Raw genomic sequence first — 56,221 nt, 5'->3', positions numbered from 1 at the left:
GGCGTGGTTGGCCCGGGACGGGCCGTCGAAGCCCAGGAACACGCCGGTCTCGGCGATCTCCCGCTGGATCCGGACGTCAGGGTTGCGGTTGAGGTGCCCGAGGATCACCCGGTCCGGGGGGACGTCGAGCTGCTCGCACAGCAGGTGGACGGTCTCGAGGGCCGCGGTGCCGAGCTCCAGGTGCACGGCGATGGTGGCGCCGGTCTCCTGGTGGGCGACCGCGGCGGCGGTCATGGTCAGCCGGGCGTGCGCGTCGATCGTGTGGAACGCGCCGGCGACCTTGACCAGCCCGGCACGCGGGCCGGTGCGCGGCTCGTCCGGCAGGTCGGCGGGCTGGGTGCCCTCGGTCAGGTCGGCGACGAACACCTGCACCAGGTCGTCGACCACCCGGCCGAGCAGGGTCGGCGCGTAGTGCTCGGCCCGGTGCAGGCCGGTGGCCGCGACCACGTGCACGCCGATCTCCCGCGACATCCAGGCGAGTTCCCGGGTCCGGCGCGTGAGGCCGTACGGCGTCCACTGGACCAGCGCCGCGCCGCCGGCGACCTTGAAGTGCAGCAGCTCCTCGGCCGCGGCGGCCGGGTCGTCCAGCTCCTGGCCCGGCAGCAGTTTCGACGCGAAGAAGAGGTGGTCGTGCGCGTTCGTCACGCCCAGTTCGGCCGGGTCGATGTTACCCAGCACCGTCCGGACCCGCGGTTCACCGGTCATACCGTCGAGTGTAACGGCTGACCCGTTACAATGCGAGCATGTCCGACGACCACGCCTTCCGCTTCGACAGCGGCGCCCCCTGGCTCGACCTCATGGCCACCCGCGGCCGTCACTTCGGGGCGAGCCCGGTGGAACGGATGCCGACACGGGAGCGGCTGGCCGAGTGGCTCGCCGAAGTCGGGCTGACGCCGCTCGCGCTGGTCACCGACGCCGATCTCGACGCGGCGCACCGGCTGCGCGAAGCGGTGCGAGAACTGGCGCTCGGCGCGGTCGACGGTGTGGCGCCGCGGGCCGATCAGGTACAGGCGCTGACGGCGTTCTTCCGGGCCGAGCCGATGCACCTGGCCGCGCTCGGCCGGCTCCACCGCAGTGCCCCGCCGACGGTGGCCGACGCCTTGAGCAGGCTCGCGCTGCAGGCGGCCGACTGGCTCACCGGACCCCTGCGCGCCGACCTGCGTGCCTGCCCGGAGCAGGATTGCCGGGGCGTGTTCGCCGACCCGGGCGGGCGACGCCGCTGGTGCCCGTCACCGGCGTGCGCCAGCCGCGGCCGCGTCCGCGCACTCAGGGAGCGCCGCCGCGCCGAGTCCTGACGGGGCCGCATCGGCACCCGCGCCCCGCGCCGGCGAGGCGATCCGCGCGACCATCGCGGCCGACCGGAGGTCGCCGACCGAAGCCCGCACGGCACCGGAACGGCTCCGCTCATTCGAGTGAACACGGATGCGGAGGTCGTAACTCCGGATCACTTTCCCTATGAAAGTGCGGCCCGGGGTCCGCGCAGCCCGGCTCAGGCGGGCCAGAGGATGCGGCGCATCGGCACCGCGCCCCGGGCGCGCTTGCGCCACTCGCGCGGGTAGCCCAGCGAGACCTCTTCGAAGCGGACGCCGTCGGCTTCGGTGGTGCGCGGGATGTGCAGGTGGCCGTACACCGCGATCTCCGCGCGGTAGCGCAGGTGCCAGTCCTCGGTCTTGGTCGAACCGCACCACAACGCGAACTCCGGCCAGTACAGCGGCGCGGTCGGGTGGCGGTGCAGCGGCCAGTGCGACATCAGGATCGTGCCGTGGTCTTCGGGGATCGCGTCGAGCCGCTCGGTGCTGATCTTCAGCCGCTCGGCGCACCAGGCCTGGCGGCTGGGGTACGGGTCCGGGTGCAGGAAGTACTCGTCGGTGCAGACCACGCCGGCCTCGCGGGCCTGGCGCAGCGCCTCCTCCAGCGACTTGCCCTCCGCCGCCGGGGTCCGCCAGCTGTAGTCGTAGAGCAGGAACAGCGGCGCGATCGTCAGCGGCCGCGAACCGTGCTGCCACACCGGGTACTCGTCCTCGGGGGTGAGCACGCCGATCTCGCGGCACCCCTCGACGAGGTGCTCGTAGCGCGCCTGGCCGCGCAGCTGGCAGTCGTCGTTCTTCGTGGTCCACAGCTCGTGGTTGCCCGGCACCCAGACGACCTTCGCGAACCGCTCGCGCAACGTCTTCAGCGTCGCGATCGTGACGTCGGCCCGCTCGGCGACGTCGCCCGCCACGAGCAGCCAGTCTTCGGGCGTCTCGGGCACGACGGAGTCGAGGATCGGGCCGTTGCCCTCGTGGGTCACGTGGAGGTCGCTGGTGGCGAAGAGGTGCGGCACCCCTCCACCGTAGCCACCACCGTTTCCCCGACGTCCCCGAACCGGGTGATTCGGCGGGATTTCCGCACGAGCATCAGGACGCCGGCGAGGACGTAGACCCCGGCCTGGACGTCGAGCAGCGCCGCGGGCCCGGTCGTCGCGACCAGCGTCCCGGCCGCCAGCGCGCCGATGGTGCTGAACGTCGCCATGACGGCGAACGTCGTGCTCAGCACCCGGCCCGCCCGCTCCGGCGCGACCGCGCTCTGGATCTCCGACAGCACGCCGGCGCCGACGACCACGCCGGGTGCGCCCACCAGCACGAACAGCCCCACGTAGACGCCCAGCGCGGTCGTCGCCAGCGCCAGGTTCCAGATCACCGCGGAGACCAGGCCCAGCACGATCGAGCCCCAGCCCAGCAGCCTCGCCGGCGCCACCCGGCGCGCCACGGTCGCGATGGCGAAACCCGCCGCGAGCCCGCCGACCGCCTGCACACCCCGCAGCAGGCCCGCGTCGGCCTCGCTGCCGCGGAGCACCTGCAGCACGAACACCACGAACAGCACCAGGAACATGCCCTGGGCCAGCGAGGTGAGCACCACGGCGAGCCCGGTCCGCCACAACCGGCGGTTGTGCGTGAGCTCCCGCAGCCCGTCCAGCCACGCCCGCACGACCGGTTCGGGTGCTGCGGCCGGCACGGGCGCGCTCACCCGGCGGAACGGCTTCGCCAGCAGCGCCGCGGCGACGACCAGCACGATCAAGTAGCCGGTGATGACGTCCGCGAGTCCCCCGAAGCCCAGCAGCGCGCCCCCGGCCCAGCCGCCGGCCAGCCGGGCGACGCTGCCGTTCACGCTCATCAGCCCGTTCGCGCCGGTGACCTCCTCGACGCCGACCAGCTCCGGGACCAGCGCGTTGCGCGCCGGCTCGAACACCGACGCGAGCGCCGCCTGAGCCGCCATCACCGCGTACACCACGGCGATCCCCGGCTCGGCCAGCAGCGGCAGCGCGACGACGGCGAGGCCGCAGCAGACGCCGAAGAGCACCGCCCGCCGGTTCCAGCGGTCGGCCATCACGCCGGCGACCGGGCTGAGCAGCACCGCGGGCAGCAGGCCGAGCACGATGCTGAGCGCCGTCGACGCCGCGGACCCGGTGCGCTGGAAGACGTAGACCGGCAGCGCGACCTGCAGCATCCACTCGGCCGTCTCGCCGAAGAACGCGGCCACCCACAACCGCGCGAACGCGGGTACCCCCAGCAGCTGCTTCATTCCTCCGCCTTCCCCGAGTGTTCGATGCGCGGGAACGCGCGCACGCCGACGTGCACCGGGCGCGCGCCGGGCGGCGCGTCCGTCCGGATCGCGCCGACGTAGGGCCGGACCAGTGCGTCGATCGCGTGCGAGAGCCGGGTCAGCTCCTCCGGCGTGACGCGCAGCGAGTAGCTGCTCAGCCCGGCCGCGGACCGCCACGCCGGGTCGAGGTCGTCCAGCGAGTCGAGGTAGCGCTGGGTCAGCTCCTGCTCGTTGGCGAGGCTCGCGCCGACCACCCCGAGCTGGGCCGCCCGGCGGACCGGGTCGTCGTCGATGTCGCCGAGGTCGAGCCCGACCTGCCGGGCCCGCCACGGGCGCTCCCGGCCGTCTTCGGCGTCCGCCCGCTCGACCAGGCCGTACTGCGCGAGCTGACGCAGGTGCCAGCTGCAGTTGGACGCGGTCGACCCGACGGCCTCCGCGCACTCGCTCGCGGTGCGCGGGCCGACGGAGGTCAGGTGGTGCAGCAGCGCCGACCGCAGCGGGTGGGACAGCGCCCGCAGCAGTTCGACGTCCTCGACCCGCTTGCGCGGCGGCAGCTCGGCCATCGGTCACCTATCTGAAAGGATTGTTTCGAAAGTGTTCTTTCATAGTTGATCCCGCCTGCGCGTTTGTCAACCGGCTCCGCTATCGTTCGCCGGGCAGCGACTGCGCGAAGCAGTGACTGTGTCGTCACCGAACCTGGGATGGATGTTGCCCGACCAGCGCGAACTCGCCACCGCCGCCGCCCTCGCCCTCCCCCGGTTCGTGGGGTCGACCGCGCTCTTCCACGCCGCGGTCGCCGAGCGGATGGCCGTCACGCCCACCGAGCTGCACTGCCTGCACCTGCTCCACGGCGGCGTCAGCGACTCCCCGACCGAGCTCGCCCGGCTGCTGGGCATGACCACCGGCGCGTTCACCCGGCTGCTCGACCGGATGGCGCTGCACCGGCTCGCCGAGCGCGCGCCCGACCCCGCCGACCGGCGCCGGCTCGTCGTCCGGCCGCTGCCGGACCGGATGGCCGAGCTCGCGGAGCTGTACGCGCCGATGGCCCGGTTCGTCGGCGAGCGCCTCGCCCATCTGGACCGGCGCCAGCTCACCGCCCTGCTCGGGTTCCTCACGGACGGCACCGCCGCGGCCGAACGCTCGACCACGCAGCTGCCGGATGTGACCCAGGCCATATCGAGTTGACTAACTCTACAGTCGTTGCGTTAACCTGGCTCCACTATGAAGAACTGATCGCGCCCATCCCGCTTCCGAGGCGGCACCCGGTCGAGCCGACGCTCCCGCGTGCCACGACGCCCGGCGGGATATCCGCATCTTCTCCTCCGGGCTCGGTGATCGCGCATGTCCACTCTCGTTTTTCCGTTGCTGGCCAAGGATGTCGTCTTCGGCTACGGCACCCGCGTGGTGCTCGACGGCGTCTCGCTGACCGCGTCCGCCGGCCAGCGCCTCGGCCTGGTCGGTGAGAACGGCACCGGCAAGTCCACCCTGCTGCGGCTGCTCGCCGGGCTCGAAGAACCCCGCTCCGGCGAGGTCCTGCGCGGTCCGGACGTCGGGTTCCTGCTGCAGGAACTGCCCTTCGCACCGGACGCGACGTTCGCCGACGTCGTCGACGACGCCCTCGCCGAGATCCGCGCCGCCGCGGTCCGGCTCGACGAGCTGACCACGGCGATGGCCGCGCGGCCCGACGACGCGGCCGTGCTCGACGAGTACGGCCGGGTCCTGGAGTGGGCGCAGGCCCACGACCTCTGGGACGCCGACCGCCGCGCGAAGCTCGTCTGCGACGGGCTCGGCCTCGGCGGCATCGAGCCGGACCGGCGCCTCGGCACCATGTCCGGCGGGCAGCGCTCGCGGCTCGGGCTGGCCGCGCTGCTGATCCGGCGGCCGGAGACGCTGCTGCTGGACGAGCCGACCAACCACCTCGACGACGCCGCGATGGAGTTCCTGGAACGCCACCTCGCGGAGCTGACCGGGGTCGTGGTGCTGTCCTCGCACGACCGCGTCTTCCTCGACGCGGTGTGCACGGACATCGTCGACCTCGACCCGGCCGCGGCCGGCAGCCAGGCCGGCGGCGCCGTCCGCTACGGCGGCAGCTACACCGGCTACCTCGGGCACAAGAAAGCCGAGCGGGCGCGCTGGGAGCAGCGCTTCGCCGACGAGCAGGAGGAACTGAAGGAACTGCGCGAGACGGTCGCCGTCACCGCGCGGAACGTCGCCTACGGCCGGGCGCCGCGGGACAACGACAAGTTCATCCACAACTTCAAGGGCGCCCGCGTCCAGAAGACGATCTCACGGCGGGTGCGCGACGCCGAGCAGCGGCTCGAGCACCTCGAACGCGACCAGGTGCGCAAACCCCCGGCGCCACTGCGGTTCCGGGCCGCGCTCACCGGCCGCTCGGCGGGCGACGGCCCGGCGATCTCGGTGCGGGACTTGGAAGTCCCGGGCCGGCTGCACCTGCCGCGGCTCGACGTCGACGGCTCGGCCCGGCTGCTCGTCACCGGCGGGAACGGCGCCGGGAAGTCGACGCTGTTGTCCGTCCTCGCGGGACAGCTGACGCCGGCGAGCGGCACGGTCCACTTCGGACACGGGGTGCGCGTCGGCCTGCTGGAGCAGGACGTCGTGTTCCCGGACCCGGCGCGGACCGCGCACCAGGTGTACCGGGACGCGCTCGGCGAGGACGCTCCCCCGTTGAGCCGGCTGGGTCTGCTGGCGTCCCGTGACCTGGGACTGCCGGTCGGCGCGCTTTCGGTCGGTCAGCGCCGCCGGCTGGCGCTGGCGGTCCTGCTCGCCGAACCGCCGGACGTGCTGCTGCTGGACGAGCCGACGAACCACGTTTCGCTGCCCCTGGCGGAAGAGCTGTTCGCCGCGCTGGACACGGCGCCGGGCGCCGTCGTCATCGCGTCCCACGACCGCTGGCTGCGCCGGGACTGGACGGGCGACCACCTTGAACTTTCCGCCGGCCACCCCGCCGCAGTATAGAGCGTTATACAAAGTCCGTGAAGGACTCCTTACCGGCTCTTATGGCCGGTAAGGAGTCCTTCACGGCTTTTCAGAGGGTGATGCCGAGCAGGGCGTCGACCGCGATGCGGATGAGGCCGGGGGCCGTGGGGTCGGTGCCGTCGCGGCGCAGCGCCTCGTTGGCCCACGCGTCGATCGCGGCGAGGGCCTTCGGCGTGTCGAGGTCGTCGGAGAGGTGGTCGCGCAGCCGCGTGATCGTGTCCTCGGCGGCCGGGCCGGTCGCGAGGGAGACGGCCTCGCGCCAGCGCGCCAGCCGCGTCTGGGCGTCGGCGAGCAGGGAATCCGTCCACGCGCGGTCGCCGCGGTAGTGGCCGGCGAACAGGGCGAGCCGGATCGCGCCCGGGTCGACCTTGTCGGCGCGCAGCCGCGAGACGAACACCAGGTTCCCGCGCGACTTGGACATCTTCTCGCCGTCGAGGCCGATCATGCCCGCGTGCACGTAGTGGCGGGCGAACTGGCCGTCCTTGGCCACGGCTTCGGCGTGCGCCGCGCTGTACTCGTGGTGCGGGAAGATCAGGTCGGAGCCGCCGCCCTGGAGGTCGAAGCCGAGGCCGAGACGGTTGACGGCGATCGCGCTGCACTCGATGTGCCAGCCCGGGCGGCCCGCGCCGAGCTCGGACTCCCACGACGGCTCACCCTCGCGGGCGACCCGCCACAGCAGCGCGTCCAGCGGGTGGCGCTTGCCCACCCGGTCGGGGTCGCCGCCGCGCTCGGCGAAGAACTTCGCCATGGTCTCGGCGTCGTAGTTGGACTCGTAACCGAACTTCCCGGTCGCCGTGTGGTCGAAGTAGACGTCCGGGTGGTCGGCGTCGTCGGCCCGGTACGCGCTGCCGTTGGCCAGCAGCTTCGCGATCACCTCGACGATCTCCGGGATGCTCTCCACCGCGCCGACGAACTGCTTCGGCGGGATCACCCGCAGCGCGGTCATGTCCTCGCGGAACAGCGCCGTCTCGCGCATGCCCAGCACGACCCAGTCGTCCTGGTCGCGCGCGGCCCGCTCCAGCAGCGGCTCGTCGATGTCCGTGACGTTCTGCACGTAGTGGACGTCGTGCCTGTTGTCCCGCCAGATCCGGTTCACCAGGTCGAAGGCGAGGTACGTCGCGGCGTGCCCGAGGTGCGTGGCGTCGTAGGGCGTGATGCCGCAGACGTACATCCGGGCGGTGGCGCCGGGTGCGGTCGGGCGGATCTGCCCGGTGGCCGTGTCGTGGAGCCGCAGCGGGCGGGGGGTGCCGGGGATGCGGGGCACGTCGACCGATGACCAAGTCTGCATACCCTCGACTGTAAGCGTTCCCCCCGCCACCCTCCCGCCCGGTGGGACACGTCCCCCACCCGGGGCAGTGCTAGCCCCGGCGCACCGCGTTCGCCCTGATGGCGTCGCGGACGAACGCGCCGGCGCCCGGGCGCTGCTCGTCCTCGCGGATCAGGAAGCCCAGCTGCACCGGTTCGGTGACGTACAGCTCACCGATCCGTTGCTGGGTCTCGTACGAGCACTCCCCCATCACCCGGCCGAGCATCACCCGGTGCTCCTCGGCCAGGTCCGTGGCGTCGGTGCTGTCCGGCGCGGCACCGGCGTCGAGGACGGCGTTCAGCCGGCCCACCCAGTCCTGCCGCGCCGCCTCACCCGCGGCCAAGTCCTCCTTGGACAATGCCGGCGCGCCCTGCCACTCGGGCGTGCTCCCCCAGCGCTGCGCCGCTTCCTCCGCGTAACCGTCCGGCTCCTGGAAGCCACCGAACACTTCGAACTTCTCCTCGGGCGTCAACGCGTTGCCCATGGCTCTCGCCTCCATCACACGATCGACGGCCGCGACCATCCGCCCCAGCTCGCCCATCCGCGCCACCAGCAGCTCCCGCTGCCGTTCGAGGTGCGCGTCGGCGTCGATACCGGGGTCGTCGACGAGGGTCGCGATCGTCTCGAGGGGAAACCCGAGCTCCCGGTAGAACAGGATGCGCTGCAGCCGGTCGAGGTCGTCGTCGCCGTAGCTGCGGTACCCCGACGGCGTCCGCCCGCTCGGGCGGAGCAGGCCGATCTCGTCGTAGTGGTGCAGCGTCCGGACGGTGACCCCGGCGAGTGCGGCGACCTTGCCCACGGGATGCCCCATCGTTTCCCCTCCTCTGCGGCCGGTGTGGCCCTTGCCCGGACCACGGTGGTGCCTCACGCGACGTCAGGGTCAAGCGTCACCCTTCCGTAGCCCGCCCCGCCCCGCCCGCGCGGTTAACCTGACTCGGGTGAAGGCCGAGGTGACGCTGGGTGTCGCGGGTGCGGTGATCGCCTTGGTCGCGGCGCTCATCGCGTACCTGCAGCTGCGCCGGACCCCGGCCCGCGACCGGCCTTCGCCCGCGGTCACCCGGCTCGTCCTCGGCGACCTCCCCCGTGAACCGCTCTCGGCGGTGCGCCGCGGTCCGCTGCTGGCCCGGATCGACGACGCCTTCGACGACGGCGGGTTCTGCGTCCTGCTCGGCGGGCGCGGGGCCGGCAAGACCCACCTCGCCGCCGCGTACGCCCGCGCGGCCGCCGCCGACGGGCGGTCCACGGTGGTCTGGGTCACCGCCGACGATCCCGCGAACATCGTCCGGGCGTACGCCGAGCTGGCCCGCCGGGCCGGGCAGGCCGACGCCGTCGTCGACGCCGAAGCAGCCGCGCGCACCGGGATGGCGTGGCTGGACACGGTCGAGCGGCCGGTCGTCGTGTTCGACAACGCGACCGATCCCGACGCGCTCAACCGGTGGCTGCCCGCCCGCGCCCGCGTCCTCGTCACGAGTACCGTGCAGGCCTTCGAGATCCTCGGCGGCACCGTCGCGGTCGGCGGGTTCGACGAGGACGAGGCCGTCGGCTTCCTGTGCGCGAGGTCGGGCCGGGAACCCGATGAGGCCGCGACCGGCGTCGTCCGCGAGCTGGGCGGCCTGCCGCTGGCGCTCGCCCAGGCCGGCGGGGTCATCCGGCGGCAGCGCCTCACCTTCGCGACCTACCTGGAGCGGCTGCCGCACGCGCCGCTCAACGCGCTGCTGGAGCGGGTGCCGGGCGAGGGGTACCCCGCTCGCGTCGAGGACACGGCGCTGGAGTCGCTGCGGGCGGTGACGGCCCGGGACGGGCGGGCGCGGGCGATCGCCGAGTTCGTCGCCCTCCTGGCACCCCGGGGCGTCCGGCGCGAGCTGGCGCACCGGCTCGGCCCCGATCCGGTCGCGGTCGACGCCGCGCTCGGGGCCCTGACCGGCGCCTCCATCGCCGGCTTCGACGTCAGCGGCGAGATCGTCACCATGCACCGGCTCACCCAGCGGGCCGTCCTGAGCCGGCTGCACGCCGAGGAACGCCTGGCGGCCACCCTCGACCAGGCCTTCGACGCGCTCGAGCAGGAAACCGGGGGCTCGGACGAGAGCGACGGCTCCGCACCCGACGACCTGGCCGAGCACGTCGGCGCGGTGTGGCGGACCTTCCGCGCGCTGCCGTCGGTCGAGCTGACGCCGCGGCTCGAGCGGATCCTGCGGCTGCGGCGCTGGTCGGTGGGCCACCTCGCGGCGGCGGGCGCCCTCGCCGAAGCGCGGGTGCTGGGGCAGGAGGTGCTGGCCGACCACGACGCCTACCTTGTCGCCGGGCACGCCGACGTCGACCGCGCGGTGCGGTCGCTGCGGCTGGTCTGCGTCCGCGGCGAACGGACCGGCGAGGCGGTAGCCCTTTCCGAGCGGCTCGTCGAGCGCCGGACCCGGTGGTACGGCGAGGACGACGTGCGCACGCTCAGCGCCCGCAATTCACTCGGCTACGACCATGAGCGCCACGGGCAGCTCGACCGGGCGATCGCCGTGCACCGCGGCAACCTCGCCGACGTGCTGCGGGTGGCCGGGCCCGACCACCAGACCGCGCTCCACGCCCGGGTCAACCTCGGCAGCGCGCTCCGGTCGGCCGGCGAGCTCGCGGCGGCGGTGCCGGTGTTCGAGGAGAACCTGCGGGAGAACGTCCGGGTGCACGGGCCGGATCACCCGTCGACGGTCAACGCGCGGGGCGAGCTGGCCCGCACCTTCGTCCGGTGCGGGCGGGTCACCGAGGGGATCGCACTGCACGAGGAGAACGCGGCCCGGACCGACGCGCCGTGGTGGGGGCAGTACCGCGCCGCCGCCTACCAGGCCGCCGGGCGCCACGGCGACGCGATCGGGCTGCTGCGGCGGCTGCGCGACACCGCCGAGCGCGAGCAGCCCGCGGACAGCCTCGAGACGGTACGGGTGCGGCTCTTCCTGGCCCGGGCGCTGCTGGACGCCGGGAAGACCCGGGAGGCGCTGGAGCTGTTCGAGCGCACGGCCGGCGACCGGACCCGGCTGCTCGGCCCGGACCACACGGGCACGCTCAACGCCCGGCGCAACCTCGGCCTGGCGTTGGCGAGGGCCGGCAAGCCGGGCCCGGCACGCGAGACGCTCACCGCCGTCACCGCCGACTACCAGCGGGTGCTCGGACCGGAGCATCCGTACAGCCGGCAGGCCGGGAGCGATCTCGCCGGGCTGGCGGCGCCGGTCCGGCACCGCCGGGCGCGCCGGTAGCCGTCAGCGGCGCCGGGTACGCAGGTAGTCGCCCACCACCGCCGCGCCCAGGCCGTCCAGGTCCGGAGCCACCACCCGGCCGCCCGAGCGGCGGGCGATGACGTCCACGAACGCCGTCAGCCGCGGGTCGTCGCCCAGCCGGAACACCGTCACCGACGCGCCCAGCTTGGCCAGGCGATCCACTTCGGACAGTGTCTTGTGGAGGGTCTGCGGCTGCGGCGGGTAGTCGAAGACGGCCTCGCCGTCCGGTTCCAGGTGCGCGGTCGGCTCGCCGTCGGTGACCATCAGGACCACCGGCTGGGCGTCGGGATGACGTCGCAGGTGGCGCCCGGCCAGCAGCAGCGCGTGGTGGGCGTTGGTGCCCTGCTCCCACGCGCCTTCCAGCCCGACCAGCTCCGGCAGCTCCATCGACGTCGCGTAGCGGCCGAAGGTGATCAGCTGCAGTGCGTCGTTGCGGAACCGGGTGGTGATCAGCTGGTGCAGCGCCAGTGCCGTGCGCTTCATCGGCAGCCAGCGGCCTTCCGAGACCATCGACCACGACGTGTCGACCAGCAGCGCGACCGCGGCGCGGGACCGGTGCTCGGTCTCGACCACTTCGACGTCCTCGACGTCCAGCCGGACCGAGGACTCCCCCACCGACACCGAGCGCAGCACGGCGTTGCGGATCGTCCGCGGCACGTCCCAGGGCTGCATGTCCCCGAACCGCCACGGCCGCGACGCGCCGGTCGGCTCGCCCGCGGCGCCCGCCGACTCGGTCTCGCGGTCGCCGGACTTGCCGCGCAGCGCGTTGACGATGTCCGACAGCGCCGTCTCGCCCAGGCGCCGCAACGCCTTGGGCGACAACCGGAGCGACCCGTCGGCGGCGCGTTCGAACAGGCCCTGGCGGCGCAGCTCACGCTCCAGTTCGGACAGTCGCCGCGCGTCGACGCCGGCGTCCTTCCCGAGCTGGCTCTCGAGCGCTTCCAGGTCGATGTCGTCCAGGCTCGCGCCGGGGTAGGACTGGCCCAGCTGCTCGGCCAGCGCGTCCAGCTCGGCGAGGTCGGCCATCGCCTGGGCGCCTTCACCCATGCCGAGCGGGTTCTTGCCGCGGAAGCGTTCCGACGACGTCCAGTCCTCGCCCGGCCGGGCCGCGCGCAGCTGCGCGTCCAGGTTGGACAGTTGCTGCGCGAGCCGCGGGTCGCCGAACGCTTGCTGGGTCAGCTCGGCCAGCTCCGCGCGTTGCTCGGCGGACATCGAGTTGAGCATCCGCTGGGCCGCGGCGGACCGGGCCGCGAGGGCGTCGATCAGTTCCTCGACGTTCTGCGGGTTCTCGGGGAAGTACTCGCCGTGCTTGCCCATGAAGTCGTCGAAGCGCTCCTGGATGTCTTCGGCGCCCTCGGCGTGCGCGGCCAGCAGGTCGTTGAGGTCCGAGAGCATCTCGTTGATCCGCTCGACGTCCTCGGGCCCGGCGTTCTGCAGCGCCTGTTTCATGCCCTGGAACCGGGACTCCATCAGCTCCTGGCCGAGCAGGTCGCGGATCTTCTGGTAGTTCTCCCGGCCCTGTTCGGAGCGCCAGTCGTACTCGGACAGCTCGTTGACGGCCGCGGCCGTGCCGGGCGGCAGGGCGTCCAGCTGGGCCTCGCGGAAGCGGGCGTCGTCGTCCGGGTCGGGGAACAGCTCGCGGCGTTCGGCTTCGAGGGCGTCCTGCAGGAGGCGCTGGACCTCCTGCAGGGTGCCGTCGAGGTTGTTGCGCCGCTGGATCTGCGAGCGGCGCTGCCACAGGCGCCGGGTCAGCTCGTCGAGCCCCGAAGTGCGGTCGGTACCCCGGCGCAGCAGCTCCTCCAGCGCGGCGCGCGGCGACGAGCCTGCCATCACGTCGCGGCCGATCTCGTCGAGCGCGTCGTGCAGGTCGGCCGGGGGCGCGAGCGGGTCCGGCCCGTCGTGGAACGGGCCGTAGGAGTAGCCGTCGGGGAGCGGGACCGCGGTCATCGGCCGTAGACGGTGGTCGTGTCGTCGGAGTCCTTGGCGAGCCGCCGGGCCAGGAACAGCGATTCGAGGGCGAGTTCGACGGCGGCCGCGATCCGGCCGGCGGGTTCGTCGGGCGAGACCCCGGCGCGCGCGGCGACCTCGTGCAGCACCGGCAGCTCCGGCAGCGCCTTGAGGACGTCTTCGCCCGGCACGCGCTCGCCGGTGGCGACGAGGTGGCCGTCGGCGACCGCGTCGGCCAGCGGGCGCAGGTCGAGGCCGGCGAAGCGCTCGCGGGCGGTCTCGGCGATCGCCCGGCGCAGCAGGTGCACGAGGTGCTCGACCTCGCGGCCCTCCTCGCCCGGCTCGAACTCGATCTTGCCGCGCAGCACCGACGGCACCGCGTCGAGGTCGACCGGCCGGGCCACGGCGGGTTCCTCACCGGTCAGCGCCGAGCGGCGCAGGGCCGCGGCCGCCACGGTCTCGGCCGCGGCGACGGCGAACCGCGCGGAGACACCCGAGCGCTGGTCGATGACCGGCGACTCGCGGAGGTTCCGCACGAACCGGGCGATGACCTCCAGCAGCGGCTCCCCCACTTCCGCGACGAGGTGGGCTTCCTGCCGGACGACGGCGACCTCGGACTCGACGTCCAGGGGGTAGTGCGTGCGGATCTCGGCGCCGAAGCGGTCCTTCAGCGGGGTGATGATCCGGCCGCGGTTGGTGTAGTCCTCGGGGTTCGCGGTGGCGACGAGCAGGACGTCCAGGGGCAGCCGCAGCGTGTAGCCGCGGACCTGGATGTCGCGCTCCTCCATCACGTTGAGCAGCGCGACCTGGATGCGCTCGGCGAGGTCGGGCAGCTCGTTGATGGCGACGATGCCGCGGTGGGCGCGCGGGACCAGGCCGAAGTGGATGGTCTCGGGGTCGCCCAGGCTACGGCCTTCGGCGACCTTCACCGGGTCGACGTCGCCGATCAGGTCGCCCACCGAGGTGTCCGGCGTGGCCAGCTTCTCGGTGTAGCGCTCGGAGCGGTGGCGCCAGGCCACGGGCAGGTCGTCGCCGAGCTCGGCCGCGCGCCGGAGCGACGCGGGCGTGATCGGCTGCAGGGGGTGCTCGCCCAGCTCGGAGCCCTCGATGACGGGCGTCCACTCGTCGAGGAGCCCGGAGAGGGTGCGGAGCAGGCGGGTCTTGCCCTGGCCGCGCTCGCCGAGCAGGACGACGTCGTGGCCGGCCAGCAGCGCGCGTTCGAGCTGCGGCAGCACCGTGCGGGAGAACCCGACGATGCCCGGCCAGGCGTCGACCCCCGTGCGGAGGGCGGTCAGCAGGTTGTCGTGGATCTCTTGCGCGATGGGCCGCGGCTCGTACCCGGCCGCGCGCAGGGCCCCGGCGGTGCGGGGAAGATCGTCTGGAACTACGTTCACCCGTTCGACGCTACTGCCGGATCGGCGGCCCGTCGATGTGGAGCGACTCCAGCGTGGGCGCACTGCCGGGTTGCGGAGCGGCCCGGTAAAATAGGGCGTCGTGTGCCGACCCAGTGCGACCTTCGCCGTCTGGTCCAGCGCGTGGCTGAACGGAGCCGCCGCGTCCGACGATGTGCTCGACGCCCTGCTCGCGTGGGGTGAGGCGCACGATGTCGTCGCCGCCGACGCGGCCGCCGCGGAGGCGTTCGAGCTCCCGCTGGCCTTCAACCGCGCGGCCACCCCGGTCCAGTTGCTGATGGCCCTGCGTTCGCAGGGAGCGAAAAGCATGCGGCTGGTCCTCCCCGTCCCGGGTGACGTCCGGGGCCTCGGGGGCGGCGGGCCGTTCACCGAGGCGGCGTTGCGCGCCGGTGACGCGGTGGTGCTGCCCGAGCTCGGCTTCGGGATCGTGCCGGAGCCGGTCGCCGAGGGCCTAATGCGCTGGACGGTGTTCTCGCTCGTCCCCTTGGCCGCGCCGCCGGAGTACGTCGCGGTGGGCGAGGCCGAGCACGGCCTGACCGACGCGATCCGCGCGAGTGCCGGCGCGCTCCAGACGTTGAACGTCGCCAGCGACCGCCCGGGAGTGCGCGCGGAACTGTCCGCCCACCTGCGCTCCCGCCCGGACGTCGACTGGCCGGCGGGCACGCCCGGACGGTCGCTGCGGGTGCTGCAGCGCGCCGAGGAGATCTCGGCGATCCTGGCGATCGCCGAGACCGACGACCCGGGTGGGGCGCTGTCGGCGTCGGCGTCGAACCTGCGGGCACAGGCGCTGCGGCCACTGTCGGACGCGGTGCGGATCGCCCGGTGCGCCGCCGTCAACGAGGCCGTGCGGGTCTTCGCGGAGCAGACCGCTCGCGAAGGCTGACGTCTCAGCGGTTCGTGTCGTCGGTGATGTGCCCGAACAGCCCCGGATCGCGGACCTCGCTCCCGTGGTTCGCGAACTCCCCCGCCGCGATCCCCAGTACCGTGGCGCGATGGTCGAGGACACCTGGGCCGCGCTGGCCGACCAGTTCGCCGACGGTGCTTACGCCTCCGTGAAGGGACGCGTGCGCACCTACGTCATGCACCGGCAGCTGCTGGAGCACCTCCCGGCCCCGCCGGCCCGGGTGCTCGACGTCGGCGGCGGCGCGGGACACCAGTCGCTCCCGCTGGCCCGCGCCGGCTACGACGTCACGCTGCTCGACCCGTCGCCGGCGATGCTGGACAAGGCCCGGCAACGGCTGCCGAACGGGGTGACGTTCGTGGAAGCCGACGGCGCGGACGCCGGGGAAGCCGTTGGCGGGCAGCGTTTCGACGCTGTGTTGTGCCACGGCGTGCTCGGGTACCTGGCGGACCCGGAACCCGTGCTCGACCAGTTGTGCCGGTGCGCCGCTCCCGGCGGGCTCGTCTCGATCATGGCGGGCAACGCCGACGCCGCCGCGGTGCGCCCGGCCATGGAACGGCGGTGGGAGGACGCGCTGGCGGCGTTCGGCACCCGCGCCGAGATCGGCGTGCTGGGCCTGCCGACGCGCGCCGACACCGTCGACGAACTCGGCGAGTCCCTGCGCCGCCGCGGCGTGGAACCCCTGCGGTGGTACGGAGTGTGGCTGTTCGTCGACTGGCTCGACCTCAGCGGCGCCGACCTGGATCCGGCCGACACCGAACGCGTGGCCGCCGTCGAACTGGAGGCCGGCCGGCGGGATCCCTACCGCCGGCTCAGCCGCGTCTTTCACCTGGTGGGGCGCAAAAGCTAACGGCCGGGACGCTTCGCGGGCTCGCAGCAGCCGATCGCGCACGGCGCGCCGTTGACCGTGCAGCCGCCCGCCGGGAACGGCGACAGCTTGCGCGGCGCCACGTCGTGCGTGTGCTCGCGGATCAGCTCCACCACCAGCTCGGCGAACCGCGGGTCGCTGCCCGCCGTCGCCGCGCGGGCGAACGCCATGCCGTGCTCCGCCGCCCGTTCGGCCGCTTCGTTGTCCAGGTCCCAGATCACCTCGAGGTGGTCCGAGACGAACCCGAGCGGCGAGACGACCACCGCGGGGACGCCCTCGGCGTGCAGGGCGTCGATGTGGTCGACGATGTCCGGCTCCAGCCACGGCACCTGCGGCGGCCCGGACCGCGACTGCCAGACGACGTCGTAGGTCTCGACGCCGGCCTCGGCCGCGACGAGCCGGGCGGCCTCGGCGATCTGGCGCGAGTAGCGGCGGCCGCCCTCGGCCGGCGGGCCGGACGCCTTGTCGGCGCTGTCGGGCACCGAGTGCGCGGTGAAGACCGTGCGGGTGCCCGGCACGTTACCCAGCGAAGCGTGGGCGGCGCGGACGCCGTCGGCGATCGCCGAGACGAACAGCGGGTGGTCGAAGAACTGGCGCAGTTTCACCATTTCGGGGGCACTTTCACCGACCGCGGCGCGAGCGCGTTCGATGTCCTCGTCGTACTGGCGGCACGCCGAGTAGCCGCCGTACGCGCTCGTGGGGAAGACCAGGATCCGCTGCGCGCCGGCCGCCGTCAGCTCGCTCAGGGTGGCTTCGACCATCGGGTGCCAGTTGCGGTTGCCGAAGTGCACCGGCAGGTCGACACCCGCGGCCGCGAGCTGCTTCTCGACCGCGGCGATGGCGTCGCGGTTCAGCTTGTTGATCGGCGAGACCCCGCCGAAGTGCTGGTAGTGCTCGGCGACCTCCAGGAGCCGCTCACGAGGCACCCCCCGGCCCCGGGTGACGTTCTCGAGGAACGGCATGACGTCGTCAGGCCCTTCCGGACCACCGAACGAAAGCCACAGCAACGCGTCGTATCCCACCCCGGTCATCTTGCCGCTGTGGCGCCCCGCACGCTGACGCGGGCCCGTTATGAATCGACCAGTCCAAAACCCTGGTACGGTGATCTCATGGCCAGGCCACGGGAGTTCGACGAGTCCGCCGCCGTCGACAGCGCGATGCACGTGTTCTGGGAACACGGCTACGAGGCGACTTCGACGCAGGACCTGTGCGACGCCACCGGGTTGGGCCGCAGCAGCGTCTACAACACCTTCACCAGCAAGAAGGCGCTGTTCGAGCGATCGCTGACGCACTACACCGACAGCCAGCTCACGGCCCGGCAAGCACTCCTCGAGGGCCCGGGCACAGCCGCCGAACGGCTCACCGCGCTCCTCACCACGACCATCGACGCCGAACTCGAGCGGAACCGCCGCGGCTGCCTGGTGGTGAACACCCTCGCCGAGCTCGGCATGCCGGACGACGGCATCGGCGCCGCCCTGCGCAGCGACACCGAGCGGAACCTGGCGATGCTCGGCGAGTGTGCCCGGGAAGGCGTGCTCGACGGCAGCCTGCGGCCCGGCCGGGATCCGGCCGACGTCGCGCAGTTCGTCCTCAACACCGTCACCGGCCTGAAGGTGATGTCCCGGCGCGGCACCAGCCGCGAGGCGATGCACGCCGTCGCCGATCTCGCCCTGTCCGCTCTCGTCGCCTGAACCCGGGCCCCTTCCGGCAGAAGCCTGCCCGCGTTTTGTACTGACCATTACACAACCAAGGAGGACCCGTGCCCCTGGCCGTCTTCGTCCTCGGGCTCAGCGTGTTCGCGCTGGGCACGTCCGAGTTCATGATCACCGGCCTGCTCCCCGGCATGGCCGCCGACCTCGGCGTGAGCATCCCCGACGCCGGCCTGCTGATCTCCGCGTTCGCCATCGGCATGGTGATCGGCGCGCCCCTGCTGGCGATCACCACACTGCGGCTCCCCCGCCGCCGGACGCTGCTGGTGCTGCTGGCGGTCTTCCTCGGGGCGCACGTCGTGGGCGCCCTCGCCACCGGGTACGCGCTGCTGTTCGCGACGCGGGTCGTCGCCGCGCTCGCTTGCGCGGGCTTCTGGGCCGTCGGCGTCGCCACGACGATCGCGCTGGTGCCGGTCGAGCGGCGCGGCCGCGCGATGGCGGTGCTGGTCGGCGGGCTGACCGTGGCGAACGTCGCCGGGGTGCCCGCGGGCACGGTCATCGGGCAGCACGCGGGCTGGCGGACGGCGTTCTGGGCGGTCGCGGCGGTGACGCTGCTGGCGGCGGCCGGCGTGGCCGCGCTGGTGCCCGAAACGACCGGCGGCGGGATGAGCGTCCGGTCCGAGCTGCGGCTCTACCGGCGCGGCCGGGTCTGGCTCGCACTCGGCGTGATCGCCTTGTGCCAGGCCATGATCTTCGCCGCGTTCAGCTACCTCGCGCCCCTGCTGACCGAGACGGACGGCCTGCCCCAGGCGTGGGTCCCGGGCGTCCTCGCGCTGTTCGGCGTCGGCGCGCTCATCGGCATCACGGCCGGCGGGCGGCTGGCCGACCGGCACCCGTTCGCCACGCTCTACAGCTGCGTCGCGCTCGCGCTGGCGGCCCTGCTCGTGCTGGCTCTGACGACCGACGCGGTGGTCGCCGTCGCGGCCGTGCTCGTCTTCGGCGCCGCCGGGTTCGGCGCCAACCCGGCGCTGAACGTGCGCACCTACGCCGTGGCCGGGAACGCCCCGACGCTCGTGGGCGCCAGCACGACGGCGGCGTTCAACGTCGGCAACACCGCCGGGCCGTGGCTGGGCGGCGTCGCGATCGGCGCCGGGCTGGGCTTCCCGAGCGTCGCGTGGACGGGCATCGCCCTCGGCGCGGCGACGGTCGTCGCCCTCACGGTCGCGGTCGCCGTCCAGCGCGCCGACGACCGGCGCCCGGTCCCGGTCGCGGCCTGAAAGCCGTGAAGGCCTCCTTCCCGGCCATAAGAGCCGGTAAGGAGGCCTTCACGGACCACGATCAGATGCCGAGGGCGTGGACCCCGCCGTCGACCATGATCATCGAGCCGGTGGTCGCCGGGAGCCAGTCCGACAGCAGGGCGCAGACGCTCTTCGCCGTCGGGTCAGGGTCCGAGCTGTCCCAGCCGAGCGGCGCGCGGTCGCCCCAGCCGTCTTCGAGGTCCGAGAAGCCCGGGATCGACTTCGCGGCCATCGTCTTCATCGGGCCGGCGCTGACCAGGTTGACGCGGATGCCCTGCGGGCCCAGCTCCTTGGCCAGGTAGCGGTTGACCGACTCCAGCGCGGCCTTCGCGACGCCCATCCAGTTGTAGACCGGCCACGCGACCCGGGCGTCGAAGTCCATGCCGACGATCGACGAACCGCGGCCCAGCAGCGGCAGGCACGCCTTCGACAGCGACATGAACGAGTACGCCGAGACGTCCACGGCGATCTTGACGTCCTCGGCCGGCGCGTCGAGGAACGGCGCGCCGAGGCAGCTCTGCGGGGCGAAGCCGATCGAGTGCAGCACGCCGTCGAGGCCGTCGACGTGCTCCCGGACGTTGTCCGCGAGACCGGCGAGGTGCTCCTGGTTGGTGACGTCGAGCTCGATCACCGGGGCCGGCTCGGGCAGCCGCTTCGCGATGGTCTTGACCAGCGACATGCGGCCGAAGCCGGTCAGGACCACCTTCGCACCCTCCTGCTGCGCGATCTTGGCCGCGTGGAAGGCGAGCGAGGCGTCGGTGATGATGCCGGTGATCAGCAGGCGCTTGCCTTCGAGCAGTCCGGGCACAGGTCCTCCAAGTCTTGTTCGGGTGTGAAGAGAGGTCAGTGGCCGAGGCCGAGGCCGCCGTCGACGGGCAGCACCGCGCCGTTGACGTAGCCGGCGTCGTCCGAGGCCAGGTACCGCACGGCGGCGGCGATCTCCGACGGCTCGGCGTAGCGGCCGGAGGGCACCTGCGCGAGGATCTGCTTCTTGCGGTCCTCGGGTAGGTCGTCGGTCATGTCGGTGCGCACGAAGCCGGGCGCGATGACGTTCGAGGTGATGTTGCGGGAGCCGAGCTCACGAGCCAGCGAGCGCGCGAAGCCGACCAGGCCCGCCTTGCTCGCCGCGTAGTTCGCCTGGCCCGCGGAACCGGAGAGGCCGACCACCGAGGAGATGAAGACGAACCGGCCCCACTTGCCGCGCAGCATGCCGCGCGACGCGCGCTTGGCGACCCGGTAGGCGCCGGTCAGGTTCGCGTTGATGACCCGCTCGAACTGGTCGTCGCTCATCCGCATGAGCAGGGTGTCGTCGGTCAGGCCGGCGTTGGACACGAGCACCTCGACCGGGCCCTGGTGCTCCTCGACGAGCTTGAACGCCGCGTCGATCTGCTCGGTGTCGGTGACGTCCGCCTGCACCCCGAAGAGCCCTTCGGGAGCCCCGGACCCGCGGTGCGTGACGGCGACCTGGTGGCCCTGTTCGGCGAGATCCCGGGCGATCGCCAGACCGATGCCCCGGTTGCCCCCGGTGACCAAGACCGACCGTCCCACAGCGTTCTCCCTCTTTCGACCGTGCGTGAGTGACGGCAAGAGGCTATCGGCAGGCCGGTCCGGGCGCGCAGCCACGCCCGCCATACCTGCAGGTAACCGCCGTCATCCGAGACGGGTGTCGGCAACACCACACGACAAGCGCGCGCTCCGGCCAGCGGAACGTGAGTGCGGCGGGACGGTACCGGCCGGTAGGTCGACGGAGCGTGACGTCGCGCCTGCCGGTGCGTTGTTGCTTACACTTTCCGCAACAGTGCGACGCAGACCACAGCGCGCCGTGTCGGCGAGCCTTCAGCACTGCCGAGCGACCGGGCTCGGCGCGATGCCGTGCTCGCGCCGGTAGACGGCACCGCACATCATCGACAGAGGCTTGTCAGGCACCGGGATGCCGCGCACCACATCCGGTGCCACAGCCCGTCGATCACGGGATGGATCGCATCAGGATCGATGTGGATCACTGCGGACGCGATTTCTCCCTGGCGGTGCGGCAACTCGAACCTGCTGATCGTCGACAAGGCAAGCCGGGCGGCGCTGCTCGCCGGGGTCGAACAGGGCGACCCCGGTCCCCTGCGGAACACGCCGACGGCACACCGGACCGACGTCAGCTTGGGCAGCGTCGTCTCCGAGAGGGCCGCCGGATGGTTCCGGAAGTGGGCCGTCGAGGGCGACACCGCGACGCTGCGGACCAACTCGGTGAGCGTGATCGCGAAGCTGCCGGGCCAAGAGAACGCCGACCTGGTCGTGAAAGTGCTGGAGAACGATCCGAAGGTGCGACGCTTGGTCGTCGCGAGCGAGATCTCGCGGCTGACCCAGCTCGACTGGACGGTCGCCCTCCAGGGCGCCGACGATCCGACGACGATTCCCGAGCCGCGGAAGCTCGCGCCGAAGCTGGCGAAGGGTGCCGTCGACCCGAAGGGCACCGAGGCACGCTGGGCGTGCACCTACCTGTTGTCGCGGATGGTTCCCGTCCTGGGCCGGTAGCCCGGCCCGGGCGATGCACGGATGTGTCCTAAGCGGGTGTAAGGAACCCTCCTCCGGCCTTGCTGGTCGTCTCGCGGTTGGTCACCGTGAGTCGCAACACAGGAGGTCGACGATGACTACCCGGATCAACGGCACCGGCGCCGCGGGCGTGAGCGAGAAACGCGTGATCGGCAACGTGCTGCGCGGCTCGATCGGCAATCTGGTCGAGTGGTACGACTGGTACGCCTACGCGGCGTTCACCACCTACTTCGCCAAGTCCTTCTTCCCCACCAGCGACACGACGGCGGCGTTTCTCGGCACCGCCGCGGTGTTCGCCGTCGGGTTCCTCATGCGGCCGCTCGGCGGCTGGATGCTCGGGCGGTTCGCCGACCGGTTCGGCCGCCGGCGCGCACTGGTGCTGTCGGTGACGCTCATGGCGGGCGGGTCCCTGCTGATCGCCGTCACCCCCGGCTACCAGACGATCGGGATCGCCGCGCCGATCCTGCTGCTCGTCGCGCGGCTGATCCAGGGCCTCTCGGTCGGCGGCGAGTACTCCACCTCGGCGACGTACCTGTCCGAAGTGGCCACTCCCGGCAAGCGCGGCTTCTACTCCAGCTTCCAGTACGTGACGCTCTACGGCGGCCAGCTGCTGGCCCTCGGGCTCCAGCTGATCCTGCAGGCGCTGCTCACCGAGCAGCAGCTGACGGCGTGGGGCTGGCGGATCGCGTTCGGCGTCGGCACCGTCGCCGCGCTCAGCGTGATGTGGCTGCGCCGCGGCATGGACGAGTCCGAGAGCTTCACCAAGGAGGCCGGCCAGGCCTCCGGGGAACGCGGCACCCTGCGCGCGCTCGCCAAGTACCCCAAGGAGATCGCGCTCGTCGTCGGCCTCACCCTGGGCGGCACCGTGGCGTTCTACACCTTCGCCACCTACAGCCAGAAGTTCCTCGAGAACACCGCCCACATCCCGCGGCGCACGGTCACGATCATCCTGTTCTCGGCGATCCTGCTGGCGGCGATCCTGCAGCCGGTCGCGGGCAAGCTGTCCGACCGGATCGGACGTCGCCCGCTACTGCTGTTCTTCGGCATCGCGGGCACGCTGCTCACCGTCCCGATCATGACGATCATGGGCTCGACGCGGAACCCGGTCGGCGCGTTCTTCCTCGTCCTGGCGGGGCTGGTGGTCGTCGCCGGGTACACCTCGATCAACGCGATCGTGAAGGCCGAGCTGTTCCCGACGAAGATCCGCGCCATCGGCGTCGGCCTGCCCTACGCGCTGACCGTCGCGATCTTCGGCGGCACCGCCGAGCTGATCGCGCAGGCGCTGAAGAGCGCCGGGCACGAGTCGGTGTTCTTCTTCTACGTCGCGGGCTGCGTCCTGGTTTCCCTCGTCGTCTACGGCACAATGCGGGAGACCTCGAAGAGCTCGGAGCTGGAGGAACGCACCGCACTGGTGGATGCGGGCGAACGCTGAGAAAGGGATGGCCGTGCGCGTGCTCCTCGTCGAAGACGACGCCGGGGTCGCCGGTGCGCTCGCCGAGTCGCTGCACGCGCGCGGTCATCCGGTCACCAGCGTCGGCCGCGGCGCCGACGCCCTGCACCGCCACCGCGACGCCGACCTCGTCCTGCTCGACCTGGGCCTGCCCGACATCGACGGCCTCGACGTGCTGCGCAAGATCCGCGCGGTCTCCCGGGTTCCGGTCATCGTCCTGACGGCCCGCGGCGACGAGCGTTCGATCGTGCGCGGCCTGCGCCTCGGCGCGGACGACTACCTGACCAAACCCGTGCGGCTCGCGGAACTGCTGGCCCGGATGGACGCCGTCGTGCGGCGCGCGGTCGCCCGCGACGCCCCGGCCGGCGACGTCGTGCACGTCGAGGACGTCGAGATCGACCTGGCCGCCCGCCGGGTGCGGGTGGCCGGCGCCGACATCGCGCTGACCACCAAGGAGTTCGAGATCCTGGCGGTCCTCGCGGCACGTCTCGGCACCGCGGTCAGCCGCCAGCAGCTGATGGACGAGGTCTGGGGCGACGCCTACCTCGCGGTCTCGCGCTCGCTCGACGTACACCTCACGGGCCTGCGCGCGAAGCTCGACCGGCCGGGCCTGCTCACCACGATCCGCGGCTTCGGCTACCGGCTCGGCCGGGACTGAGCCGTGCGCACCCGCCTGCTGGTGGTCCTGGTCGCGCTGGCGCTGGCGGTGGTGGCCGCGTTCGCCGTGCCACTGCTGCTCTCCACGGCCGAGCAGCGCACCCAGGAGCTGGTCATCTCCCGCACCGCCGACGTCGACCGGTTCGTCGTGCTGGCCCAGCAGGCGGTCGACACCCGCGATCCGGCCGCGCTGGCCGCCGACGCGACGCGCTACGCCGACCTGTACGGCGAAGGCGTGGTCATCGTCGACGCGCGGCGCCTGCCGCTGGTGCAGGCGGGCGGGCTGACCGCGACCGACCCCGCCGTGCACGCGCTGGTCGAGGCGACCATGCGCAACGAGCCCGGCCCGCGCGTCGACCGGCTCGGGCCGCTCTCGACCGAACCGGCGTACTTCGCGCGGCCGGTCGGCACCGGGACCCGGGTGTCCGGCGTCGTCGTGCTGCGGGCGTCGGTGACGGCGGCCGCCGCGGACGTCGCCGCCCGCTGGGGCACCATCGCCGCCGGCGCGCTCCTGGTCGCCGTCGTGTTCGTGCTGCTCGCCGTGCTCCTGGCCCGGTGGATGGTGCGGCCGCTGCACGAGCTGGAGACCGGCGTGCTGGCCGTCGCCGCCGGGCACCGCGCGCACGTCCCGGAACGCGCCGGGCCGCGCGAGCTGCGGTCGCTGGCCGGTGAGGTCAACCGGATGTCCGAGGCCGTGCTGGAGGCCGCCGACCAGCAGCACCGGCTGGTCGCCGACGCCTCGCACCAGCTGCGGAACCCGATGGCCGCGCTACGCCTGCGCGTCGATTCCCTTGCGGGCCAAGCGGAAGGCGCCACCTACCGGGCGACCGTGGCCGAGGTCGAACGCCTCGAGAAGCTGCTGGACGGCCTGCTCGCGCTCGCCCTCGCCGAAAGCACCGCGACCCGGGTGGCGGCCGGGGCCGCCGACGAGCCGTGCGACCTCGCGTCCGTGCTCGCCGAGCGCGTCGACGCCTGGCGCCCGGCCGCCGACGACGCCGGGGCGGCCCTCGTCCCGCCGCCGGGGCACGACGAACCGGTGACCGTCCGCTGCCCGGAAGGCGAGCTCGCGCAGATCCTGGACGTGTTGCTGAACAACGCCGTCCACTACGCGGGCCGCGGCGCGAAGATCACCACGGACTGGGAAACCGGCTCCGAAACGGCGACGCTGGTGGTCCGCGACGACGGCCCCGGACTGTCCACTGAGGACCGGGCCCGGGCGACGGAACGGTTCTGGCGCGCCGGCGGCGAAGGCGCCCCACGCGGGACCGGGCTCGGCCTCGCCATCGCGCACCAGCAGGTGCGCACCCGCGGCGGCGTCCTCGAACTGCGCCAAGCGGAACCGCACGGCCTCGAGGCCCGCGTCACGCTGCCGCTCGCGGAGGAGGGGCCATGACGATCACCCGGCGCACCGCCCTGCTCGGCGGCCTCGGCCTCGCACTGGCCGGGTGTTCGTCGTCCGGTTACGCCGGTCCCGAGCGGGCCCTCACCATCGCCGCCGGCGAACGCGGCGGCTTCTACCTCGCCTTCGCCGAGCTGCTGGCGACGGAGCTGAGCCGCGCCGAACCGCTGCTGCACGCCACCGCCGTGCCGACCGAGGCGAGCGTCGCCAACGTCGACCTCGTGCGCGGCGGCCGGGCCGATCTCGGGCTGGTGCTGGCCGACGTCGCGCAGACGGCGCTCGGCGGCGGCGCGCCGTTCACCGGAAAGGTGCCGCTGCTCGCGCTCGGCCGCGTCTACGAGAACTACCTGCAGCTGGTGGTGCGCGCGGACGGGCCCGCACACCGGCTCGCCGACCTGGCCGGCCGCCCGGTGTCGCTGGGCGCGGGCGGCTCCGGCGCGGCACAGCTGGGCGAGCGCCTGTTCGCCCGGGCCGGAGTCGTCGTCGACGCCCGGCACCTGCTGTTCGACGACGCCGTCCACGCGCTGGCCGACCGGCGGATCGACGCGATGCTGTGGTCCGGCGGCGTGCCGACGCCGAAGCTCGCGGACCTCACCCGCACGACGCCGATCGCGCTGCTCCCCCTCGACGCACTGGTCCCCGCGCTGCGCACGACCTACGGGCCGGTGTACGACCAGGTCCAGGTCCCCGAAGGCGCCTACCGCGGCGTCGGCGCGCTGGGCACGATCGGCGTCGCGAACCTGCTGGTCTGCTCCCCCGCCCTCCCCGACGACGTCGCCGCGGCGGTGGTCCGGCTCCTGGTCGAGCGGGCGACGGACCTGGTGCCCGCGGAAGCCGTCGGCACGCAGTTCCTGGACGTCCGGACGCTGATCGGCACCCAGCCGGTGCCGCTGCAGCCCGGCGCGGCCACGGCGTACCGCGTGCTGCACGGCTGAACCCGCTCGCTAGATTGGCCCGGTGACGGAACCCCGCCGGCCGATCGTCGAAATGCCGCTGCGCGTGCGCTACCACGAATGTGACGGCCAGGGCATCGTGTTCAACGCCCACTACATGGCCTATGTGGACATGTGCGCGTTCGAGGCGGAGAAGGCCCTGTTCGGCTCGCGCGACGAGTTCCTCGCCCACCGCACGGACGTCGTGGTCGCGGAGGCGAACCTGAAGTTCCGCGCGCCGGCCCACTACGACGAGGAACTGGTCGTGTCGCAGTTCGTCACCCGCCTCGGGACGACGTCGATGGTCAACGAATTCGAGATCAGCCGTGATGGCGCGCTGATCAGCGAGGCGACCCTGCGGTACGTGTTCATCGACCCGGCGACGATCCGCCCGGCCGCGCCGCCGGCCGCCGTCCGCGAGCAGTACGCCAAGTTCCTGGCCGAGGGCTGAGCCGGTGTTCCGCGTTCTCTTCTACCACCCCGAAATCCCGCCCAACACGGGCAACGCGATCCGGCTCGCGGCCAACACCGGCTGCGAGCTGCACCTGGTCGAGCCACTGGGGTTCACCCTGGAAGACAAGCAGCTGCGCCGCGCCGGGCTCGACTACCACGACCTCGCGCGGGTCCGGGTGCACGCGGACCTCGACGCGGCCTGGCGGGCACTGCTGCCGGCGAACGTCTACGCGTTCAGCGCGTCCGCCACCCGGCTGCACACCGACGTCGCCTACACCCCCGGCGACGTCCTGCTGTTCGGGCCGGAGTCGGTGGGCCTGCCCGCCGACGTCCAGCGGGCGCCCGAGGTGACCGACCGGGTGCGGCTGCCGATGCTGCCGACCAGCCGCTCGCTCAACCTCGCCAACACCGCGGCGATCGCGATCTACGAGGCCTGGCGGCAGAACGGGTTCGCCGTTCCGGAGGCCTGACCGGCGTCCGGTAGGTTCGCCCGGTGCGACAGCAATTCCTGGGGGCGCTCATCGGCGCCGCGTTCGGTGCCGTGTTCGTCCTGGTCAACTCCGGCGACCCGCTGCCCGCCGTGGCCGGCTGGATCCTGCGCGGCCTCGCCGTCGTCGCGCTGGCCGCCGTGGTGGTCGTCGGGTTCCGCGCGGGCGGGCGCCCGACGCTGGCGGACCGGCCGATGTTCGGGCCGAGCTACCGGGTGATCGTCGTCGGCGAAGTGGTGCTGCTGATCGCCGGGTTCTTCGTGCTCAGCCTGCTCGACGCGCCGGTGCAGGCCAACGTCGCGTGGATCGCCACGATCGTCGGGCTGCACTTCGTGGCGCTGGCCTCGGCGTGGAAGACACGCTCGATCCTCGTCGTCGGCGCGGTCCTGACAGTGCTCGGCGTCGTGGGCCTGGCTTTGCTCGGGACGGCGGCGCTGCCGTGGGTCCCGTTCGTCAGCGGCACGCTCTCCGGCGTCACCCTCCTGGCGGGGAGCCTGTACGGCGTCCGCCGCGCCTGAAAGGCGGCACTTTCACGTGAAAGTGCCGCCTCCGCTCAGGGGAGCCGCTGGCCGTAGAACAGGCTCGCCGCCGCGCCCAACATCAGGATCAGCGTCCCGACGACCAGCCACGGCTTGCTCGCGTCGGCGTCCTTGATCTCGTAGCCGATCTGCTCGCCGAGGTCGCCGTAGACCTTCTTCAGCTCTTCCGCGCTGGCCGCCTTGTAGAACTCGCCGCCCGAGAGGCGCGCGATCTCGCGCAGCGACTCGTCGTCCACGCTCACCGGCTGGGCCTTGCCCTCGATGTCGACCGAGCCGTGTGTGGTGCCGAAGGAGATCGACGAGATCGGCACGCCGGCCTGCTTCGCCGCCTGCGCCGCGGTGTAGCCGCCGCGGGCCGCGTACAGGTCCTCCGGGACGGTCTGCTTGCCGTCGGACATCAGCACTATGCGCGCCGGCGGCGGTCCGTCGGCCCCGCCCACGACGCTGGAGAAGCTCTCGACCGACTGCAGGGCCGCGAAGATGCCTTCACCGGTGGCCGTGGACTGCGCCAGCTTCAGGTTGTCGATCGCCTTGATGACGCCGTTGCGGTCGGTGGTCGGGTTGACCAGCACCGTCGCCGTGCCGGCGAAGGAGATCAGCCCCAGGTTGATCCCCGGGGTCATGTTCTGCGCGAACTGCGTCGCCGCGTCCTGGGCCGCCTTCAGCCGCGTCGGCGCGACGTCGGTGGCCTCCATCGACAGCGACACGTCGATCACCAGCATCACGGTCGCCCGGTTGCGCGGCACCTTCTGCTCGGCGGTCGGCCCGGCCAGCGCCACGGTCAGCAGCAGCAACGAGAGCACGATCAGCACCGCCGGCACGTGCCGGACCCAGCCCTGGCTCTTCGGCGCGACCTTCTCCAGCAGCTCCAGGTTCGCGAACCGCATGGTCCGCTTCCGGCGCGCCCGCTGGGCCAGGACGTACCCGATCGCGACCGCGGCCACGGCGATCAGCAGCAGGAACCACCACGGCGTGGTGAACCCGGTCAAACTCACGCGCCCACCTCGCTGACGCTCGCTGCGGCGTTCGCCGAAAGCGCGGTGTTGAATGGTTCGGTCGCAAGCTCCCTCACGCCACACCCCCGGACCAGCGCCGCTTGCGGGCGACGACGAACCGGACCATGTCGGCGATCCAGTCGGCGTCGGTGCGCAGCGTCAGGTGCGCCGCACCCGCGCGCCGCAGGCCGGCCGCCACCGTCTGCCGGTGGGCGTGGGCCGCGGCCCCGAACTCCTTGCGCAGCAAGGCCGAAGCGTGCACTTCGCGCTGTTTCCCTGTCTCCGGGTCGGCCAGCACGACGGTGCCCACCTCGGGCAGGTCGATGTCGCGCGGGTCGAGGACTTCGATCGCGATCAGTTCGTGGCGCCCGCCGAGCGCCCGCAGCGGCCGCTCCCAGGTGGGCTCGCCCAGGAAGTCGGAGATCACCACGGCCAGGCCCCGGCGGCGCGGCGGCCGGCGCAGCGCCTCCAGCGCGTCGGCGAAGTCACCCCGGGTGCCTTCGGGCGCGCGCGGCGTCGCGGCGATCTTGCGGACCAGGCCGCGGGCGTGCGCGAGGCCGCCGCGGGCGGGGACGCGGGTGGTCTCGGCGCCGGTGGACAGCAGCGCGCCGATCCGGTTGCCGCCGCCCCCGGTCAGGTGCGCGACCGCCGCGACCGCGCAGACCACCAGGTCCCGCTTCTCGCACAGCGCCGTGCCGAAGTCGAGGCTCGCCGACAGGTCGGCCACCACCCAGGTCTCCAGCTCGCGGTCGGCCACCGTCTCGCGGATGTGCGGGGTCGTGGTGCGGGCGGTGACGGCCCAGTCCATCCGGCGCACGTCGTCGCCGGGCTGGTACGGCCGCGCCTCGCCGGGCTCGGACCCCGGCCCCGGCACCAGGCCGAGGTGGTTGCCCTGCAGCAGGCCGTCGAGCCGGCGGCGGACGTCGAGCTCCAGTGTGCGGAGCCCGGCCTCCAGCCGGTCGCCGCGCAGGACCGGCGGGGCCCACGAAGGGCGCTCGCCCTTCTCGTTCTTCGCCATCGCCGGGTTACCTGACCGGCGCGCCCGCCGGGACCGGGCCGCCCTGCCCGGCCCCGCCCTGCGGCCGGGCCGAGACCTGCGGCAACGGCACGGTCTGCAGCACGCGGGTGATGATGTGGTCGATGGGGACGCCGTCGGCGAGGGCGTCGTAGGACAGCACGAGCCGGTGGCGCAGCACGTCCGGCACGACGTCGACGACGTCCTGCGGCAGCACGTAGTCGCGGCCGCGGACCAGGGCCAGCGCCCGTGAGGCGGCGATGATGCCGAGGCTGGCGCGCGGCGAGGCGCCGTAGGACACCCAGCCGGCGACGTCGGCGAGGCCGTGGTCGTTCGGCGTGCGGGTGGTCAGCACGAGCCGCACGACGTAGTCGACCAGCGCGTGGTGCACGAAGACCTGCGCGGCGACGCCCTGGAGGCGGACGAGCTCGCCCGGGCTGAGCACCTCGTGCGGGGTGGGCGGCGTGACGCCCATCCGGTAGATGATCTCGCGCTCCTCCTCCGCGGAGGGGTACTCGACGAGGATCTTGAACAGGAAGCGGTCACGCTGCGCTTCCGGCAGCGGGTACACGCCCTCGTTCTCGATCGGGTTCTGCGTGGCGAGCACGAGGAACGGGTCCGGCATCGGGAACGTCTGGCCACCGATGGACACGTGCCGCTCGGCCATCACCTCGAGCATCGCCGACTGCACCTTCGCCGGCGCGCGGTTGATCTCGTCGGCGAGCACGAAGTTGGCCACGACCGGGCCGAGCTCGACGTCGAACCGCTCGGCGCCCTGGCGGTAGATCCGGGTGCCGAGGATGTCGGCCGGGACCAGGTCCGGGGTGAACTGCACGCGCGAGAACGAGCCCCCGACGACCCGCGCGAACGTCTCGACGGCCAGCGTCTTCGCGACTCCGGGCACGCCTTCGAGCAGCAGGTGGCCCTTGGCCAGCAGGCCGACCAGCATCCGCTCGACCAGGCGGTCCTGGCCGACGATGATCCGCTTGACCTCGAACACGGTCCGCTCCAGCAACTGGGCGTCCCGCGCCGGCGTGGCGGGCTGCTGCCCGTTCCCGCCCTCGGCGTAGCCGGGCTCGGTCACTCTGCCTCCTTGTTGAGTCCGTGCGCCGCCCCCGCGACGTTGATCACGCGGTGCGACCGTACTGCGTCCCCCGGTCGTCCGTCCGTCCGGCACGCGGACGCACGGGCCGGCCCGTGAGGGTAGCCAACACGGTGCCCGGTGTGACATCTGTGAAGCACCGGCTCAGGACAACCGGTCCAGGTCCTCGGGGGTGTCGATGTCGTCGGCCTCCCCCGGCTCGGCCGGGACGTCCACGATGTCCAGCGCGCCGAGCGTCCGGCGCAGGGCCGCGTTCTCCGGGTGCTCGGGCAGCGCGGCCCGCAGCGCCGGCACCCGCCAGACGCCGAGCAGCCACTGGCGGGCCCCCGCCGCGTCGACCAGGACCGCGCCGTCGGCCCCGCCGACCGCCGCCACCAGCCGGTCCACTGTGGACCGGCGGACGCCGGGCAGGTCGGCGGCGAGCACGGCGACCGCTTCGACGTCCTCGGGCACGAAGAGGAGCCCGGCGGCGACCGCGGCCACCGGCCCGGTGCCCGGTACGGGCTCGCGGGTCCACACGACGTCGAAACCGGGTCGTCGCGGGCCGACCGCGATCACCCGCTCGGCGCCCTCGAGGGCGTGGATGGCGCGGGTCAGCAACGGTTTTCCGCCCACATTCAGGGCCGGCTTGTCCACACCGGACAGTCTGCGGGCCGACCCGCCGGCCACCACGATCCCCGCGTACCGCACCCCGGGACCCTAGCGGCCCAGCACGAGGTAGGAGAAGCCCAGCACACCGCGGTAGTCCCCGACGTACTGCCGCAGCCGTTCGCCGAGCCAGGCGCGCACCTCGGATGCCCGCGGATCGGCCGGGTGGGCCAGCACCCACTCCTGCCACGCGGCCCGCGACGTCGACTCGAAGTCGTCCCATTCGAGCTGGTCCGCGACGCTCAGGTGGAGCACCTGCCAGCCCGCGGCACCGGCGGCGCCGAGCAGGTCCGGCAAGGTCAGGACGTCCTCGCCGAAGATCCCGACCGCGGCCGGGGCCGGCGGCGCGGCCCAGAAGCCGTCGCCGTAGAGCAGCCGTCCGCCGGGCGGCACGACCTTCGCGAGGCGCTCCAGCGCGGCCCGGGACGAGCCGAAGGCGTGCGAAGCGCCGATGCAGAGCACCCGTTCGGCCGGGATTTCCCAGGTCGCGGCGTCCGCCTCGACGAACTCGACGTCGCGGTCCGCGGCCGCCGCCCGCCCGCGTTCGAGGCCGGTGACGTCGGTGTCGACGCCGACCCCGCGCAGGCCGGGCGTCCGGGCGACGGCCCGCAGCAGCAGCTCGCCCCAGCCGCAACCGAGGTCGGTCACCGTCCCGGTGAGGGCCATGCGGTCGAGCAGCAGCTCGGCGTGGGCTTCGGACAAGGGCGTGTTCCAGCGCATCCGGGTGCGCCGCAGCGCGTTCAGTTCGTCGTCCACCGGGCGATCCTGGGCCGGGACGGTACCGCCGTCGAGCGAGTTTCGGCGATAATCGACGCGTGACCCACACCGTCGAACCGCGCGTCGACGCCTACATCGACGCCCTGCCCGAGTGGCAGCAGGCGATCTGCCGCGAGGTCCGCGAGCTCGTCCACGCGGCGGATCCCGGGGTGACCGAGACGATCAAGCGCACCCGGCAGCCGTACTTCGTGCTGGAAGGCAACATCTGCGCGCTACTCGCGGCGAAGGACCACGTCAACGTCTTCGTCTACGACGGCGGCATCGTGCCCGACCCGGAAGGCATCATCACCGCCGGGCACGGCAACAAGACCGCGCGGACGGTCGCCTTCCGCCGGGACGAGCCGATCAACGCACCCGCGCTCACCGCGATGTTCCGGCAGATCATCGCGAACAACCGGGCCGGTGGCTGGCGCAAGCTGAAGCGCGACGCCTGACTCAGCCGACCAGGCGCGTGGCGTACGGCATGATCCCGCCGTAGCGCACCGGGGCGATCCGGACGCGGAGCCCGGACTGCGGGGCCTCGACCATCTGCCCGCCACCGAGGTAGAGCGCGACGTGGTGGATGCCGCCCGCGCCGCCGTAGAACAGCATGTCGCCGCGGCGCATCTGCGACAGCGGGACCTGGCGGCCGGACGTGTACTGGTAGCCGCTGTAGTGCGACAGCGACCGGACCCCGGCGAAGGCGTAGATCATCAGCCCGGAGCAGTCGAAGCCGATCTTGTTGTAGTCGCCGTAGCGGTCGGCGACACCGCCGTCGCGGATGCCGCGGGTCGGGCCGCTCGCGTTGCCGCCGCCCCAGGCGTAGGGCATGCCGAGCTTGGACAGCGCCCGGGCGATCACGGCCTCGATCGACGCGCCGGCCGGGGCCGACGGGCGGGACCCGCCGGACGGGCGGCCACCGCCGCCGCCCCCGGACGACGCGAGCGCGGCCTGCCGGGCGCGCTCGTCGTCTTCACGCTGCTTCTGCGCGAGCCAGTCCTGGTAGCGCTGACGCTGCCCCTGCAGGCCGTTGACCTTGGCCTGCGCGGTGTAGAGCTGCTGCTCGACGCTCGACTTGTTGGCCTCGAGGGCCGAGTTCTGCGTCTGCTGGTTGTCCTGCGCGCTGACAGCCGCGCTCTGCGCGGCGTCGGCGCCGTTCTTCGCCTGCCGCGCGGCGTCCTGCTTCTGCTGGGCGATCTCGGCGGCCTTGCGGGCCGCGGAATCCTTGTTCGACTTCTCGGTCTGCGCCTGCTGGAGCCGGTCGAGGGCGTTGAGCCGGTCGCCGCCGACGGCGTCGAGCAGCTGCGCGCGGGCCAGCATGTCCTTCGGGCTGTCGGCGCTCAGGTACGCCGAGAGCGAGCCGACCGTGCTGCCCTGCTGGAAGCTGGCTGCAGCGAACGACTTGAGCTCGTCGCGCGCCTTCTCGATCGCCCCGGCCGCCGCGTCCGCCTCGGTCCGGGCGGCCTTCGCGTCGTTCTCGGCCTGCGCCGCGGCGTCCTGGGCCGTCTGCAGGTCGACCAGGGCCTTGTTGGCCTCTTCCTGCTTCAGCTCGACGTCGTCCTGCAGCTGCGACAGCTTCTGCTCGGCCTGGGCCAGCTGGTTGGTCAGCCGGCCGACCTCGCCGGCCTTGGCGTTCGCCTGGGCCTTGCTGGAGTTGAGGTCCGAGTCGCTGGGGTTGGGCGGCGGCGGGGGCGCCGCGAGGCCGGTACCCCCCGCGCCGAACAAGATCACCAAGGCCAGGGTGCTCACGGTCAGTCCACGGCGCCCGCTCGGCACACACCAGCCCCTGCGCCGTTCCGGCACGACCGCCACCTCCGCTCACCTGCGCACATCGCGCGTCACTGCAGTCACACCACTATCACAAGCCTCAGCGGAAACTTACACACCGTAGGCACCAATTCCCCTTATTGAGGGACCCTCGTCGCGGATGGCGCAGCCCACACCGCGTGTCGTCTTGAACCCCAAACAGGACACGCGTACTGTTTGAGGCACCGCGAGGTGTGCCATCCCGGAGCCGGTCCTACGGTGGGGGTGCGCAAGACTCGCCGTCCGCCCCCGTGCGGACCGCACGACACCCGAACTGACCGAACCTGACCCGGGACTCGACCGCCGCACCGGCGCGGAAGTCCATGCCACTGGAGTTAGACGTGACCGCACCTGCCAGCAAGGACAGCTTCGGCGCCAAAGACACGCTGAAGGTCGGCGACGCCTCGTACGAGGTGTTCCGCCTGAACAAGGTCGAGGGCGCCGAGCGCCTGCCGTACAGCCTGAAGATCCTGCTCGAAAACCTGCTGCGCACCGAGGACGGCGCGAACATCACCGCCGACCACATCCGCGCGCTGGGCTCGTGGGACCCGAACGCCGACCCCTCCATCGAGATCCAGTTCACGCCCGCCCGCGTGATCATGCAGGACTTCACCGGCGTCCCCTGCGTCGTCGACCTCGCCACCATGCGCGAAGCGGTCACGGACCTCGGCGGCGACCCCGACAAGGTGAACCCGCTCGCCCCGGCCGAGCTGGTCATCGACCACTCGGTGATCATCGACGTCTTCGGCACCCCCGACGCCTTCGAGCGCAACGTCGAGATCGAGTACGAGCGCAACCGCGAGCGCTACCAGTTCCTGCGCTGGGGCCAGGGCGCCTTCGACGAGTTCAAGGTCGTCCCGCCGGGCACCGGCATCGTGCACCAGGTCAACATCGAGCACCTCGCCCGCACGGTGATGTCCCGCAACGGGCAGGCCTACCCCGACTCCTGCGTCGGCACCGACTCGCACACCACCATGGTCAACGGCCTGGGCGTGCTGGGCTGGGGCGTCGGCGGCATCGAGGCCGAGGCCGCCATGCTGGGCCAGCCGGTCTCGATGCTGATCCCGCGCGTCGTCGGCTTCAAGCTGACCGGCGAGATCCCCACCGGCGTCACCGCGACCGACGTCGTGCTGACCATCACCGAGATGCTGCGCCGCCACGGCGTGGTCTCCAAGTTCGTCGAGTTCTATGGCGACGGCGTGAGCGCGGTGCCGCTGGCCAACCGCGCCACCATCGGCAACATGAGCCCGGAGTTCGGCTCCACCGCGGCGATCTTCCCGATCGACGAGGAGACCGTCCGCTACCTCAAGCTGACCGGCCGCTCCGCCGAGCAGGTCGCCCTGGTCGAGGCGTACGCCAAGGAGCAGGGCCTCTGGCACGACGCGTCCCACGAGCCGCAGTTCTCCGAGTACATCGAGCTGGACCTCTCGACGGTCGTCCCGTCGATCGCCGGCCCGAAGCGCCCGCAGGACCGCATCGAGCTGACCGACGCGAAGTCGTCGTTCCGCAAGTCGGTGCACGACTACGTCGACGGCGAAGACACCACCCCGCACACCAAGGTCGACGAAGCCTCGGAAGAGTCCTTCCCGGCCAGCGACGCGCCGTCGCTGTCGTTCGCCGAGGACGACGCCGCGCCGGTGATCGTGTCCGCCGCGAACGGTGCCTCGGGCCGCCCGACCAAGCCGGTCAAGGTCTCGACGTCCGACCGCGGCGAGTTCGTGCTCGACCACGGCGCCGTCGTGATCGCCTCGATCACCTCGTGCACCAACACCTCGAACCCGTCGGTCATGCTCGGCGCCGCGCTGCTCGCGCGCAACGCCGTCGACAAGGGCCTCGCGGTGAAGCCGTGGGTCAAGACGTCGATGGCGCCGGGCTCGCAGGTCGTCACCGACTACTACAACAAGGCCGGGCTCTGGCCGTACCTGGAGAAGCTGGGCTACCACCTGGTCGGCTACGGCTGCACCACGTGCATCGGCAACTCCGGCCCGCTCTCGGACGAGATCTCCGCGGCGATCCAGGAGAACGACCTCACCGCGGTCTCGGTGCTCTCGGGCAACCGGAACTTCGAAGGCCGGATCAACCCCGACGTCAAGATGAACTACCTGGCGTCGCCGCCGCTGGTCATCGCCTACGCGCTGGCCGGGACGATGGACTTCGACTTCGCGAACCAGCCGCTGGGGCAGGCCACCGACGGCACCGACGTGTTCCTGAAGGACATCTGGCCGACGCCGCAAGAGATCCAGGAGACCATCGACTCCTCGATCACGCAGGAGATGTTCACCAAGGACTACGCCGACGTCTTCGACGGCGGCGACCGCTGGAAGGCACTGCCCACCCCCGAAGGCAAGACCTTCGAGTGGGACGCCGAGTCCACCTACGTCCGGAAGCCCCCGTACTTCGAGGGCATGCAGGCCGAGCCGGCGCCGGTCACCGACATCTCCGGCGCGCGCGTGCTGGCGAAGCTGGGCGACTCGGTCACGACCGACCACATCTCCCCCGCCGGCGCGATCAAGCCGGGCACCCCGGCCGCGCAGTACCTGACCGAGCACGGCGTGGAGAAGAAGGACTTCAACTCCTACGGCTCGCGGCGCGGCAACCACGAGGTGATGATCCGCGGCACCTTCGCGAACATCCGGCTGCGCAACCAGCTCCTGGACGACGTGCAGGGCGGCTACACCCGCGACTTCACCCAGGACGACGCCCCGCAGGCGTTCATCTACGACGCGGCGCAGAACTACGCGGCGCAGGGCACGCCGCTGGTCGTGCTGGGCGGCAAGGAGTACGGCTCGGGCTCGTCGCGCGACTGGGCGGCCAAGGGCACCTCGCTGCTGGGCGTGCGCGCGGTGATCACCGAGTCGTTCGAGCGCATCCACCGCTCGAACCTGATCGGCATGGGCGTCATCCCGCTGCAGTTCCCGCAGGGCGAGTCGGCGGCGTCGCTGAAGCTGGACGGCACCGAGACGTTCGACATCTCGGGCATCACCAAGCTGAACGACGGCGAGACCCCGCGCACCGTGCACGTCACGGCGACTCGCACCGACGGTACGAAGGTGGAGTTCGAGGCGGACGTCCGCATCGACACCCCGGGTGAGGCGGACTACTACCGCAACGGCGGCATCCTGCAGTACGTGCTGCGGAAGATGACGAACGCGTAAGGGTTTCCCCGCTCGACGAAAGGCCTCCTCGCCGGTCCCGGCGGGGAGGCCTTTTCGGTACCGTGGCGGGCATGGGGGAACGCATCGAGCTCGGCGACGGCCACCTGTCCTACGAGGAACGCGGCGAAGGCTCGCCGGTGGTGTTCCTGCACGCGGGCGGGATGACCCGCGCGATGTGGGCGGAGCAGTTCACCCGCTTCGCCGGTGCGCACCGCGTGATCCGCTACGACGCCCGCGGCAGCGGCGGCTCGTCGGACCCGTCGGGTTCCTTCTCCCACCACGAGGACCTGAAGCAGCTGCTCGACGCCTTGGCCGTGGAGCGCCCGGTGCTGGTCGGCTGCTCACTCGGCAGCCGGGTCTTCCTGGACTTCGCCCTGGCCTACCCCGACCGGGCGGCGGGCCTGTTCCTCAGCTCGCCGGGGATCAGCGGGATGGAGTTCCAGGACCCGTTCGTGCTGCGCCTGCTGGCCGACGCGGGCGAAGCGGCCCGGTCGGGCGACGGCGCCGCGGTCCTGGAGTGCGTCCTGCGGTTGTGGGTCGACGGCCCGCACCGCACGCCCGCCGAGGTGGACCCGGCAGTCCGGCGGCTTTGCCGGGACATGCTGGCCGACAACTTCGGCCAGGGTCACGGCGCCCCCGATCCGGGCACCGAGCTGGGCGCGATCGGCCGGGTCGCGGAGATCCGCACCCGCACGCTCGTCGTGACCGGCGACCTGGACGCCACGGACATCTTCGCGGTGGCCGACCTGCTGGAGCGCGAGGCCCCGCACGCGCGCCGGGTCCGGGTACCCGGCGCCGCGCACATGGTGAACCTCGAGCAGCCCGGCCGGTTCGGCGAGCTGCTCGAGGAGTTCCTCGGCTAAGCCGGCACGGCGTCCCAGCGCACGCTGGAGACCGCGGGCTCCAGCGACAGCCGGGACACCGCGGACTCCATCTGGGCGTCGTCGCGCTGGTCGGCGGCCAGCTCGGCGCGGACCTCGACCGTGCGGTCCTCCGGGCGGTCCGTGCTCAGCACCGACAACAGGCGGAAGTCCGTGCGCGCCAACGCTTGTACGAGCAACGCGCGGACGTGCGCCTCGGAGTCGTCGCGGGTCACGGCCTGGAACTCGTAGCGGGCCGGGGTTTCCTCACCCGAGTCCGGGCGGCGGTCGACGACGCGGCCGAGCGGGCGCAGCACCACGTTCACCCCGACCACGACCGCCGTCCCGGCCAGGGCCACCGCGTACAACCCCGACCCCGCAAGGGATCCCACGGCGGCCGAGCACCACAGCGTCGCGGCCGTGTTCAGGCCGCGGACGTTGAGGCCGTCGCGCATGATCACGCCGGCACCGAGGAACCCGATGCCGGAGACGATCTGCGCGGCCACCCGCGTCGGGTCGGCGTCACCGCTGCCGGACAGGCCGCCGAAGCCGTGGGCGGACAGCAGCACGAACAAGGTCGCGCCGACCGCGACGAGGGCGTTGGTGCGCAGCCCGGCCATCCGGGCGCGGAACTGGCGCTCGAACCCGATGACGGCGCCGAGGCCGACGCCGGTGCCCACGCGCAGCAGCATTTCGAAGATGGTCATGATCCGGCTCTTTTCCGGCGTGCGCGCACTGCCGGACAGAAGGCGGCCGGACGTCAGCCCAGCCGGAACCCTCCGGTGAGCGCGCGCCCGGCCGTCCGATGACTGTCCGCTGGCATGTGCCGCTCACCTCGCTTCCCGTACTGGTGATGATCAACTGGGCCAGGGTAGCCGGTCCCATGGCCCGGCAGGGGGCCACGGGACCGGGTTCACACTCAGAAGGGCTGGACGTTCGGCTGGAACACCTGGCCGTTCGCCGGCACCTTCAGGTCGGTCAGGTACGCCGCGACGGCCTGGTCGACGCCGAGGGCGTCACCGAGGATGCAGTGGCCGAACGCGTCGACCGACAGCAGCCGGGCGTTGCCCAGCTCGGCCGCCATCGCCTGGCCGAACTTGTACCGCGTCGCGGGGTCGTAGTAGTTGCTGACCACGACGACCGGGACGTCGGTCTTCGCCTGCCACGGACCGCGGTAGACGTCCGGCTTCTTCGCCGGCCACACCGGGCAGCCCGCCGTGTCGGCGAAGGCCTGGTAGCGGCCGAAGGTGCGCGACTCGCGCTCCCACTTGGCGGCGATGTCCGGCACCTGGTCCTGCTTGATCTTGAACGGCTTGTCGGAGCAGTTGACGGCGAAGTACGAGTCGTCGCTGGTGTACGGGCTGTCCGGGTTCTGGTCCGCCAGGCCCTGCTTGCCCTTCGTGATCAGCTTGAGCTGCCGGGCCTGCAGGGTCTGCGCCTGCGCGCCCGCCGGGTGGATCGCGTCGTAGAGCGCCTGCAGGTCCTCGGCCAGGCCGGGGAACGCCGACGGCGAGTACAGGATGCTCGACACCGAACCGGTGAACGCGTTGATGTCGACCGAGCCGCCGCCGGGGACGGTGATCGGCTGCTTGCGCAGGTACTCGCGCAGCTCGTCGAACTTCGCCCGCGGGGTGCCCGCGCTGAACGCGCACTTCGCGGCGGCCTCGGCGCACTTCTTCAGGAACCCGTCGAGCGAGACCTCGAAGCCCTGCGCCCGCTGGCGGTCGTACTCGACGCCGTCCTTGGTGCGCAGCTGCGGGTCGACGTTGCCGTCGATGACGATCGCGCGGGACTGCTTCGGGAACATCGCGGCGTAGGTCGAGCCGATGAGCGTGCCGTAGGAGAAGCCGACGTAGGTCAGCTTCCGGTCGCCGACCGCCGCGCGCAGCGTGTCGACGTCCCGCACGACGTCCTTCGTGGACATGTGGTTCAGCAGCGAGCCGGCGTTGTTCTTGCAGAACTGGCCGTAGTCGCGGTAGCTGGCGAGCGTGCCGGAGATCTCGGCGCGGCTCAGCGGCACCGGGACCTGGGCGCCGAAGATCTCGTCCGCGTCCTCCTGCGTGGTGAAGCAGCGCAGCGGGTTGCTCTGCCCGACCCCGCGCGGGTCGAAGCCGATCAGGTCGAAGCGGTCGAGCACCGGCGGCTGGAAGTAGTACTGGCCGCTGATCGGCATCCGCAGGCCCGAGCCGCCGGGACCACCGGGGTTGAGGAACAGCGAGCCGACGCGCGCGTCCGGGGTACGGGCGGCGCGCTTGAGCAGGGCGATGTCGATCGTGCCCAGCGACGCGTTGTCGTGGTCGATCGGCACGCGGTAGCGCGCGCAGCTGTAGAACTTCACCTGGTCCGCGGGCACCCCGGCGAGGGTGGCGGCCGAGCAGGTCCCCCAGGCGACCGGCGCCGTGGCGCCGACGACCGCCGGCTTGACGGCCGCTTCCGGCGCGGCGGTGGCGGTGCCCGCCGTACCGGCCAGTCCCATTCCGGCCACGAGCGCCCCCACCAGCGCGAACGAGCGCACCCGGCCCCTTGTGGATCTCCGCAAGACATTTCCTCCCTAGGTCACGCACTCGCCGCGCGGTCGAGACGTCACGGCGCGTTACCCGGGAGAGACTGGCACAAACCGGTGAAAGCCGTCACCGTCCAAAAGGATGGTGCGAATCTATCGAGCCACCCGATTGAGGACGAAAACCGGCAACGGCCTTGCGGCCTCCTCCTGCTCCATCGCGTACCCCGGCCAGAACTCGAGCAGCTCGCGCCACATTTCCGCGTACTCCTCGCCGCCGAGTTCGCGCGCGACGACGGCGACCGGCCGCCCGGCGAGCGCGACCTCGGCCTTCGGGTCGGCCCGCAGGTTGAGCGTCCAGGCCGGGTCGTGCGGACGGCCCCAGTTGGACCCGGTGAGCACGAAGTCGTCGCCGTGCGGGAAGTACAGCAGGTTCGTGCTGCGGGGCAGCCCGCTCTTGCGGCCGGTCGTCGTCAGGCGCAGGGACGGCAGCCCGGCGAGCGCCACGAGGCTCACCCGGCCGCCGAACACCCGGTGCAGTTTCTTGTCCGCCCAGACGACGAAGCCGGCCGAGCGCATCAGCCACGGCTTCGTGCCCAGGGCCCGGGCCAGTGCCCGGAGAGGATTAGCCACGCACAGATCTTGCCAGGCTCACCCCGAACCGCTGCTGGGAGTCGGTCCACCACCGCTGCAGGGCGAACCCGGCGGCGGCCAGCTCGGCCTCGACGCCGCCGGGGCGGAACTTGGCCGAGATCTCCGTGCGGATGTGCTCCCCGGCCGCGAACCGGACGGTGAGGTCCGCACCCGGGATCTCGACGGTCAGCTCGCGGCGGGCGCGCAGCCGCATCTCGACCCACTCGTGCTCGGCGTCCCAGTGCGAGACGTGCTCAAACTCGTCGAGGTCGAAGTTCGCGCCGAGCCGCGTGTTGAGCACCCGCAGCACGTTCATGTCGAACTCGGCGGTGACGCCCGCGGCGTCGTCGTAGGCCCGCTCCAGCGTCTCGGCGTCCTTCACCAGGTCCGTGCCGAGCAGCAGCCACTCCCCCTCGTCGAGGACCTCCCGCACCGACCGGAGGAACGCCGCGCGCTCGGCGGGCAGGAAGTTGCCGATCGTGCCGCCGAGGAAGGCGACCACCCGCGGCCCGTCACCGGGAAGCAGATCGAGGTGCTGGGTGAAGTCGCCGACGACCCCCCGGACCTCCAGGCCCGGGTAGTCCGCCGAGATCGACCGGGCGGCGTCGGCGAGCGCCGATTCGGAGACGTCGAGCGGGACGAACGCCGCCAGCGTGCCGTGCTTGGTGAGGGCGTCGAGCAGCAGCCGGGTCTTCTCGCTCGACCCGGACCCGAGCTCGACGAGGGTGTGCGCGCCGGTCAGCTCCGCGACGTCGCCGGCGTGCGCGGCCAGCACCTCACGCTCGCTGCGCGTCGGGTAGTACTCCGGCAGCTGGGTGATCTTCTCGAACAGCTCGCTGCCCTCGGCGTCGTAGAACCACTTGGGCGGCAGCCACTTCTGCTCGGCCGTGAGCCCGGCGACGACGTCGGCGCGCAGCTCCTCGGTGACGGCGTCACCGGAGCGGTGGTGGTCGAGATCGGGTTCGGTCATCGGATGATGCCCTCCTGGTTCAGGGGAAGCAGGTCGACGCCGGCCGCGGTGGCGCGCACGGCGTGGTGGTCCGGGACGGGCGTCCAGCGCGGATCGCCGTCGACGGGTTCGGACGCCAGCAGCACGCCCTCCGGGGTTTCCAGCAGGGACAGTGAGTGCGTCCAGGCGGTGCCGATCAGCGTTTCGCCGTCGGTGAGCAGGAAGTTGAGCCGGGAGCCGGGCGCGGCGGCCTCGACGGCGCCGGTCAGCCAGGCCACCGCCGTCAGCGGGTCTTCCCCGGCCGCGAGCCGGGCCCGCAGCAGGACCCAGAGCACGACCGAGTCCGTCGGTGCCTCCAGCGTCAGCAGCTCGGTGACCGGCAGGGTCTTGGCCAGTTCGGCCAGCGAGTCCGGGAAGCCGCGGACGACGCCGTTGTGGCTGAACAGCCACCGGCCCGTGGTGAACGGCGCCGCGGCCGCCTCGGTCACCGGCATGCCGGTGGTGCCGTTGCGGGCCGCGGCGACGAACGCGTGCGTGGTGACCGCCGCGGCCAGCGGCGGCAGCGCCTCGTCCGTCCACAGTGGCGTCGAGCGGCGGTGCCGCAGGGGCATTGCGCCGTCGGCGCCGTGGCCCGGGCCGAGGTACCAGCCCAGCCCGAAGCCGTCGGCGTTCACGGTGCCGCCGCCCCGCATGTCCGCCGGTGCGTAAGCCTGCACCAGCAGCGAATGCGGCGCGCGAAAAACCGCCTCGGCGGGCGAAACGGGCCGGCCGAGGTAGGCGAGATGCCTGCACATGGCGCCTAACCCTCGCCCGGGCCCGCGTCGCGGGCGGTGCGGAAGCCGGCGAAGATCTGCCGCCGGATCGGGTAGTCCCAGTTGCGGAACGTGCCGCGGATCGCCGCCGAGTCGGTGCCGAACGAGCCGCCGCGCAGCACCTTGTACTCCGGCCCGAAGAACACCTCCGAGTACTCCTGGTACGGGAACGCGGCGAAGCCCGGGTAGCCGTGGAGGTCGGTGCTCGTCCACTCCCAGACGTCACCGATCAGCTGGTGCACGCCCGTGGGCGACGCGCCGGCCGGGTACGCGCCCGCCGGTGCCGGGCGCAGGTGCCGCTGGCCCAGGTTGGCGTGCTCGGCGCCCGGTTCCTCGTCACCCCACGGGAAGCGGCGCGACCGGCCGGTCGCCGGGTCGAACCGCGCGGCCTTCTCCCACTCGGCCTCGGTCGGCAGCCGCCGCCCGGCCCACGCCGCGTACGCCTCGGCCTCGAAGAACGAGACGTGCACGACCGGTTCGGCGGCCGTGATCCGCTCGTAGACCCCGAACCGGGTGCGCCACCAGCCGTCCTGCTCCCGCTTCCAGAACCGCGGCGCGGTGATGCCGTTTTCGGTGCGGTAGGCCCAGCCCGCCGGACTCCACCAGCGCTCGTCGTCGTAGCCGCCGCTGTCCAGGAACCCGGCGTAGGCCCCGGAAGTCACCGGCGTGGTGTCCATCCAGTACGCGTTCACGGCGATCTCGTGCGCCGGGCGCTCGTTGTCGAGCGCCCACGGCTCGGCCGACGTGCCCATCGTGAACGCGCCGCCGGGCACGAGGACCTCGGCGGGCAGGGTGCCCGACCGCGCGGGCGGCGGCTCGGGCGCGTGCAGCACCGGGTCGCCCTGGCGCAGCTGGTGGGTGGCCAGCATGGTCTCGTCGTGCTGCTGCTCGTGCTGGGTCACCATGCCGAACGCGAAGGCCTGTTCGGTGAGCCGGCGGCCCTGCAGTGGCACCCGCTCCAGCACGTCGAACGCCTTCTCGCGGACCTCCCGCACGTAGCTGCGCGCCTCCGCCGGGGTGAGGAGCGGCAGCGCCGGCCGGTCGGCGCGGGCGTGCTGGAACGCGTCGTAGATGTCGTCGATGTCCGGGCGCAGCGGCTCCCGGCCGCCGACGTCGCGGACCAGCCACAGCTCCTCCTGGCTGCCGATGTGCGCGAGGTCCCAGACCAGCGGCGACATCAGCTTGGAGTGCTGGCGGATCAGGTCCTCGTCGTCGACCGCGTCGGTCAGCGCGACGCTGCGCGCCCGGGCGCGGGTCAGTGCCTCCGCCGCGCGGGCGCGCAGCTCCCCCGCGCCCAGGTCCTTCGGCTCCGTGGTGGTCATGCCTCACTCCTCGATCGGTACGCGCGCCCCTGCACGCTCTCGCAGATCTCGGTTACGGATTCCGCCGGCAGCCCGGTGTGGCCCAGCTCGGCGCAGCCGAGGTCGGCCAGCGCGGCCGCGACGGCCGCCAGGTCCGGGTCCACCAGGCCGCAGCGCGCGGCCGTGGCCCACCGGTCCGCCACCCGCTCGCACAGGTCGCGGACTCTGTCCACTGTGGACGGCCGGGCGAGCAGCGCGGTGACCAGCGCGGCCGGCGCCAGCCACTCGTCCGGCGGTTGCGCGTCGAGGTACCGGATCTCCAGGTACCCCTGCGGGCGGACGGGGGTGAACATCGTCGTGAGGTGGTAGTCGAGATCCGCCTCGGTGGGTTTCGGCAGCAGGGCGGCCGCACCCCTGCCGTCGATCCAGTCGGCGAACGTCAGCCCCTCCGGCGCGTCCCACAGGCGGCTGTCCCGGGGCAGCGCCATCAGCGGGGTGTCCATCATGCGCGCGCCCCACGCCGCCCCCGGGTCGCCCGCGACGCGCGCTGTGCGCGTGCGGATGGCCTCGGTGTCGTGGACCGCCAGCCAGCGGGCGGACGCGAACCCCGTGTCACGCCCGGCGTGGACGCGGGAGTTGGCGAAGAGAGCGAGCAACGGCGGGCCCATGGCGTGCGCGGCCGCCCAGCGGGCCGCGTGGTGCTCGGCCTCCCCGGCGTCGACGCAGACCTGCAGGCCGGCGGTGCTGCACATCATCGTGAGGCCGCCGGGGCCGATCGGCGCGAACCGGCGTTCCATCGCCGCGTAGCGCGGCGTGTCCAGGAGCCGGCGCGGCGCGCGGTGCGCGTCGATGCCGGATTCACCGAACCGGAGGCCGTGGGAGGCGAGGAGTTCACCCAGGTGGCGGAGATCGGCCGAGACGACTGCGTCGAGGTCGCGCAGCGTGGCCTGGGGATGAGCGGAGATTTCGACCTGGCCCCCGGGCTCGAGGCTCACTGGTGAACCTGCCGGGAGCGGCGAAGCGGGGCTGTCGGGGCGCAGTGTCCGCGGGGTGTGCGGACCCAGTGCCGTGGCGAGGAGGTCGGGATCGAGCGGTCTGGCCGGGTCGTCGGCGTGGTGCACGGTGAACTCCAGCTCGACGCCGGTCAGGCGCGGCGGGCCGTGCTTGAAGCACACCGATGCCACGTACGCCTCCCCGGCCGCGCGGTCCGCCAGGACCCGCGCGGTGCGGTTCGACGCACTACCCGACTTCTCGGGGAATTCGTGCACCGTAGACGCTTCTGTCATGTCAATCCTGTCCCGTGTGGTGGAACTTTCTCGACCTTGGACGCTACACGCGGGGTACGACAAAATCAGGGTTGATCCTGCCCTTCAGGACAGGGTCACCACTCCGTAAGAAGACCCGGATCAGGGCAAAGCGGATTCCGTGCCCAGCCCCAGTTCGGCGGCCGAGGCCCGGACGGCGTCGATCACCAGGTGCAACGCCGGACGGCGGAACGCGGTGCGGCGGTAGGCGATCGACACCGTGCGGAGCAACGGCGTCGTGAGCGTCACGACGTCGATCCCGGGCGGGCGCAGCAGGCGCAGGCCGAGGTCGGAGACGAGGGTGATGCCCAGCCCGGCGCCGACCATGGCCATCGCCGTGGACTGCTCCTCGACCTCGTGGTTGATCTTCGGGGCGAACCCGTGGCGCCGGCACGCCGTGCGCATCGCCCGGCCGAAGTGCGACTTCGGGCTGGCCAGGATCCAGGGGTGCTCGGCGAGGTCGTCCAGCGACGCCGAACCCGCGGGCACCGCGCCGCGCGGCACCGCCGCGTGGAGGCGTTCGACGGCCACGACGGCCCGCTCCAGGCCCGCGTCCCAGGGCATCGGCGCGTCGGAGTAGTCGATGACGAAGGACAGGTCGAGCACGCCGTCGCGGACCGCCTCGGCGGTGTCCTCCGGCGCCAGCTCCCGGGTCCGGACCTCGATGCCCGGGTGCGAACCGGCCAGCGTCGTCAGCGCGGTCGGGAGCAGGCCGGAGGCCACCGAGGCCCACACCCCGGCCGTCAGCCGGACGGTGCGGGCGTCCTGCGCCTCCTCCAGGGCGAGCGTGGCCCGCTCCACCGAGCCGAGGATCTCCTCGGCGTGCTCGGTGAGCAGTTTGCCCAGTTCGGTGAGCTGGACCCGCCGGCCCAGCCGTTCGAACAGCTTGGCCCCGACGTCCCGTTCCAGCTGCGCGAGCTGCTGCGACACCGCTGACGCGGTGTAGTGCAGGGCCGCCGCGGCAGCCGTCACGGTGCCTCGGCGGTGCAGCTCGCGGAGCATCTTCAGCCGATGCAACGAAAGCTCCATGCACCAAACCTAAACGAGATCGTGCAGTAGCGTTAAATGGACGCGAAGGCCACCCGGGGCGCACGCTCGTGGTGGCGGTCACGAGGCCGCCCCGACTTCCCCGGAGGTGAGTGGCCTGATGATCCCCCGCAACGCCGAGCCGCTGATGCGACTGTCGTGGACCGACCCCCTCACCGGCGCGAACGGCTACCTGGTCGTGCACAGCCTGGTCTCGGGCGTCGCCACCGGCGGCACCCGGATGCGGGCCGGCTGCACCATGGGCGAGGTCGAGGACCTCGCCCGGGGCATGGCCAACAAGACCGCGACCTTCAACTTGCCGGTCGGCGGCGCGAAGGGCGGCATCGATTTCGACCCGAAGGACCCGCGCGCCTTCGGTGTCCTGACCCGCTTCTGCTCGTTCCTCCGGCCCTGGCTGGACGCCCATTGGGTGACCGCGGAAGACCTCGGCGTCCCGCAGCACCTGATCGACGCGGTGTTCGCCGACCTCGGGCTGGAGCAGTCGTTCCACGCCGCGATCGGCCGGTCGGCCGATCCGGAGCGCACCCTGCGCCGGGTGCAGGCCGGCCTCAACGCCCCGGTGCCCGGCGGGCTGCTGCTCGGCGACGTCGTCGGCGGCTACGGCGTGGCGCAGGCGTGCCTCGGCGTCGCGTCGGCGTGGGACTGGGACGTGCGCGAGACGACCGTGGCGATCCAGGGCATCGGCACCATGGGCGGCGGCGCGGCCTGGTACCTGCACGAAGCGGGGATGAAGGTCGTCGCGGTGGCCGACGCCGCGGGCACGCTCTACGCGCCCGACGGCCTCGACATCCCGGCGCTGCTCGACCTGCGCGACCGCTTCGGCGAGGTGGACCGCAAGCGGCTGCCGGCCGGGATCAAGCTGCTCGGGCGCGACGCCGTCGTCTCGACCGACGCGGACATCTTCGTGCCGGCGGCGATCTCCTACGCGCTGCGGCCGGACAACGAGAACCTGGTCAAGGCCAAGGTCGTCATCGAGGCGGCCAACGCGGCGACGACGCCGGAGGCCGAAGCGGCGCTCTCGGCGCGCGGGGTGGCCGTCGTGCCGGACTTCGTGGCCAACGCCGGTGCCGCGGCCTGGGCGTGGTGGCTGCTGCTGGGCGAGGTCGGCGCGGACCCGGCCGACTCGTTCCTGCGGCTGCGCACCGAGATGCAGTCCAAGGTGGCGCTCCTGCTGGCGGAGTGGAACATGGACCGGCTGCCACTGCGCGTCACCGGGCTGAAGCTGGTGGAGGCGAACCGGGCCGCGCGCGCCGAAGCGGCGCTCACCCCCGAGGGCGAGCCGGCGCTGCTCATCCCGTGAGCCGGGTCCGCGCGGCGCCTCGACCGGGGCGCCGCGCGGGCACCTCAGCCCGCGAACCGGTCGGTCGCCCCGACCAGGACGTCCTGCATCGAGACGTCCTGCGTGCTGTGCCCGACGTTGTCGAGCATGACCAGCTCGCTGGCCGGCCAGCCGTGGTGCAGCAGCCACGGCGTGCCGACCATGTTGCTCGTGTCGAGCACGCCCTGGGCGAGCACGGCCGGGACGTCCGCGAGCTTGCCCAGGTTGGCCAGGATCTCGCCGTCGGGCAGGAAGGCCCGGTTGCTGAAGTAGTGCGTGACGATCCGGGCGAAGCAGAGCCGGTACGCCGGGTCCGCGAAGACGTCGTGCGGCGGGACGCCCGGGAGCATGGCGTCTTCCCAGGCACACCAGTCGGCGGCCGCCTGGTGGTGGACCGCGGGGTCCGGGTCCAGCAGCAGGCGGTTGTAGGCCGCGGAGAGGTCGCCGTCGCGCTCGGCTTCCGGGACGCCGTCGCGGAAGCGCGCGAAGCCCTCCGGGAAGTAGGCGCCGAGGCCGCGGATGAGCATCTCGATCTCGAGGAAGCGGTCGGTCGCGAGGCCCATCAGGACCAGCTCGCTCACCCGGTCGGTGTGGCGCAGCGCGTAGGTCAGGCTCAGGACCGAACCCCAGGAACCGCCGAACAGCAGCCACTTCCCGATGCCGAGCCGGGTGCGGAGCAGTTCGAAGTCCGCGACCAGGTGATCGGTGGTGTTGGCGGAAAGGTCGGCGACCGCGGCCCCGGCGTGCGGGGTGCTGCGGCCGCAGCCGCGCTGGTCGACGAGCACGACCCGGTACTTCGCCGGGTCGAAGTACCGGCGCAGGTTCGTCGAGCAGCCCGAGCCCGGCCCGCCGTGCACGACCAGCGCCGGCTTGCCGTCGGGGTTCCCGCAGGTCTCCCAGTAGATCTCGTGCCCGTCGCCGACGTCGAGCAGGCCGTGCTCGTACGGTTCGATCTCGGGGTACAGCCCAGCCATCAGCGCGTCCTTCCACCGGGATACAACAGCGCTGTCACATTAGCGCCGCGCGATGGCTTCGCGCGCTGCCGTTTCGGATCAGCTCAGCGGGCTCAGTTCAGGGAGCCGGCCAGCTCGGTGAGGGTGTCCGCCAGCTCGCGGGGGCCGGCCGGGCCGATGTGGATGACCTCGTCGTCACCGGCGCCGGAGGTGTAGCTGAGGTAGCGGCCCCAGTCCGTGTCGGCGTAGTGCAGCGGCTGCCGGAGGCAGGTGTGGCGGCCGACGTCGTCACGGCGTCCGACGTAGAGCTCGCCGCTGCCCGTGACCGGCCGCTGGACCAGGCTGACGACGTCGGCGATCGCCGGGGACAGCGGGTAGGCGTCCTGACCGCGGCGGGCGGCGTCGGCCAGGTCCGCCACTCGGACGGTGCGCGGGTTGCCGCCGCCGGGCCCGACCGGCGGCAGCTGCTCGACGAGCGACTCGGCGAGCCGGTTCCGGTCGATCTCCTGGACGCCGACGTGCGCGCCGTCGGAGACCGCGAGAATCGCCTGCAGCCCCTTCGCGGCGGCGAGCACGCCGTAGGTCTGGCCGCCGGCGCCGACCCAGCCGTAGCACTCCCGCGCCGGCGTCACCAGCAGCGGGAGCCAGTCGAGGAAGTCGAACGACGCCCGCCCGCGCGCGTCGACCAGCCCGGCCTCCGCGAGCGCGGCGTCGATCCTGTGGTCGGCCTCGTCGCGCTCCTCGTCCGAGAGCCACAGGGGCTCCGGGCGCAGGGTGATGTGCAACTGGCCGACCTGCTCGCGCTCGGCCAGTGCGGCCAGCGCCTCGACCGGAACGTCCACCCGGCCTGTTGCCACGTCCACCTCGTTTTACTCGCCGATGACCGGCGGACTGGTCCGCTGGTCGGTGCCGAAGATCGCGTCCGGGTCCGCTTCGATCAGGAAGTCCGGCCGCTGGTGCTCATCATCTTCCTCACCCTCGCCGCGCCGCCCACCGGCACCCATCGGCCCCATCTGCCCGGACCGCCCGCCTGCCGACCGAGCGGCGGCCGCCTCCGCGGCGGCCGCGTTGCCGAGACTGCCCATGCCGGAGCCCCGGCCGCTGCCGACCCCGCGCTCCCCCGCCGCGCCGGAACCACTGCCGGTGCCACCGCTGCCGGCGCCGCTGCCGGTCCCGCCGGAGCCGCCGATCGGGCGGCCGCTGGAGTCGAGGAGCCGTCCGCCCGCGGAACCGCTGCTGGGACCACGGCCGCCAGAACCGGTTCCCGTGCCGGAGCCGCCGGGTTCGCCGAAGGTAGTGGAGTAGTTCTGACCGCCGCCGCCCCCACCGGTGCCGGTCGGGTAGAAGTCGACCCCACCGGTCCCCGGCGGCGTCTTGCCGGGCCGGTCGCCGGTCTGTTGCCCGGTGGGCAGCCGGCCGGGCAGGTTGGTGCCGGTGCCGGTGCCGGTGCCGGTCGTGTGGGTGGTGTCGGTGCCGCCGGTCCCTCCGGTACCCCCGGTGCCACCGGTCCCGCCCGTGCCACCGGTACCTCCGGTTCCCCCAGTGCCACCGGTCCCGCCGGTCCCGCCAGGCTTGTCGGGGCCGCCGGTGTGCGTGGTGTCGACGCTGCTGGTCGAGGTGTGGTCGTCGCTCCCGCCGGGATGATCCGGCGTCCAGTTGTGCCCATCGATGATCGGCGGGTTGATTCGCCCGGGCGTCTGCGGCGTGTTCACGGCGATCGTGGCACCGTCGGACTCGAGGACGCCGTAGTCCGTCGGAAGGACGGCTTTGGTGCCGCTGGTGGCACTGCTGTACTGGTCCATCACGCGGACGTTGGTCTCGTTGGCCGCGTTGTACTTCGCGATGCCGGTCTGGTAGTCGTTGACTTCGTCCTGCGCCATGAACGGCCCGGCGATCGGAATGGCGGCCTTGAGCCCCACGGACCACGGACTGGGCTTGTCCGGCTTGGGCGGAATCTCGACGACGGCGTTGTTGGAGTTTTCGAACACGTCCGCCTGCGTGTCGACCGAGGCCTTGGTCATGTCGAGCGGCATCGCGGTCTCGGCGAAGGCCTGCTCGAGCGGTCCGGCTCCGGCGTTGGCGGCGTCGGCGGCGCTCCCGGTCCACGCCTGCTTCATCCGCTCCTGCAGCGACTTGATGCCCTGCGCGCGGTCCATGTAGGCCGAAGAGAGCTTCTCCACCGACTCGGACATCTGCCGGAGTCCTTCGGTGTCCCCCTGTTTGAAGTTGTCGTAGATCTGCTTGCCGTCCACTCGTCAAGCCCCCTTGAGTGTTTTGACCGTTCCGGCCGCGACGCGTTGCGCTGCGTCGCAAGAATCCTGTTGTCCCTCGTAGCCTTCCGCGAATACGGAGACCGCCAGGTCATCGGCGATTCCGACCGCCATGGTGCAGTTTCCGGCCGCCCTGCGGTCGCGGGTGTCGAAGTACAGCGCGGGATAACCGTCGACTTCCGGGGCCGGTTCGAGGAATTTGATCAAAGCTCCGGAACGGTCGTGGGCAGCCTGGATGCCGGCCAATCCGCCGGCCCCTTGGTCGCGGTTGCCCGTCCCGAGGATGACCAGCACGCTGAGTCCGTCACCCCTGATCTTCCACCCGCAACTGGGGCCCGACTGTCCTTCGGGAGTGGCATCGCCCGGCCGCGGCTCGCCCGGTTCCGTGTACCGCAGCTGGGTCAGAACGTCGGCCGGGACGAGGCCGCACGGGTTGCCCGCGTACTTGGTCGCGTCCAGCGGAGTGGTGACTTTCGGGGCGTCCGCGGTCGGACTCGGCTCCCCGGACGACGCCGGAGAGGACGACGTGTCCGCGGGGTTGGCGGTGCCACCGGTTGTCGATGTGCAAGCCGAAGCGAACGCGCACAAGCACAGGGCGACCACGCCGAGGACACTCGCTTCGGCGAACTTCGGCAGCCTCACGTCGCCTGCCCGAACGTTCCGGACATGCCCTGGTCCGTCGCGACGGTCTTCGTCTGCGCTTCCTTCAGCTTCTTGATGTACCCCTGCACGTACTTGCGCATGGAATCGTTCTGCGTCTGCAGCGAGGTGACCGACTCGAAGGTGGTCGTCTCGTAGCTGCCGCTGGCGGGGTCCTGACCGGGCGCCACCGAGGCGTTCACCAGCGTGTCGATCGTGCGACCGTCGTCGATGATCTTGTCCAGCTCGTCTTCCCAGAGGCTGATCACCGAGGCGAGCTCTTCCGGTTCCATCTTGAACTGGCCGCCACCACCGCCCCCACCGCCGTAGACGCGACCGCCCTCGCCCAGGATGTCGCCACCCCAGACCGCCTGCGCCGCCTGTCCGGCTTCGCCGATGATCACGCCCCGCACCTTCCCCTCAGCTCACCCACCGTGATGGTGCAAAGACTAGCCAACCGTCTCATTCCGTGTCAGCGAATCGCCGCAACCTTCCGACGTCGGGAGCCTTCGGGTGGTTCCCGGGCACTCCGGGTCACAAGACGTACGTACGGATTGCGAGATGCCGGTCCGCGGTGCCAGGATTCGAGGATGCCACGCGTAAGCCAGGATCACCTCGACGCAAGACGGCGCCAGATCCTCGACGGCTCGCGGGTGTGCTTCGCGCGCTACGGCTACGAAGGTGCCACAGTCCGGCGCCTCGAGGAAGCCACCGGACTCTCCCGCGGCGCCATCTTCCACCACTTCCGCGACAAGGAGTCGCTCTTCCTCGCCCTCGCCGAGGACGACGCCATCCGGATGGCCGACGTCGTCGCCGAGCAGGGGCTCGTCCAGGTCATGCGGGACCTGCTGGCCGGCGACGGCGAGCACCCCGCCGACTGGCTCGGCACCCGCCTGGAAGTCTCGCGGCGGCTGCGCACCGATCCGGAGTTCCGCGCCCGCTGGGCCGAGCGCTCCGAACAGCTGACCACCGCGACCCGGCTGCGGCTGCTGCGCCAGCGCGAGGCCGGGAACCTGCGTGACGACGTCGACGTCGACGTCCTCACCGCTTTTCTCGAGCTCGTCCTCGAAGGACTCGTCTCGCACCTGGCGATGGGCCTGCCGGGCGCCGGCCTCGGCCCGGTGCTCGACCTCGTCGAGGAAACGGTGCGGCGGCACCGGCCCGGCACCACCTGAGCGGCCGTGTTCCAATGGCCCGCGTGGATCTCCTCGAGGCACACGGCCAGGCCATCCGGGCGTTCGGCGACGCCGTGCACGCCGCTGGCGACGACGGCTGGGGCCGCCGGACGCCGTGCACCGAGTGGACGGTCCGCGACCTCGTGAACCACCTCGTCGCCGAGCAGCTCTGGGCGCCGTCGCTGCTCGCGGGCGCCACGCTCGACGACGTCGGCGACCGCTTCGACGGCGACGTCCTCGGCGAAGACCCGGCCGAAGCCTGGGACGCGGCCGCCGAGGGCGCGCGGGAGGCCTTCCTCGACGACGGCGTCCTCGAACGCACCGTGCACCTGTCCTACGGCCTGGTCCCGGCCCGCGAGTACGGCTGGCAGATGACGATCGACGCCGCCGTGCACAGCTGGGACCTCGCGACCGCGCTCGGCCTGCCCAGCCCGGTCACCGAGCCGCTGGCCGAGCGGCTGATCGACGTCGTGCGCCCGTGGGTGGACGAGTGGCAGGGGCTCGGCCTGTTCGACCCGCCGGTCGCGGTCCACCGCGGCGCCGGCTCCACCGCCCGGCTCGTCGGCCTGCTGGGGCGCCGGCCGAGGTGAGCGCGCCGACACACCGATAGGCCCGCGCCGCGCGGCGAGGACACGTTAAGATTGTCCAGATAATCGCAGTACACGCCGATTTCCCGCTAGGAGTGACCGTTTCGTGCGCGCAGCGCAGTCACCCGGTGACAGTACCGGGCCGGGTGACCGACCCGGCTGTCCGATAGGTTCGCCCACCGCCACCTCGGCGGGTGCGGAATGATGCAGATCCTCTTCGCCGTCCTCGGCGTCCTCGTCTTCTTGCTGCTGACGATCGGCACCGGACTCGCCGTCGCGGCCGAGTTCTCCCTGACCGCGCTGGAGCGCAGCACGGTCGACGCCAACGTCCGCCAGGTCGGCGACCGCCGCGCGCTGACCGTGCAGAAGGCCCACCGGACGCTGTCGTTCCAGCTGTCCGGCGCCCAGGTCGCGATCACCCTGACCACGCTCATCACCGGTTACCTGGCCGAGCCGCTGATCGGCGAGCTCGTCCGGCCGCTGCTGACCGGCATCGGGCTGCCCACGGCGTTCGCCGCGGGCGCGTCGATCGTGCTCGCCCTGGTCATCGCCACCTCGCTGTCGATGATCCTCGGCGAAATGGTCCCGAAGAACCTGGCGATCGCCCGGCCGCTGCCGACCGCCCGCGCGGTCACCGGCTACCACTCGCGCTTTTCCGCCCTGTTCCGCTGGCTCATCACGCTGATGAACAACAGCGCGAACTTCCTGGTGCGCAAGTTCGGCGTCGAGCCGCAGGAGGAACTGCGGTCCGCGCGGTCGCCTCAGGAGCTGGGCTCGATCGTTCGGTCGAGCGCCGAGAGCGGCACGCTCGACACGTCGACCGCGGAGCTGCTGGACCGGTCGCTGCGGTTCGGCGAGCGCACCGCGGAGGAGTTGATGACCCCGCGCGTGCAGCTGGAAGCGCTCACCGTGGACGACACGATCGAGGACCTCATCGCCATCTCCAGCCGCACCGGGTTCTCACGGTTCCCGGTGCACGCCGAGGACCTCGACGACGTCCGCGGCGCGGTGCACGTGAAGCAGGCCTTCGCGGTGCCCGCCACCGAGCGCGCGAACGTGCCGATCGGGTCGGTGATGCGGCCGGTGCCGACCGTGCCGGAGTCCCTGCCGGGTGACGACCTGCTCGACCGCCTGCGCGACTCGCGGTTCCAGCTGGCGATCGTCGTCGACGAGTACGGCGGCACGGCCGGGCTCGTGACGCTGGAGGACGTGGTCGAGGAGATCATCGGCGACGTCCGCGACGAGCACGACGACCGTGAAGCCCCCGCGTCGCAGCAGGTCGGCACCGACAGCTGGCTGGTGTCCGGGCAGCTGCGGCCGGACGAGGTCACCGACGTCACCGGGTTCCGGATGCCGGACGGCGACTACGAGACCATCGCCGGGCTGATCCTCGAACGGCTGGGCAAGATCCCCGCCGAGGGGGACGCCGCCGAGGTCGACGGCTGGCGGCTCACCGTGACCACGATGGACCGGCACCGCGTCGCCGAGGTCGAAGTGGCCCCGGTTCGCGAGGCCGAACCGGCCGAAGAGGCCGCCGAAAGCGAGGTGGCCTCGTGAGCGACTGGCTGAACATCGCCCTCGTGGTGCTCCTGCTGCTGCTCAACGCCTTCTTCGTGGGCGCGGAGTTCACGCTCATCTCCTCGCGGCGCGACCGGCTCGAAGCGCTGCTGGAGCAGGGCAAGACGCGCGCGAAGATCGTGATCAACGCGAGCAAGCACGTGTCACTGATGCTGGCCGGGGCGCAGCTGGGCATCACCATCTGCTCGCTGCTGCTCGGCCGGCTCGGCGAACCCGCTGTCGCGCACCGGCTCTCGGCGTTCTTCGACCTGCTGGGCCTGCCCGAAGGCCTGCTGCACCCGATCTCGTTCGCGATCGCGCTGGCCTTCATCACGGTGCTGCACGTGCTGATCGGCGAGATGGTGCCGAAGAACCTCGCCATCGCCGAACCGGAGAAGCTCGCGCTCTGGCTGGTGCCGGTGCACGTCGGCTGGGTCAAGATCGCGAACCCGTTCATCTGGCTGCTGAACTTCGTCGCGAACTCGCTGCTGCGCGCGGTGAAGGTCGAGCCGAAGGACGAGCTGGAGACGGCCTACACCTCCGACGAGCTGGCCGAGCTGCTCAGCGAGTCGCGCCGGGAGGGCCTGATCGACCAGTCCGAGCACCGGCGGCTCACCCAGACGCTGTCCTCGGTGCAGAAGACGGTGTCCGACGTGCTGGTGCCGACGGCCGACCTGACGACCCTGCCGTGCGCGCCGACCCTCGGCGACGTCGAGCGGGTGGTGTCCTCGACCGGCTTCTCGCGCTTCCCGGTGTGCACCGACGATGGGCGCCTGACGGGCTACATCCACGTCAAGGATGTCCTGGACCTGGCCGGCGAGGACCCGGCGACGATGGTGCCGGCGTCGAAGACGCGGCCGCTGACCGAGCTGCGGGCCGACGCCCGGCTGGACGTCGCGCTCTCGGCGATGCGCAAGGAGGGCAGCCACCTGGCGCGGGCGCTCGACACCACCGGCAACGCGGTGGGCGTCGTCGCGCTCGAAGACCTCGTCGAGGAGTACGTGGGCACCGTGCGCGACGGCACCCACGTGGGCGCATGACACCCCTTGTGTCAACCTCTGGGTCAAAGTCAGGCCGCGAGTGGTTGTTTTGCCTGGTGCTGGGCGCCTCCGTGCAGGGTCGGGTCGTAGGGTGTGCTGTTCTGCCAGCAGCGCCAGATG

Annotated in this window: 54 protein-coding genes (1 of these 54 cut by a window edge); 24 read left to right on the top strand and 30 right to left on the bottom strand. The window is 72.4% G+C overall.

What is annotated here, in order from left to right; translation table 11 throughout:
• On the bottom strand, positions 1–705 hold the 5' portion of the coding sequence (locus tag ACLJQZ_RS44855) for a phosphotriesterase (protein WP_410627451.1). Its footprint begins 243 nt before the window's first position; the window shows 705 of its 948 coding nt (coding positions 1–705); it begins with the start codon at positions 703–705; its stop codon lies off the left edge, out of view.
• A 38-nt stretch (positions 706–743) separates the two neighbouring features.
• Between ACLJQZ_RS44855 and ACLJQZ_RS44850 the strand changes: the two genes are divergently transcribed.
• Positions 744–1,295, top strand: coding sequence for a CGNR zinc finger domain-containing protein (locus ACLJQZ_RS44850; RefSeq protein WP_410627449.1), 552 nt, complete (start codon positions 744–746; stop codon positions 1,293–1,295).
• Positions 1,296–1,489: 194 nt separating this feature from the next.
• Here the strand turns inward: ACLJQZ_RS44850 and ACLJQZ_RS44845 are convergent, their stop codons facing one another.
• From ACLJQZ_RS44845 to ACLJQZ_RS44835, 3 genes are read right to left on the bottom strand one after another with little or no spacing between them, the layout of a single operon-like run.
• Positions 1,490–2,323: a metallophosphoesterase family protein gene (locus tag ACLJQZ_RS44845; RefSeq protein ID WP_410627447.1), complete on the bottom strand. Its 834-nt coding sequence runs from the start codon at positions 2,321–2,323 to the stop codon at positions 1,490–1,492.
• Entirely contained in the window at positions 2,287–3,561 is a 1,275-nt protein-coding gene (locus ACLJQZ_RS44840) for an MFS transporter (RefSeq protein WP_410627445.1), read from the bottom strand. The genes ACLJQZ_RS44845 and ACLJQZ_RS44840 overlap by 37 nt, the downstream gene beginning before the upstream one ends.
• Positions 3,558–4,145: a helix-turn-helix domain-containing protein gene (locus tag ACLJQZ_RS44835; protein ID WP_326953211.1), complete on the bottom strand. Its 588-nt coding sequence runs from the start codon at positions 4,143–4,145 to the stop codon at positions 3,558–3,560. The genes ACLJQZ_RS44840 and ACLJQZ_RS44835 overlap by 4 nt, the downstream gene beginning before the upstream one ends.
• Positions 4,146–4,290: 145 nt before the next feature.
• On the opposite strand from ACLJQZ_RS44835, the gene ACLJQZ_RS44830 reads away from it, so the two are divergent.
• Positions 4,291–4,767, top strand: a complete 477-nt coding sequence (locus ACLJQZ_RS44830; RefSeq protein ID WP_326951542.1) for a MarR family winged helix-turn-helix transcriptional regulator — start codon at positions 4,291–4,293, stop codon at positions 4,765–4,767.
• Positions 4,768–4,923: 156 nt separating this feature from the next.
• Positions 4,924–6,558 (top strand): ABC-F family ATP-binding cassette domain-containing protein, encoded by a 1,635-nt coding sequence (locus ACLJQZ_RS44825; RefSeq protein ID WP_410627443.1) that lies wholly within the window; start codon positions 4,924–4,926, stop codon positions 6,556–6,558.
• Positions 6,559–6,628: 70 nt separating this feature from the next.
• Here the strand turns inward: ACLJQZ_RS44825 and mshC are convergent, their stop codons facing one another.
• Entirely contained in the window at positions 6,629–7,867 is a 1,239-nt protein-coding gene (gene mshC, locus ACLJQZ_RS44820) for a cysteine--1-D-myo-inosityl 2-amino-2-deoxy-alpha-D-glucopyranoside ligase (protein ID WP_410627441.1), read from the bottom strand.
• A 70-nt stretch (positions 7,868–7,937) separates the two neighbouring features.
• On the bottom strand, positions 7,938–8,696 hold the full coding sequence (locus ACLJQZ_RS44815) for a MerR family transcriptional regulator (protein ID WP_410627439.1): 759 nt from the start codon (positions 8,694–8,696) through the stop codon (positions 7,938–7,940).
• 127 nt (positions 8,697–8,823) lie between these two features.
• Between ACLJQZ_RS44815 and ACLJQZ_RS44810 the strand changes: the two genes are divergently transcribed.
• Positions 8,824–11,121, top strand: coding sequence for a tetratricopeptide repeat protein (locus ACLJQZ_RS44810; protein WP_410627437.1), 2,298 nt, complete (start codon positions 8,824–8,826; stop codon positions 11,119–11,121).
• Positions 11,122–11,124: 3 nt separating this feature from the next.
• On the opposite strand, the gene ACLJQZ_RS44805 is transcribed toward ACLJQZ_RS44810, so the two are convergent.
• Positions 11,125–13,089 (bottom strand): hypothetical protein, encoded by a 1,965-nt coding sequence (locus tag ACLJQZ_RS44805; RefSeq protein WP_410627435.1) that lies wholly within the window; start codon positions 13,087–13,089, stop codon positions 11,125–11,127.
• A complete protein-coding gene (locus tag ACLJQZ_RS44800) occupies positions 13,086–14,483 on the bottom strand; it encodes an ATP-binding protein (RefSeq protein ID WP_247051922.1) in 1,398 nt (465 codons plus the stop codon). The genes ACLJQZ_RS44805 and ACLJQZ_RS44800 overlap by 4 nt, the downstream gene beginning before the upstream one ends.
• A 100-nt stretch (positions 14,484–14,583) precedes the next feature.
• On the opposite strand from ACLJQZ_RS44800, the gene ACLJQZ_RS44795 reads away from it, so the two are divergent.
• Positions 14,584–15,384 (top strand): hypothetical protein, encoded by an 801-nt coding sequence (locus ACLJQZ_RS44795; RefSeq protein WP_410627433.1) that lies wholly within the window; start codon positions 14,584–14,586, stop codon positions 15,382–15,384.
• A 109-nt stretch (positions 15,385–15,493) separates the two neighbouring features.
• Entirely contained in the window at positions 15,494–16,252 is a 759-nt protein-coding gene (locus ACLJQZ_RS44790; RefSeq protein WP_410627432.1) for a class I SAM-dependent methyltransferase, read from the top strand.
• On the opposite strand, the gene ACLJQZ_RS44785 is transcribed toward ACLJQZ_RS44790, so the two are convergent.
• Positions 16,249–17,292: a ferrochelatase gene (locus ACLJQZ_RS44785; RefSeq protein ID WP_410627463.1), complete on the bottom strand. Its 1,044-nt coding sequence runs from the start codon at positions 17,290–17,292 to the stop codon at positions 16,249–16,251. The two genes, ACLJQZ_RS44790 and ACLJQZ_RS44785, sit on opposite strands and share 4 nt — an antisense overlap.
• Positions 17,293–17,379: 87 nt before the next feature.
• Here ACLJQZ_RS44785 and ACLJQZ_RS44780 point away from each other — a divergent pair, with 87 nt between their 5' ends.
• Positions 17,380–17,961 carry a TetR/AcrR family transcriptional regulator gene (locus tag ACLJQZ_RS44780; protein ID WP_410627430.1) on the top strand — a complete coding sequence of 194 codons (582 nt, stop codon included), beginning with the start codon at positions 17,380–17,382 and terminating at the stop codon, positions 17,959–17,961.
• A gap of 68 nt (positions 17,962–18,029) precedes the next feature.
• Positions 18,030–19,196, top strand: a complete 1,167-nt coding sequence (locus tag ACLJQZ_RS44775; protein WP_410627428.1) for a Cmx/CmrA family chloramphenicol efflux MFS transporter — start codon at positions 18,030–18,032, stop codon at positions 19,194–19,196.
• A 61-nt stretch (positions 19,197–19,257) separates the two neighbouring features.
• On the opposite strand, the gene fabI is transcribed toward ACLJQZ_RS44775, so the two are convergent.
• Together fabI and ACLJQZ_RS44765 are read right to left on the bottom strand one after the other, a co-directional pair.
• On the bottom strand, positions 19,258–20,025 hold the full coding sequence (fabI, locus tag ACLJQZ_RS44770) for an enoyl-ACP reductase FabI (RefSeq protein ID WP_410627426.1): 768 nt from the start codon (positions 20,023–20,025) through the stop codon (positions 19,258–19,260).
• 35 nt (positions 20,026–20,060) lie between these two features.
• Positions 20,061–20,765, bottom strand: a complete 705-nt coding sequence (locus ACLJQZ_RS44765; protein ID WP_326949734.1) for a beta-ketoacyl-ACP reductase — start codon at positions 20,763–20,765, stop codon at positions 20,061–20,063.
• Positions 20,766–21,209: 444 nt separating this feature from the next.
• Between ACLJQZ_RS44765 and ACLJQZ_RS44760 the strand changes: the two genes are divergently transcribed.
• From ACLJQZ_RS44760 to ACLJQZ_RS44725, 8 genes are all read left to right on the top strand, one after another.
• Positions 21,210–21,743, top strand: coding sequence for a hypothetical protein (locus tag ACLJQZ_RS44760; RefSeq protein ID WP_410627424.1), 534 nt, complete (start codon positions 21,210–21,212; stop codon positions 21,741–21,743).
• 112 nt (positions 21,744–21,855) lie between these two features.
• Complete coding sequence (locus ACLJQZ_RS44755) at positions 21,856–23,193, top strand: MFS transporter (RefSeq protein ID WP_410627422.1); 1,338 nt, start codon at positions 21,856–21,858, stop codon at positions 23,191–23,193.
• Positions 23,194–23,200: 7 nt separating this feature from the next.
• Positions 23,201–23,869, top strand: a complete 669-nt coding sequence (locus ACLJQZ_RS44750; RefSeq protein ID WP_410627421.1) for a response regulator transcription factor — start codon at positions 23,201–23,203, stop codon at positions 23,867–23,869.
• Between the two features lie 3 nt (positions 23,870–23,872).
• Positions 23,873–25,261, top strand: a complete 1,389-nt coding sequence (locus tag ACLJQZ_RS44745; RefSeq protein WP_410627418.1) for a sensor histidine kinase — start codon at positions 23,873–23,875, stop codon at positions 25,259–25,261.
• Positions 25,258–26,202 carry a TAXI family TRAP transporter solute-binding subunit gene (locus tag ACLJQZ_RS44740; protein ID WP_410627416.1) on the top strand — a complete coding sequence of 315 codons (945 nt, stop codon included), beginning with the start codon at positions 25,258–25,260 and terminating at the stop codon, positions 26,200–26,202. The genes ACLJQZ_RS44745 and ACLJQZ_RS44740 overlap by 4 nt, the downstream gene beginning before the upstream one ends.
• 22 nt (positions 26,203–26,224) lie before the next feature.
• A complete protein-coding gene (locus ACLJQZ_RS44735; RefSeq protein WP_410627414.1) occupies positions 26,225–26,650 on the top strand; it encodes an acyl-CoA thioesterase in 426 nt (141 codons plus the stop codon).
• 4 nt (positions 26,651–26,654) lie between these two features.
• Positions 26,655–27,122: a tRNA (cytidine(34)-2'-O)-methyltransferase gene (locus tag ACLJQZ_RS44730; RefSeq protein ID WP_410627412.1), complete on the top strand. Its 468-nt coding sequence runs from the start codon at positions 26,655–26,657 to the stop codon at positions 27,120–27,122.
• Positions 27,123–27,145: 23 nt separating this feature from the next.
• Positions 27,146–27,658, top strand: coding sequence for a hypothetical protein (locus tag ACLJQZ_RS44725; protein ID WP_410627410.1), 513 nt, complete (start codon positions 27,146–27,148; stop codon positions 27,656–27,658).
• Between the two features lie 35 nt (positions 27,659–27,693).
• Here ACLJQZ_RS44725 and ACLJQZ_RS44720 read toward each other — a convergent pair whose 3' ends face one another.
• From ACLJQZ_RS44720 to ACLJQZ_RS44700, 5 genes are all read right to left on the bottom strand, one after another.
• Positions 27,694–28,674: a VWA domain-containing protein gene (locus tag ACLJQZ_RS44720; RefSeq protein WP_410627408.1), complete on the bottom strand. Its 981-nt coding sequence runs from the start codon at positions 28,672–28,674 to the stop codon at positions 27,694–27,696.
• A gap of 73 nt (positions 28,675–28,747) precedes the next feature.
• The gene (locus ACLJQZ_RS44715) at positions 28,748–29,692 is read right to left on the bottom strand and encodes a DUF58 domain-containing protein (protein ID WP_247051937.1); all 945 of its coding nucleotides are present in this window, start codon (positions 29,690–29,692) and stop codon (positions 28,748–28,750) included.
• A 7-nt stretch (positions 29,693–29,699) separates the two neighbouring features.
• A complete protein-coding gene (locus ACLJQZ_RS44710; protein ID WP_247051938.1) occupies positions 29,700–30,773 on the bottom strand; it encodes an AAA family ATPase in 1,074 nt (357 codons plus the stop codon).
• A 162-nt stretch (positions 30,774–30,935) separates the two neighbouring features.
• Positions 30,936–31,481: a molybdenum cofactor guanylyltransferase gene (locus ACLJQZ_RS44705; protein WP_410627406.1), complete on the bottom strand. Its 546-nt coding sequence runs from the start codon at positions 31,479–31,481 to the stop codon at positions 30,936–30,938.
• 9 nt (positions 31,482–31,490) lie between these two features.
• The gene (locus tag ACLJQZ_RS44700) at positions 31,491–32,195 is read right to left on the bottom strand and encodes an SAM-dependent methyltransferase (protein ID WP_410627404.1); all 705 of its coding nucleotides are present in this window, start codon (positions 32,193–32,195) and stop codon (positions 31,491–31,493) included.
• Between the two features lie 59 nt (positions 32,196–32,254).
• Between ACLJQZ_RS44700 and ACLJQZ_RS44695 the strand changes: the two genes are divergently transcribed.
• Positions 32,255–32,650: a DUF1801 domain-containing protein gene (locus tag ACLJQZ_RS44695; RefSeq protein ID WP_410627402.1), complete on the top strand. Its 396-nt coding sequence runs from the start codon at positions 32,255–32,257 to the stop codon at positions 32,648–32,650.
• Between the two features lies 1 nt (position 32,651).
• Here ACLJQZ_RS44695 and ACLJQZ_RS44690 read toward each other — a convergent pair whose 3' ends face one another.
• Positions 32,652–33,971, bottom strand: a complete 1,320-nt coding sequence (locus ACLJQZ_RS44690) for an NlpC/P60 family protein (protein WP_410627461.1) — start codon at positions 33,969–33,971, stop codon at positions 32,652–32,654.
• Between the two features lie 371 nt (positions 33,972–34,342).
• Here ACLJQZ_RS44690 and ACLJQZ_RS44685 point away from each other — a divergent pair, with 371 nt between their 5' ends.
• Together ACLJQZ_RS44685 and ACLJQZ_RS44680 are read left to right on the top strand one after the other, a co-directional pair.
• Positions 34,343–37,156, top strand: a complete 2,814-nt coding sequence (locus tag ACLJQZ_RS44685) for an aconitate hydratase (protein WP_410627400.1) — start codon at positions 34,343–34,345, stop codon at positions 37,154–37,156.
• Between the two features lie 71 nt (positions 37,157–37,227).
• Positions 37,228–38,019, top strand: a complete 792-nt coding sequence (locus ACLJQZ_RS44680) for an alpha/beta fold hydrolase (RefSeq protein WP_410627398.1) — start codon at positions 37,228–37,230, stop codon at positions 38,017–38,019.
• Here the strand turns inward: ACLJQZ_RS44680 and ACLJQZ_RS44675 are convergent.
• The 8 genes from ACLJQZ_RS44675 to ACLJQZ_RS44640 form a co-directional block, all read right to left on the bottom strand.
• A complete protein-coding gene (locus tag ACLJQZ_RS44675) occupies positions 38,016–38,723 on the bottom strand; it encodes an MgtC/SapB family protein (protein ID WP_410627397.1) in 708 nt (235 codons plus the stop codon). The two genes, ACLJQZ_RS44680 and ACLJQZ_RS44675, sit on opposite strands and share 4 nt — an antisense overlap.
• A gap of 212 nt (positions 38,724–38,935) precedes the next feature.
• Complete coding sequence (locus tag ACLJQZ_RS44670) at positions 38,936–40,531, bottom strand: alpha/beta hydrolase (RefSeq protein WP_410627396.1); 1,596 nt, start codon at positions 40,529–40,531, stop codon at positions 38,936–38,938.
• 141 nt (positions 40,532–40,672) lie between these two features.
• The gene (locus tag ACLJQZ_RS44665; RefSeq protein ID WP_410627459.1) at positions 40,673–41,095 is read right to left on the bottom strand and encodes a nitroreductase family deazaflavin-dependent oxidoreductase; all 423 of its coding nucleotides are present in this window, start codon (positions 41,093–41,095) and stop codon (positions 40,673–40,675) included.
• Between the two features lie 46 nt (positions 41,096–41,141).
• Positions 41,142–42,119 (bottom strand): L-histidine N(alpha)-methyltransferase, encoded by a 978-nt coding sequence (egtD, locus tag ACLJQZ_RS44660; protein WP_410627394.1) that lies wholly within the window; start codon positions 42,117–42,119, stop codon positions 41,142–41,144.
• On the bottom strand, positions 42,116–42,892 hold the full coding sequence (gene egtC, locus ACLJQZ_RS44655) for an ergothioneine biosynthesis protein EgtC (protein WP_410627392.1): 777 nt from the start codon (positions 42,890–42,892) through the stop codon (positions 42,116–42,118). The genes egtD and egtC overlap by 4 nt, the downstream gene beginning before the upstream one ends.
• A 5-nt stretch (positions 42,893–42,897) precedes the next feature.
• The gene (gene egtB / locus ACLJQZ_RS44650) at positions 42,898–44,232 is read right to left on the bottom strand and encodes an ergothioneine biosynthesis protein EgtB (protein WP_410627390.1); all 1,335 of its coding nucleotides are present in this window, start codon (positions 44,230–44,232) and stop codon (positions 42,898–42,900) included.
• The gene (locus ACLJQZ_RS44645; RefSeq protein ID WP_410627388.1) at positions 44,229–45,497 is read right to left on the bottom strand and encodes a glutamate-cysteine ligase family protein; all 1,269 of its coding nucleotides are present in this window, start codon (positions 45,495–45,497) and stop codon (positions 44,229–44,231) included. The genes egtB and ACLJQZ_RS44645 overlap by 4 nt, the downstream gene beginning before the upstream one ends.
• A 120-nt stretch (positions 45,498–45,617) precedes the next feature.
• Positions 45,618–46,544: a LysR family transcriptional regulator gene (locus ACLJQZ_RS44640; protein WP_247051949.1), complete on the bottom strand. Its 927-nt coding sequence runs from the start codon at positions 46,542–46,544 to the stop codon at positions 45,618–45,620.
• Positions 46,545–46,662: 118 nt separating this feature from the next.
• On the opposite strand from ACLJQZ_RS44640, the gene ACLJQZ_RS44635 reads away from it, so the two are divergent.
• Positions 46,663–47,862 carry a Glu/Leu/Phe/Val dehydrogenase dimerization domain-containing protein gene (locus ACLJQZ_RS44635; RefSeq protein WP_410627386.1) on the top strand — a complete coding sequence of 400 codons (1,200 nt, stop codon included), beginning with the start codon at positions 46,663–46,665 and terminating at the stop codon, positions 47,860–47,862.
• A gap of 44 nt (positions 47,863–47,906) precedes the next feature.
• Here ACLJQZ_RS44635 and pip read toward each other — a convergent pair whose 3' ends face one another.
• From pip to ACLJQZ_RS44610, 5 genes are all read right to left on the bottom strand, one after another.
• Entirely contained in the window at positions 47,907–48,854 is a 948-nt protein-coding gene (gene pip / locus ACLJQZ_RS44630; RefSeq protein ID WP_410627384.1) for a prolyl aminopeptidase, read from the bottom strand.
• Positions 48,855–48,946: 92 nt separating this feature from the next.
• The gene (locus ACLJQZ_RS44625; RefSeq protein WP_247064315.1) at positions 48,947–49,675 is read right to left on the bottom strand and encodes an ESX secretion-associated protein EspG; all 729 of its coding nucleotides are present in this window, start codon (positions 49,673–49,675) and stop codon (positions 48,947–48,949) included.
• Positions 49,676–49,702: 27 nt separating this feature from the next.
• Positions 49,703–51,085, bottom strand: a complete 1,383-nt coding sequence (locus ACLJQZ_RS44620) for a WXG100 family type VII secretion target (protein ID WP_410627383.1) — start codon at positions 51,083–51,085, stop codon at positions 49,703–49,705.
• Positions 51,086–51,088: 3 nt separating this feature from the next.
• Positions 51,089–51,706: a DUF3558 domain-containing protein gene (locus tag ACLJQZ_RS44615; RefSeq protein ID WP_410627457.1), complete on the bottom strand. Its 618-nt coding sequence runs from the start codon at positions 51,704–51,706 to the stop codon at positions 51,089–51,091.
• A 35-nt stretch (positions 51,707–51,741) separates the two neighbouring features.
• Positions 51,742–52,146, bottom strand: a complete 405-nt coding sequence (locus ACLJQZ_RS44610) for a hypothetical protein (RefSeq protein ID WP_247051954.1) — start codon at positions 52,144–52,146, stop codon at positions 51,742–51,744.
• Between the two features lie 186 nt (positions 52,147–52,332).
• Between ACLJQZ_RS44610 and ACLJQZ_RS44605 the strand changes: the two genes are divergently transcribed.
• From ACLJQZ_RS44605 to ACLJQZ_RS44590, 4 genes are all read left to right on the top strand, one after another.
• A complete protein-coding gene (locus ACLJQZ_RS44605) occupies positions 52,333–52,917 on the top strand; it encodes a TetR/AcrR family transcriptional regulator (protein ID WP_247051955.1) in 585 nt (194 codons plus the stop codon).
• A gap of 14 nt (positions 52,918–52,931) precedes the next feature.
• A complete protein-coding gene (locus ACLJQZ_RS44600; RefSeq protein ID WP_410627380.1) occupies positions 52,932–53,507 on the top strand; it encodes a TIGR03086 family metal-binding protein in 576 nt (191 codons plus the stop codon).
• Between the two features lie 198 nt (positions 53,508–53,705).
• Positions 53,706–55,061, top strand: coding sequence for a hemolysin family protein (locus ACLJQZ_RS44595; RefSeq protein ID WP_410627378.1), 1,356 nt, complete (start codon positions 53,706–53,708; stop codon positions 55,059–55,061).
• Positions 55,058–56,101 carry a hemolysin family protein gene (locus tag ACLJQZ_RS44590; RefSeq protein WP_410627376.1) on the top strand — a complete coding sequence of 348 codons (1,044 nt, stop codon included), beginning with the start codon at positions 55,058–55,060 and terminating at the stop codon, positions 56,099–56,101. Before ACLJQZ_RS44595 ends, ACLJQZ_RS44590 begins: the two co-directional genes overlap by 4 nt.
• The last annotated feature ends 120 nt before the right edge of the window (positions 56,102–56,221 follow it).

It is taken from the genome of Amycolatopsis sp. cmx-8-4, assembly GCF_046548675.1.
In the GTDB taxonomy this organism is placed as follows: Bacteria; Actinomycetota; Actinomycetes; order Mycobacteriales; family Pseudonocardiaceae; genus Amycolatopsis.
This window is presented reverse-complemented; position numbering and strand designations above follow the sequence as displayed.

Excerpts from the sequence above, each read along its gene's own strand:
- ACLJQZ_RS44840 (WP_410627445.1), bottom strand. The coding sequence starts at position 3,561 with ATGAAGCAGCTGCTGGGGGTACCCGCGTTCGCGCGGTTGTGGGTGGCC.
- ACLJQZ_RS44825 (WP_410627443.1), top strand. The coding sequence starts at position 4,924 with ATGTCCACTCTCGTTTTTCCGTTGCTGGCCAAGGATGTCGTCTTCGGC.
- mshC (WP_410627441.1), bottom strand. The coding sequence starts at position 7,867 with ATGCAGACTTGGTCATCGGTCGACGTGCCCCGCATCCCCGGCACCCCC.
- ACLJQZ_RS44850 (WP_410627449.1), top strand. The coding sequence starts at position 744 with ATGTCCGACGACCACGCCTTCCGCTTCGACAGCGGCGCCCCCTGGCTC.
- ACLJQZ_RS44790 (WP_410627432.1), top strand. The coding sequence starts at position 15,494 with ATGGTCGAGGACACCTGGGCCGCGCTGGCCGACCAGTTCGCCGACGGT.
- ACLJQZ_RS44805 (WP_410627435.1), bottom strand. The coding sequence starts at position 13,089 with ATGACCGCGGTCCCGCTCCCCGACGGCTACTCCTACGGCCCGTTCCAC.
- ACLJQZ_RS44835 (WP_326953211.1), bottom strand. The coding sequence starts at position 4,145 with ATGGCCGAGCTGCCGCCGCGCAAGCGGGTCGAGGACGTCGAACTGCTG.
- ACLJQZ_RS44755 (WP_410627422.1), top strand. The coding sequence starts at position 21,856 with ATGACTACCCGGATCAACGGCACCGGCGCCGCGGGCGTGAGCGAGAAA.
- ACLJQZ_RS44815 (WP_410627439.1), bottom strand. The coding sequence starts at position 8,696 with ATGGGGCATCCCGTGGGCAAGGTCGCCGCACTCGCCGGGGTCACCGTC.
- ACLJQZ_RS44600 (WP_410627380.1), top strand. The coding sequence starts at position 52,932 with ATGGCCCGCGTGGATCTCCTCGAGGCACACGGCCAGGCCATCCGGGCG.
- ACLJQZ_RS44715 (WP_247051937.1), bottom strand. The coding sequence starts at position 29,692 with ATGGCGAAGAACGAGAAGGGCGAGCGCCCTTCGTGGGCCCCGCCGGTC.
- egtD (WP_410627394.1), bottom strand. The coding sequence starts at position 42,119 with ATGACCGAACCCGATCTCGACCACCACCGCTCCGGTGACGCCGTCACC.
- ACLJQZ_RS44665 (WP_410627459.1), bottom strand. The coding sequence starts at position 41,095 with ATGCGCTCGGCCGGCTTCGTCGTCTGGGCGGACAAGAAACTGCACCGG.
- ACLJQZ_RS44780 (WP_410627430.1), top strand. The coding sequence starts at position 17,380 with ATGGCCAGGCCACGGGAGTTCGACGAGTCCGCCGCCGTCGACAGCGCG.
- ACLJQZ_RS44680 (WP_410627398.1), top strand. The coding sequence starts at position 37,228 with ATGGGGGAACGCATCGAGCTCGGCGACGGCCACCTGTCCTACGAGGAA.
- ACLJQZ_RS44605 (WP_247051955.1), top strand. The coding sequence starts at position 52,333 with ATGCCACGCGTAAGCCAGGATCACCTCGACGCAAGACGGCGCCAGATC.
- pip (WP_410627384.1), bottom strand. The coding sequence starts at position 48,854 with ATGGCTGGGCTGTACCCCGAGATCGAACCGTACGAGCACGGCCTGCTC.
- ACLJQZ_RS44640 (WP_247051949.1), bottom strand. The coding sequence starts at position 46,544 with ATGGAGCTTTCGTTGCATCGGCTGAAGATGCTCCGCGAGCTGCACCGC.
- ACLJQZ_RS44645 (WP_410627388.1), bottom strand. The coding sequence starts at position 45,497 with ATGACAGAAGCGTCTACGGTGCACGAATTCCCCGAGAAGTCGGGTAGT.
- ACLJQZ_RS44635 (WP_410627386.1), top strand. The coding sequence starts at position 46,663 with ATGATCCCCCGCAACGCCGAGCCGCTGATGCGACTGTCGTGGACCGAC.
- egtB (WP_410627390.1), bottom strand. The coding sequence starts at position 44,232 with ATGACCACCACGGAGCCGAAGGACCTGGGCGCGGGGGAGCTGCGCGCC.
- ACLJQZ_RS44740 (WP_410627416.1), top strand. The coding sequence starts at position 25,258 with ATGACGATCACCCGGCGCACCGCCCTGCTCGGCGGCCTCGGCCTCGCA.
- ACLJQZ_RS44760 (WP_410627424.1), top strand. The coding sequence starts at position 21,210 with ATGTGGATCACTGCGGACGCGATTTCTCCCTGGCGGTGCGGCAACTCG.
- ACLJQZ_RS44595 (WP_410627378.1), top strand. The coding sequence starts at position 53,706 with ATGATGCAGATCCTCTTCGCCGTCCTCGGCGTCCTCGTCTTCTTGCTG.
- ACLJQZ_RS44750 (WP_410627421.1), top strand. The coding sequence starts at position 23,201 with ATGGCCGTGCGCGTGCTCCTCGTCGAAGACGACGCCGGGGTCGCCGGT.
- egtC (WP_410627392.1), bottom strand. The coding sequence starts at position 42,892 with ATGTGCAGGCATCTCGCCTACCTCGGCCGGCCCGTTTCGCCCGCCGAG.
- ACLJQZ_RS44675 (WP_410627397.1), bottom strand. The coding sequence starts at position 38,723 with ATGACCATCTTCGAAATGCTGCTGCGCGTGGGCACCGGCGTCGGCCTC.